General features: G+C 64.9%; 48 protein-coding genes and 1 tRNA gene (2 of these 49 cut by a window edge). 25 read left to right on the top strand and 24 right to left on the bottom strand.

What is annotated here, in order from left to right:
* The 4 genes in view from N4G42_RS19900 to N4G42_RS19915 are tightly spaced (at most 12 nt apart) and all read right to left on the bottom strand, a layout consistent with a single transcriptional unit that may run on beyond the window.
* Window positions 1–350 carry the 5' portion of an aspartate carbamoyltransferase catalytic subunit gene (locus N4G42_RS19900; protein ID WP_056066217.1) on the bottom strand. The gene continues 613 nt to the left of window position 1, outside the view, so 350 of the gene's 963 nt are visible here — the first part of the coding sequence; it begins with the start codon at window positions 348–350; its stop codon lies beyond the left edge, outside the window.
* A 12-nt stretch (window positions 351–362) separates the two neighbouring features.
* Window positions 363–887: a bifunctional pyr operon transcriptional regulator/uracil phosphoribosyltransferase PyrR gene (gene pyrR / locus N4G42_RS19905; protein WP_060987636.1), complete on the bottom strand. Its 525-nt coding sequence runs from the start codon at window positions 885–887 to the stop codon at window positions 363–365.
* Entirely contained in the window at window positions 884–1,315 is a 432-nt protein-coding gene (ruvX, locus tag N4G42_RS19910) for a Holliday junction resolvase RuvX (RefSeq protein WP_015015582.1), read from the bottom strand. The genes pyrR and ruvX overlap by 4 nt, the downstream gene beginning before the upstream one ends.
* Window positions 1,312–1,911 carry a YqgE/AlgH family protein gene (locus tag N4G42_RS19915; RefSeq protein ID WP_015015583.1) on the bottom strand — a complete coding sequence of 200 codons (600 nt, stop codon included), beginning with the start codon at window positions 1,909–1,911 and terminating at the stop codon, window positions 1,312–1,314. The genes ruvX and N4G42_RS19915 overlap by 4 nt, the downstream gene beginning before the upstream one ends.
* A 21-nt stretch (window positions 1,912–1,932) precedes the next feature.
* On the opposite strand from N4G42_RS19915, the gene N4G42_RS19920 reads away from it, so the two are divergent.
* Window positions 1,933–3,417 carry a cryptochrome/photolyase family protein gene (locus tag N4G42_RS19920; RefSeq protein ID WP_260668425.1) on the top strand — a complete coding sequence of 495 codons (1,485 nt, stop codon included), beginning with the start codon at window positions 1,933–1,935 and terminating at the stop codon, window positions 3,415–3,417.
* A 39-nt stretch (window positions 3,418–3,456) separates the two neighbouring features.
* Here N4G42_RS19920 and N4G42_RS19925 read toward each other — a convergent pair whose 3' ends face one another.
* The 7 genes from N4G42_RS19925 to N4G42_RS19955 all read right to left on the bottom strand — a co-directional run bounded on the left by N4G42_RS19925 (window position 3,457) and on the right by N4G42_RS19955 (window position 14,872).
* Window positions 3,457–4,629, bottom strand: coding sequence for a PilT/PilU family type 4a pilus ATPase (locus tag N4G42_RS19925; RefSeq protein WP_409557851.1), 1,173 nt, complete (start codon window positions 4,627–4,629; stop codon window positions 3,457–3,459).
* A gap of 111 nt (window positions 4,630–4,740) precedes the next feature.
* Entirely contained in the window at window positions 4,741–10,992 is a 6,252-nt protein-coding gene (locus tag N4G42_RS19930) for an Hpt domain-containing protein (protein WP_260668427.1), read from the bottom strand.
* 51 nt (window positions 10,993–11,043) lie between these two features.
* Window positions 11,044–13,332 carry a methyl-accepting chemotaxis protein gene (locus tag N4G42_RS19935; protein ID WP_056746880.1) on the bottom strand — a complete coding sequence of 763 codons (2,289 nt, stop codon included), beginning with the start codon at window positions 13,330–13,332 and terminating at the stop codon, window positions 11,044–11,046.
* 21 nt (window positions 13,333–13,353) lie between these two features.
* Window positions 13,354–13,881 carry a chemotaxis protein CheW gene (locus tag N4G42_RS19940; protein ID WP_056066233.1) on the bottom strand — a complete coding sequence of 176 codons (528 nt, stop codon included), beginning with the start codon at window positions 13,879–13,881 and terminating at the stop codon, window positions 13,354–13,356.
* A 15-nt stretch (window positions 13,882–13,896) separates the two neighbouring features.
* Window positions 13,897–14,262 carry a PleD family two-component system response regulator gene (locus N4G42_RS19945; RefSeq protein WP_005796104.1) on the bottom strand — a complete coding sequence of 122 codons (366 nt, stop codon included), beginning with the start codon at window positions 14,260–14,262 and terminating at the stop codon, window positions 13,897–13,899.
* On the bottom strand, window positions 14,262–14,660 hold the full coding sequence (locus N4G42_RS19950; protein WP_005796099.1) for a PleD family two-component system response regulator: 399 nt from the start codon (window positions 14,658–14,660) through the stop codon (window positions 14,262–14,264). Before N4G42_RS19950 ends, N4G42_RS19945 begins: the two co-directional genes overlap by 1 nt.
* Window positions 14,661–14,719: 59 nt before the next feature.
* A complete protein-coding gene (locus N4G42_RS19955; protein ID WP_165836572.1) occupies window positions 14,720–14,872 on the bottom strand; it encodes a rubredoxin in 153 nt (50 codons plus the stop codon).
* 115 nt (window positions 14,873–14,987) lie between these two features.
* Here N4G42_RS19955 and N4G42_RS19960 point away from each other — a divergent pair, with 115 nt between their 5' ends.
* Window positions 14,988–15,947 carry a hydroxymethylpyrimidine/phosphomethylpyrimidine kinase gene (locus N4G42_RS19960; RefSeq protein WP_056746881.1) on the top strand — a complete coding sequence of 320 codons (960 nt, stop codon included), beginning with the start codon at window positions 14,988–14,990 and terminating at the stop codon, window positions 15,945–15,947.
* Complete coding sequence (gene hemL / locus N4G42_RS19965; protein ID WP_260668428.1) at window positions 15,931–17,241, top strand: glutamate-1-semialdehyde 2,1-aminomutase; 1,311 nt, start codon at window positions 15,931–15,933, stop codon at window positions 17,239–17,241. The genes N4G42_RS19960 and hemL overlap by 17 nt, the downstream gene beginning before the upstream one ends.
* A gap of 100 nt (window positions 17,242–17,341) precedes the next feature.
* Here hemL and N4G42_RS19970 read toward each other — a convergent pair whose 3' ends face one another.
* Window positions 17,342–18,121 (bottom strand): IclR family transcriptional regulator C-terminal domain-containing protein, encoded by a 780-nt coding sequence (locus N4G42_RS19970; RefSeq protein WP_056066242.1) that lies wholly within the window; start codon window positions 18,119–18,121, stop codon window positions 17,342–17,344.
* Between the two features lie 259 nt (window positions 18,122–18,380).
* On the opposite strand from N4G42_RS19970, the gene pobA reads away from it, so the two are divergent.
* A complete protein-coding gene (pobA, locus tag N4G42_RS19975) occupies window positions 18,381–19,565 on the top strand; it encodes a 4-hydroxybenzoate 3-monooxygenase (protein WP_260668429.1) in 1,185 nt (394 codons plus the stop codon).
* A 37-nt stretch (window positions 19,566–19,602) separates the two neighbouring features.
* On the opposite strand, the gene N4G42_RS19980 is transcribed toward pobA, so the two are convergent.
* From N4G42_RS19980 to N4G42_RS20000, 5 genes are all read right to left on the bottom strand, one after another.
* Complete coding sequence (locus N4G42_RS19980) at window positions 19,603–20,109, bottom strand: c-type cytochrome (protein WP_260668430.1); 507 nt, start codon at window positions 20,107–20,109, stop codon at window positions 19,603–19,605.
* 41 nt (window positions 20,110–20,150) lie between these two features.
* Window positions 20,151–21,752, bottom strand: a complete 1,602-nt coding sequence (gene purH, locus N4G42_RS19985; protein ID WP_260668431.1) for a bifunctional phosphoribosylaminoimidazolecarboxamide formyltransferase/IMP cyclohydrolase — start codon at window positions 21,750–21,752, stop codon at window positions 20,151–20,153.
* Window positions 21,753–21,847: 95 nt separating this feature from the next.
* The gene (locus N4G42_RS19990) at window positions 21,848–22,081 is read right to left on the bottom strand and encodes a Fis family transcriptional regulator (RefSeq protein WP_015015597.1); all 234 of its coding nucleotides are present in this window, start codon (window positions 22,079–22,081) and stop codon (window positions 21,848–21,850) included.
* Complete coding sequence (gene dusB, locus N4G42_RS19995; RefSeq protein WP_192420427.1) at window positions 22,078–23,124, bottom strand: tRNA dihydrouridine synthase DusB; 1,047 nt, start codon at window positions 23,122–23,124, stop codon at window positions 22,078–22,080. Before dusB ends, N4G42_RS19990 begins: the two co-directional genes overlap by 4 nt.
* 211 nt (window positions 23,125–23,335) lie before the next feature.
* Window positions 23,336–23,920, bottom strand: coding sequence for a M15 family metallopeptidase (locus N4G42_RS20000; RefSeq protein WP_260668432.1), 585 nt, complete (start codon window positions 23,918–23,920; stop codon window positions 23,336–23,338).
* 151 nt (window positions 23,921–24,071) lie between these two features.
* Here N4G42_RS20000 and N4G42_RS20005 point away from each other — a divergent pair, with 151 nt between their 5' ends.
* Window positions 24,072–24,554, top strand: coding sequence for a YqaA family protein (locus N4G42_RS20005; protein WP_108499043.1), 483 nt, complete (start codon window positions 24,072–24,074; stop codon window positions 24,552–24,554).
* Window positions 24,555–24,576: 22 nt separating this feature from the next.
* On the opposite strand, the gene N4G42_RS20010 is transcribed toward N4G42_RS20005, so the two are convergent.
* The 5 genes from N4G42_RS20010 to N4G42_RS20030 form a co-directional block, all read right to left on the bottom strand.
* Window positions 24,577–26,217 carry an AAA family ATPase gene (locus tag N4G42_RS20010; protein ID WP_260668433.1) on the bottom strand — a complete coding sequence of 547 codons (1,641 nt, stop codon included), beginning with the start codon at window positions 26,215–26,217 and terminating at the stop codon, window positions 24,577–24,579.
* A 167-nt stretch (window positions 26,218–26,384) separates the two neighbouring features.
* Window positions 26,385–27,626, bottom strand: a complete 1,242-nt coding sequence (locus tag N4G42_RS20015; RefSeq protein WP_260668434.1) for a sensor domain-containing diguanylate cyclase — start codon at window positions 27,624–27,626, stop codon at window positions 26,385–26,387.
* A 153-nt stretch (window positions 27,627–27,779) separates the two neighbouring features.
* The gene (rarD, locus tag N4G42_RS20020; RefSeq protein WP_260668435.1) at window positions 27,780–28,658 is read right to left on the bottom strand and encodes an EamA family transporter RarD; all 879 of its coding nucleotides are present in this window, start codon (window positions 28,656–28,658) and stop codon (window positions 27,780–27,782) included.
* A gap of 153 nt (window positions 28,659–28,811) precedes the next feature.
* Window positions 28,812–29,906, bottom strand: coding sequence for a redox-regulated ATPase YchF (ychF, locus tag N4G42_RS20025; RefSeq protein WP_116747898.1), 1,095 nt, complete (start codon window positions 29,904–29,906; stop codon window positions 28,812–28,814).
* Between the two features lie 85 nt (window positions 29,907–29,991).
* The gene (locus N4G42_RS20030; RefSeq protein ID WP_260668436.1) at window positions 29,992–30,864 is read right to left on the bottom strand and encodes an MOSC domain-containing protein; all 873 of its coding nucleotides are present in this window, start codon (window positions 30,862–30,864) and stop codon (window positions 29,992–29,994) included.
* A gap of 92 nt (window positions 30,865–30,956) precedes the next feature.
* Between N4G42_RS20030 and N4G42_RS20035 the strand changes: the two genes are divergently transcribed.
* The 12 genes from N4G42_RS20035 to mdoH all read left to right on the top strand — a co-directional run bounded on the left by N4G42_RS20035 (window position 30,957) and on the right by mdoH (window position 45,161).
* Complete coding sequence (locus N4G42_RS20035; protein WP_260668437.1) at window positions 30,957–32,099, top strand: FAD-dependent monooxygenase; 1,143 nt, start codon at window positions 30,957–30,959, stop codon at window positions 32,097–32,099.
* Between the two features lie 29 nt (window positions 32,100–32,128).
* Window positions 32,129–32,857 (top strand): DsbC family protein, encoded by a 729-nt coding sequence (locus tag N4G42_RS20040; protein ID WP_099731998.1) that lies wholly within the window; start codon window positions 32,129–32,131, stop codon window positions 32,855–32,857.
* Between the two features lie 56 nt (window positions 32,858–32,913).
* Window positions 32,914–34,725, top strand: a complete 1,812-nt coding sequence (locus N4G42_RS20045) for a M61 family metallopeptidase (protein WP_260668438.1) — start codon at window positions 32,914–32,916, stop codon at window positions 34,723–34,725.
* 73 nt (window positions 34,726–34,798) lie between these two features.
* Window positions 34,799–35,578 carry an enoyl-CoA hydratase gene (locus N4G42_RS20050; RefSeq protein WP_108499685.1) on the top strand — a complete coding sequence of 260 codons (780 nt, stop codon included), beginning with the start codon at window positions 34,799–34,801 and terminating at the stop codon, window positions 35,576–35,578.
* A gap of 25 nt (window positions 35,579–35,603) precedes the next feature.
* Window positions 35,604–35,680, top strand: a tRNA-Met gene (locus N4G42_RS20055).
* Between the two features lie 168 nt (window positions 35,681–35,848).
* On the top strand, window positions 35,849–36,304 hold the full coding sequence (locus tag N4G42_RS20060; protein WP_056066296.1) for a hypothetical protein: 456 nt from the start codon (window positions 35,849–35,851) through the stop codon (window positions 36,302–36,304).
* A gap of 101 nt (window positions 36,305–36,405) precedes the next feature.
* Window positions 36,406–37,752, top strand: a complete 1,347-nt coding sequence (miaB, locus tag N4G42_RS20065) for a tRNA (N6-isopentenyl adenosine(37)-C2)-methylthiotransferase MiaB (RefSeq protein WP_056066299.1) — start codon at window positions 36,406–36,408, stop codon at window positions 37,750–37,752.
* 43 nt (window positions 37,753–37,795) lie between these two features.
* Window positions 37,796–39,259, top strand: a complete 1,464-nt coding sequence (locus tag N4G42_RS20070; protein WP_260668439.1) for a sensor histidine kinase — start codon at window positions 37,796–37,798, stop codon at window positions 39,257–39,259.
* Window positions 39,249–39,920: a hypothetical protein gene (locus tag N4G42_RS20075; RefSeq protein WP_260668440.1), complete on the top strand. Its 672-nt coding sequence runs from the start codon at window positions 39,249–39,251 to the stop codon at window positions 39,918–39,920. Before N4G42_RS20070 ends, N4G42_RS20075 begins: the two co-directional genes overlap by 11 nt.
* Before the next feature lie 14 nt (window positions 39,921–39,934).
* Complete coding sequence (locus N4G42_RS20080) at window positions 39,935–41,347, top strand: sigma 54-interacting transcriptional regulator (protein WP_056066305.1); 1,413 nt, start codon at window positions 39,935–39,937, stop codon at window positions 41,345–41,347.
* 182 nt (window positions 41,348–41,529) lie between these two features.
* Window positions 41,530–43,101, top strand: coding sequence for a glucan biosynthesis protein G (locus tag N4G42_RS20085; RefSeq protein WP_260668441.1), 1,572 nt, complete (start codon window positions 41,530–41,532; stop codon window positions 43,099–43,101).
* Complete coding sequence (gene mdoH, locus N4G42_RS20090) at window positions 43,074–45,161, top strand: glucans biosynthesis glucosyltransferase MdoH (protein ID WP_260668442.1); 2,088 nt, start codon at window positions 43,074–43,076, stop codon at window positions 45,159–45,161. The genes N4G42_RS20085 and mdoH overlap by 28 nt, the downstream gene beginning before the upstream one ends.
* Before the next feature lie 134 nt (window positions 45,162–45,295).
* On the opposite strand, the gene ffh is transcribed toward mdoH, so the two are convergent.
* Complete coding sequence (ffh, locus tag N4G42_RS20095; RefSeq protein ID WP_056066312.1) at window positions 45,296–46,675, bottom strand: signal recognition particle protein; 1,380 nt, start codon at window positions 46,673–46,675, stop codon at window positions 45,296–45,298.
* A gap of 98 nt (window positions 46,676–46,773) precedes the next feature.
* On the opposite strand from ffh, the gene N4G42_RS20100 reads away from it, so the two are divergent.
* From N4G42_RS20100 to N4G42_RS20135, 8 genes are all read left to right on the top strand, one after another.
* Window positions 46,774–47,571 carry an inner membrane protein YpjD gene (locus N4G42_RS20100; RefSeq protein ID WP_146871662.1) on the top strand — a complete coding sequence of 266 codons (798 nt, stop codon included), beginning with the start codon at window positions 46,774–46,776 and terminating at the stop codon, window positions 47,569–47,571.
* The gene (locus tag N4G42_RS20105) at window positions 47,568–47,795 is read left to right on the top strand and encodes a PP0621 family protein (RefSeq protein ID WP_260668443.1); all 228 of its coding nucleotides are present in this window, start codon (window positions 47,568–47,570) and stop codon (window positions 47,793–47,795) included. Before N4G42_RS20100 ends, N4G42_RS20105 begins: the two co-directional genes overlap by 4 nt.
* 22 nt (window positions 47,796–47,817) lie before the next feature.
* Window positions 47,818–49,521 carry a sensor histidine kinase gene (locus N4G42_RS20110; RefSeq protein ID WP_260668444.1) on the top strand — a complete coding sequence of 568 codons (1,704 nt, stop codon included), beginning with the start codon at window positions 47,818–47,820 and terminating at the stop codon, window positions 49,519–49,521.
* Between the two features lie 11 nt (window positions 49,522–49,532).
* Window positions 49,533–51,098 (top strand): sigma-54-dependent transcriptional regulator, encoded by a 1,566-nt coding sequence (locus N4G42_RS20115; RefSeq protein ID WP_056746904.1) that lies wholly within the window; start codon window positions 49,533–49,535, stop codon window positions 51,096–51,098.
* Window positions 51,082–51,711, top strand: coding sequence for a 1,6-anhydro-N-acetylmuramyl-L-alanine amidase AmpD (gene ampD / locus N4G42_RS20120; protein ID WP_260668445.1), 630 nt, complete (start codon window positions 51,082–51,084; stop codon window positions 51,709–51,711). Before N4G42_RS20115 ends, ampD begins: the two co-directional genes overlap by 17 nt.
* A 378-nt stretch (window positions 51,712–52,089) precedes the next feature.
* Window positions 52,090–55,029 carry a ribonucleoside-diphosphate reductase subunit alpha gene (locus N4G42_RS20125; RefSeq protein ID WP_260668446.1) on the top strand — a complete coding sequence of 980 codons (2,940 nt, stop codon included), beginning with the start codon at window positions 52,090–52,092 and terminating at the stop codon, window positions 55,027–55,029.
* Between the two features lie 135 nt (window positions 55,030–55,164).
* Window positions 55,165–56,361, top strand: a complete 1,197-nt coding sequence (locus tag N4G42_RS20130) for a ribonucleotide-diphosphate reductase subunit beta (protein ID WP_056066330.1) — start codon at window positions 55,165–55,167, stop codon at window positions 56,359–56,361.
* A 184-nt stretch (window positions 56,362–56,545) separates the two neighbouring features.
* The gene (locus tag N4G42_RS20135; RefSeq protein ID WP_369817000.1) at window positions 56,546–57,010 is read left to right on the top strand and encodes a histone; all 465 of its coding nucleotides are present in this window, start codon (window positions 56,546–56,548) and stop codon (window positions 57,008–57,010) included.
* Window positions 57,011–57,160: 150 nt separating this feature from the next.
* Here the strand turns inward: N4G42_RS20135 and N4G42_RS20140 are convergent, their stop codons facing one another.
* On the bottom strand, window positions 57,161–57,671 hold the 3' portion of the coding sequence (locus tag N4G42_RS20140) for a carbohydrate kinase family protein (RefSeq protein WP_260668448.1). It continues 389 nt past the right edge of the window; only the last 511 of its 900 coding nucleotides appear in the window; its start codon lies beyond the right edge, outside the window; it ends in the stop codon at window positions 57,161–57,163.

Here is a 57,671-nt window from a genome sequence, read left to right on the forward strand (position 1 = left end):
ACCACGAACAGGTCGGCGGCCATCGCGCTCAGGTTGGCGATGGTGTCGAGCAGCGACTCGCCCTTGCTGGCCGAGCTGCGCGCGATGTCCAGGTTGATCACGTCGGCCGACAGGCGCTTGGCCGCGATCTCGAACGTGGTGCGCGTACGCGTGCTGTTCTCGAAGAACAGGTTGAACACGCTCTTGCCGCGCAAGAGGGGCACCTTCTTGACTTCGCGGTCGTTGACGCTGACGAAGTTGGCGGCCGTGTCGAGGATGTGCGTGACGATGTCGCGCGGCAGGCCCTCGATGGACAGCAGGTGGATGAGTTCGCCGTTGCCGTTGAGTTGGGGATTGCGCTTGTGCAGCACGGTCAGGCCTCTTTAGTCTTTGTCTTGGACTTGGAATTGGAAGGTGCCGCTGTCGCCACGCGCCAGGGCCAGCGAATGGGCGACCGGCAAGGCCACCCGGGCAGCAGCAAAGTCGGCCTGCACGGGCAGCTCGCGTCCGCCACGGTCCACCAGCACAGCCAGGCGCACGCTGGCGGGGCGGCCATAGTCGAACAGCTCGTTGAGCACGGCGCGGATGGTGCGGCCGGTGTAGAGCACGTCGTCCAGCACCAGCACGTCGGCACCGTTCACGTCAAACGGCAGCGCGGTCTGCGCACTGGCCGACAGGCCACGCTGGGCGAAGTCGTCGCGGTGCATCACCGATGACAACACACCGGCCGGGCCTTCCAGGCCCAGGTCTTTTTGCAGGCGCTCGGCCAGCCAGGCGCCACCGGAGGCGATGCCCGCCAGGCGCGTGGTGGGGGTCAACATGCTGCGCACGCCGCGCAGCAGTTCGCGGTACAGCGCCTCGGCGTCTAGCACCAAGCTACCGGACATTCCAGGGGATGGGGTGGTCATGGGAGATTCCTCAAAAACTGTTCCAGGATGATGCAGGCCGAGGCCGCGTCGGCATCCTTGGCACCACCTGCAATGGCTTCGGTGGTGCTGTAGCGCTCGTCCACCTCGAACACCTGCAAGCCAAAGCGCCCGCGCAACTGGCGCCCGAACTTGAGAGCACGCGCGGTGTTTTCGTGGGCCGCACCGTCGGGGTGGTAGGGCACGCCGATCACCAGCGCATCGGGCTGCCATTCCTTGATGCGCTCGGCCACCTGGGCAAAACGGGCGTCGCCCTCGGCCTGGATGGTGCGCTGGGGTGTGGCGCTCTTGAGCATGCGGTTGCCCGAGGCCACGCCCGTGCGCTTGAGCCCAAAGTCAAAAGCAAGAAAGGTCTGGAAATGCGCAGGAACGGCTGGCGGCTGGATGGACTGAGCGGGCGCGCCAGTCATGCGTGCCCCGCCTCGGGCGACAGCATCCAGGCCTGCAGGCCCAGAAGCGACAGGGCCCGGTCGTACCGCTCGGGCACGGGCGTGTCGAAGATCACCGACAGATCGGCGGCCACCGTGAGCCAGGCGTTCTCGGCAAGCTCAGACTCCAACTGACCCTCGCCCCAGGACGAATACCCCAGCGTGATGAGCACGCGGCGGGGACCTGCGCCAGTGGAAAGGGCTTCGAGCACGTCCTTGGAGGTGGTCATCTCCAGGCCACCGGGGATGGTCATGGTGGAGGCGTAGGCCGACTCGTCGGTTTCCCCCTTGTCCATGAGCATGGGTTCGTGCAGCACAAATCCGCGCTCGGTCTGCACCGGGCCGCCCTGAAAAACGGGCTCTTTGGTGAGGTCCTCGCGGCGCAGCGACAGGTCCACCTTGTCAAACAGGCCCTTGAGGGTGATATCGGTGGGCTTGTTGATGATGAGGCCGAGCGCACCGCGTTCGCTGTGCTCACACAGATAGACGACGCTGCGCGCAAAAGACTCATCTTCCAGGCCGGGCATCGCGATCAGGAAGTGATGCGTCAGGTTGATGGGCGCAGAATCGAAAGACATCCCGCAATTTTAACGGTGAACATGCCCCCCTCCCCCGAGCCCACTTACTCCCGTGGCCTGGTCTGGTTCCGCCGCGACCTGCGTGCCCACGACCAAGCGGCCCTGTACCACGCGCTGACGCGCTGCGAGCAGGTGTTCTGCGCTTTTGTCTTTGACAAGGACATTCTCGATGCCCTGCCCCGCGCCGACCGGCGGGTGGAGTTCATCCGCGAGTCGCTGGTGGAGCTGGACGACAGCTTGCGCGCGCTGTCGCCTCAGGGGCGGGGAGGCCTCATCGTGTGGCACGCGGTGGCCAGCGATGCCATTCCGGCACTGGCCAACGCCCTGGACGTGCAGGCGGTCTTTGCCAACCACGATGACGAACCCCAGGCGCTGGACCGCGACCGCTTGGTGCGCACGCGCCTGGCGGCTGCAGGCAAGGCCTTCCACACGTTCAAGGACCATACCCTGCTCGAGCGCAGCGAGGTGCTGACGCAGACCGGCAACCCGTACAGCGTGTTCACGCCGTACAAGAATGCCTGGCTCAAGAAGATCGATGTGTTCCAGCTCAAGAGCTATCCGGTGGAGCGCCACGCCCACCATTTGGCGGCGCGCCCAGAGGCTCATTGCCAGCCTGTGCCCACCTTGCAGGACCTCGGGTTTGAGCCCACAGCGCTGTCCCAGCTGCGCCTGCCCACCGGCGCCCAGGGCGCACAGCAGTTATTCGACGATTTTCTCGGCCGCATCGAGCGGTATGAGGACACGCGCAACTTTCCGGCGGTGAAAGGGCCCAGCTACCTGAGCGTGCACCTGCGTTTTGGCACCATCTCGCCGCGCTTGCTGGCACGCACGGCGCACCGCCTGATGCTGGAGGGCAACCCGGGCGCCACGACCTGGCTCAGCGAACTGATCTGGCGGGACTTCTACTTCCAGATCCTGCACCACCACCCGCATGTGGTGGGCCAGAGCTTCAAACCGGCCTACGACGCCATCGCCTGGGAGACCGGCCCCGGGGCCGACGCCCTGTTTGCCGCCTGGTGCGAGGGCCGCACCGGCTACCCGCTGGTGGATGCCGCCATGGCGCAGATCAACCAGACGGGCTACATGCACAACCGCCTGCGCATGGTGGTGGCAAGCTTTCTGGTGAAGGACTTGGGGCTGGACTGGCGCCGCGGCGAGGCCTACTTTGCCACGCTCCTCAATGACTTCGACCTGGCCGCCAACAACGGTGGCTGGCAGTGGGCCAGTTCCAGCGGGTGTGATGCCCAGCCCTATTTCCGCATCTTCAACCCGGTGAGCCAGAGCGAGAAGTTCGACCCGGAGGGCAAGTTCATCCGCCGTTACCTACCCCAGATCGCAGCGCTCCCCACCAAGGCACTCCACGCCCCCTGGCTGGCGCGCCCACTGGAGTTGCAGGAAGCGGGCGTGCGCCTGGGAGACACCTACCCCTTGCCCGTGGTGGAGCACGATGCCGCACGGCAACGCACGTTGGAGCGGTATGCCGTGGTGAAGACGGCTGCAGGGTGACAACACACGGACCCACAGACTCAAGCAGGTCGCCGAGGGCTAGCGATGCGCGGTGGGCGGCGGGTCGTCCGGCGGGGGCTCCTCCGGCGCCATCTGCATGCTCTCACCGCCCAGCGAGGCACCGGCGGCCAGCCGCAGTCGCAAACGCACATCGGTGCGGTTGTCTGCGTTAGCGATGGCTTCTTCGGGCGATATCGTGCCCGCCTCCACCATGCCCAGCAGTGACTGATCAAAACTCCACATGCCCTGCTCGCCACTGCGGGTGATGGCGGTCTTGAGTTCGTCGATCTGCCCCTTCTGGATCAGTTCGGCCACATAGGGCGTGAGCAGCATGATCTCGGTGGCAGGCACCAAGTGGCCCGCAAGGCCCGGCACCAGGCGTTGCGCCACCACCGCCCGCAGGTTGAGGGACAGGTCCATGAGCAGCTGGCGGTGCGCGTCCTCGGGGAAAAAATTCACGATGCGCTGCACCGCCTGGTTGGCATTGTTGGCGTGCAGGGTGGACACACACAAGTGGCCGGACTCTGCGTAGTGCAGCGCGTGCTGCATGGTGGCCCGGTCGCGGATCTCGCCGATCATGATCACGTTGGGCGCCTCGCGCATGGCACGGCGCAGCGCCTCGTCATACGACAGGGTGTCGAGACCCACCTCGCGCTGCGTCACTAGGGATTTTTTGTGGCTGTGCAGGTATTCGATGGGGTCTTCTACCGTGAGGATGTGCCCGCCAGTGTGCGTGTTGCGATGGTCCAGCAACGCGGCCAGCGTGGTGGTCTTGCCCGAACCTGCGGAGCCCACCGTCAAGACCAGGCCCCCTTTGAGAAACGCCAGCCGCTGGAGGACGGGCGGCAACCCCAGTTCTTCCAGCGTCGGGATCCGCGCTATCACATGGCGGATCACCATGCCGACCTGCCCCCGCTGCATGTGCACGTTCACGCGAAAGCGCTCCCCGTCGGCGGTCTGCAGCGAGAGGTCGCACTCCATCGTGGTCTCGAACTCCTTGCACTGGGCCTCGCGCAAGATGGAATAGGCCATATGCCGCACATCGTCGGCCGCCAGAACTTGCTGTGTGATGGGGACAAAGGCACCCTGCCGCTTGATGGTGGGCGCTGCACCCGCCAGCAAAAACAGGTCCGAAGCCCGCTCGCGCGCCACCAGGGCCAGGCAGGCCAGCAGCCGGGGATCGGGAGAAGGGGATGGTGCCAGCGGGTCCATCACGGTGACTCGGTCCGCCCTGTCCATGCACAGGACACCACAAGGCAAGGCAACAAGAGAGCACTCCCGACCCAGGCTGACTCGCAGGGTCGGGAGTGGGCCAGCATGGTGTCAGGCCTCGGCCGCCGCAGCGATGCGCGCGTAGTGCTGGATCAGGCTCAGCAGCTCTTCGTCCGAATAGGGCTTGCCCAGGTAATGGTTCACACCCAGCTCCATCGCGTGCTCGCGGTGCTTTTCAGCAATCCGCGAGGTGATCATGATGATGGGCAGATCACGCAAGGCACCGTCTGCACGGATGTTGCGCGCCAGATCGAAGCCGTCCATGCGCGGCATTTCGATGTCGGACAGGACCACCGTCGGGCGCTCTTCCTGCAGACGCTCCAGCGCCTGCAGGCCATCGGCCGCCAGGGCCACACGGTAGCCTTCGCGCTGCAGCAGACGCTGCGTCACGCGGCGCACGGTGATGGAATCGTCCACCACCAGCACCAGCGGCACCTGGCTCGGTCCCGACAACTGCTGAGACACGACGGCCTTACCCGTGCCGCCTGCGGCGGGGGTGTCGGGCGCTGGTGCCATGTCGGCACTGGCCGCACGCACCTGGTCGCCATACACCGTGGCCAAGGCCACCGGGTTGTAGATGAGCACCACGGCACCCGATGCCAGCACGGACATGCCCGCCAGACCCGGCAGACGGGACAACTGCGGCCCCAGGTTCTTCACCACCACTTCCTGGTTGCCCAGCACTTCGTCCACGTGCATCGCAACACGCTGGGCAGCGCTTCGGAAGATCACCACCGGGCGGGTCTTACCCGCTGGCTCGGTGCTGCGGGTGGACGACTGCAGCAGGGCTCCTGACCAGAAGAACGGAATTTTCTCCATGCCGTCGTCAAACACGCCGGTACGGTAAGCCTCTGCCAAGTCAGGTGCCGAGGTGCGGCGGACGATCTCGACCACGTTGGCTGGAACGCCGATTGCCAGATCACCCGAGCGCAGCATCACCACCTGCGTCACTGCGGTGGTCAACGGCAGCACCATGCGGAATGCCGCGCCTTTGCCCGCCTCGGTGGAGGTTTCGATGCGGCCGCCCAGCGCATTGATCTCAGCACGCACCACGTCCATGCCGATGCCACGCCCTGCCAGACCGGTCACTTCGGAGGCCGTCGAGAAGCCTGGCATGAAGATCAGGTTGGCCGCATCCGCATCGCTCAGCTCCACGCCGGGCTCCACGATGCCCTGAGACACGGCCTTTTCGCGAATGCGCGGCAGGTTCAGACCCGCTCCGTCATCGCGGAACTCGACCGATACGTCATTGCCTTCGTGGTGCAGATCCACCGTGATGGTGCCCGACGACGGCTTGCCGGCCGCCGTGCGCACTTCAGGCTCTTCAATGCCGTGGGCCACGCAATTGCGCAACAAATGTTCGAAGGCGGGCGTCATGCGGTCCAGCACGCCACGGTCCATTTCGATGGAGCCGCCGGTGATGTCCAGCTTGATCTGCTTGCCGGTTTCCTTCGAGGCCTGGCGCACCACCGCGTACAAGCGCTCGGCAATCCCCTCGAACTCCACCATACGTGTGCGCAGCAGATCCCGCTGCAGCTCACGCGCCTGGCGGCCTTGGGCAATCAAGTCATCTTCAGCGCCTTCCATGGCGCGTTGTAGATTGCGCTGCACCGTGGCCACGTCATTGACCGACTCGGCCATCATGCGGGTCAACTCTTGCACCCGCGTGAAGCGGTCGAACTCCAGCGGATCGAAGCCCGCAGCAGAGTCCTTGGACAGCGCCAGACGCGACTGCATCTGAGATTCGGCCTGCACCTCGATGTCGCGCAACTGCTGGCGCAAGCGGTCCAGATTGCCCGACAGATCGGTGAGTGAGCTGCGGAACTGGCCCAAGCGCGCGTCCAGGCGCGAACGGCTGATCATCACCTCGCCCGCCTGGTTGACCAGGCGGTCCAGCAGCTGTGCACGCACGCGCACCGACTGGTTGGCTGCCACCCGCAGGGGCGCCAGCTGGGACGGTCCGGGCAGGCGCACGGCCGGAGCCGTTATCGCCAGCGGCTTGGCAGAAGATGCTGCCGGCGAGGGGACGGAGGCGTCGGCCGCGTCGGCCGCATCCGCCACATTGGCACGCAAGGCGGGTGTGGCTTCGACCGGCAGAGTAACCACTGTGTCGGAAGGCCCCTGACCAATGGCACGCAGCGCCTCGAAGTTGGCTTGCAGTCCATCGAAACTGCCTTGCAACGGCTCGATCTGGTCGGCCGTGACGGTTTCTGCGTCCAGCTGCTCGATCGCAGATTCCAGCCGGTGGGCCATTTCGCCCAGGCGCATCGCCCCGGCCAGTCGCGAACTGCCCTTGAGCGTGTGCAGGGCCCGCAATACTTCGCTGCGGGCGCTGAGGTTGTCGGGGCGCGACGCCCATTGGCGCAACGCACCACCGAGCTGGGGCAGCAACTCGGCCGCCTCTTCCTCGAAGATGGGGAACAGGTCAGGGTCGATGACGTCGATCGCATCGATGTCGTCGTCCGCGTCCGGGATCGAGGCAATGGCGTGCGCGATGGCATCGTCAATGTGCTGATCGTGGTCGTGGATGACGGCAGACAGCGCGGGCGCCACATGGCCCACCACGGGGGCAGGCACAGCGGGTGCAACAGCCTCAGGCTCTGCATCCACCACAGGCACCTCCACCACCGGCTCAGGTGCCAACTCGGCCGCAGCAATTTCGGACGCTTCCTGCTCTGCGGCGTCGAGGTAGGCCTGCGCATCTTCCTCGGGTGGAGACTGGGTGCTGACCACCTCGGTTTCCAGAATCTGGCGCAGCTGGGCCAGCACTTCCGGGCTGGGCTCTTTGAGGAACCCGGCAGCAAACTGGTGCAACAGGCGGCGGATGTCTTCCGCTGCAGCCATGAACGCGGCCGCTTGTTCCTCGGTGCCACCCGACTGCAGCTGCACATGCTGCAGCGTGTGCTCCAGCACGCGGGCCATTTCGGACAGCGCGGTGAAGCCCACCGTGGCCGAACTGCCGGCGAGAGAGTGCGACAGGGCCACGGCCGTGTCAGGCAGCGGCTCATGCAGCTCCAGCGCCCATTCCTGCAAACAGGTCACCAAGCGACGAGACCATTCATCGGCCTCATTCAGGTACACGTTGTACAGCGGGATACCGATGCGCAGCGTGTCGATGACCTTGACGGCATCGTCGCTGCCGCCTTCTTCCTGCGGCAGGGCATCGAGCAGATGCGCCACTTCTTGCGCGGGCTCCACATCAGCGATCAGGTCGTCTGGCAACGCTTCGGAACTGGCCACAGCCACGTCCTCGGGGGCAGGTGCAAGCAGTTCGGCAGCCTCGGCCGACTCGGCCTCCAGCAGCTTCTCCAACTCAGCCACGTCCAGGGCTTCCAGCCCATCCGAAGGAATGCGGGCCTCTGTATCCACCGCGTTTTGCGGTTCGGCGGCATCGAGCACCAGGTCTTCTGGCAGCAATAGTTCGTCGCCCAGGGCGCCTGCGGGCGCTTGCAGCGGCGCATCGACAGATTCTGCGTGATCCACTGCGGGCACAGGCGCTTCCGCAGACACAGGTTCCAGGTCAGGCAGCTCCAGGTCGAGGACAAAGTCCACGCTGGACGGATCGACCACAGGTGCAGGTTCGTGGGCAGACTCGTTCAAAGCTGCAGTGAACACTGAGAAGTCGATCTCCTCGGCCACTTCCGGGGCACCGTTGGCGCTCTCGACGGGCGGTTCGGGCACATGCTCGGATATCTCGGTGGCCTGGAAATCCGGCACCGTCAGTTCTTCGCTGAGCACTTCGGCGGAGAGGGCATCCACCGGCTCTGGCGCGGCCTCGGCAAGCTCCGGCGCGGCCTGTGGTGCTGTAGGTTCGGGCGCAATACCGCCACCCGATGGCATCGCCAGCGGTACCAGCGTGCCATCCAGGCGCATGGCGTCTGCCGACCGGCGGAAGGACTCAGGGTCCCAGCCCGTCGCGCGGCCTGCGGCGATGTCGTCTGCCCAGCTACTGAAAGCATGCAGTGCGTCGGTGGACAACTGCAACAAGCTCGGCTGCATGGGCTTTTGTTCGGCCAGCCAGACGTTGAGCACCTGCTCCATCGACCAGGCTGCTTCGCCAAAGTCATTCAGCCCCACCATGCGCGAGCTGCCCTTGAGCGTATGGAACGCACGGCGCAGTGTGGTCTGCTCGCTCAGGTCACCAGGTTCACCCCGCAGCTGCTCAATGGCAGCCAGGCCGTTGACCACCACTTCGCGTGCCTCTTCGAGGAACACGTCGAGCAGTTCATCTTCGACATCGGGCGCTGGAGCGGGCGCAGCCGCAGCCGCCGAAGCGGCTGCTTCCAGCGGTACGGGCGCGGCAACGGCGGGAACGTCAAAGGAGATGTCCGGGGCCAGGCCTGCGGGCTCTGCGGAAACGCTGGCATCGGCTGCGGGGGCCGACTCAAAATCAGGGAACGGCGCAAAGTCCGTGGGCTCGCTGACAGGCTCCTGCACCGGAAAGCGGGGAATCACGTCTGGCACCAAGGTGGCAGAACGCTCTTCCAGCTTGGCAGGCGCTTCTTCCACAGCATCAGAGGCGCGCGCACGGGTTTTACCCATAAGGATGCGCAGCTCGCCCAGTTCTTCGTCGTACACAAAGAGCTTGCGCGCCATGGTGCGCTGATAGCTCAGCATGTCGATCAGGAAACCCAATGCACCCAGGCTGTTACCCAGCTTTTCAAACGCGCTTTGGCGTTCTTCTTCGGGCACCTCGTTGATCAGCAGGCGCTCCACCGTGTCGCGCATGCGGACCACAGCCAGTGATGCCTGATCCAGCCCCAGCACCGACAGCACGCCGCGCATCTGCGCAAGATGCCCTGGCACGGTCGCCAGCACACCAGTGTCCTTCGGGTTGCGGAAAAACTGGTCCATGGCCTTTTCGGCCTCGCCCAGGGTCACCCGGAGCTCATCGACCACGCTGCCCATGGTCTGGTTGTCGCTGACCCGGCGGTACAGCTCTTCCATCCATTGTTCAAGGGGTTCGGGTTCGGCACCCGCCGTGACCGCATCCAGACGCTCTGCAAGACGGCTGGCGCGGGCTTCCATCTGTTCGTCTGCCGTGTCCAACTCTTCAAAAGCTGCCTGCAGGTACAGCACGGAGGTAGCCACTTCCATCGCCAATGCGGGCGACGGGGGTTCGCCCGACCGGGTGGTTGAATCCAGGGCACGCGTCAGCGCCTGCGCCAGATTCTCACTGCCCGGATGGAGCTTGCGCAGCGAATCGCACACCAGGCTGAACTGGTCTGCCGCTGGCTTGAGTTTGTTGCGGTCGCCACCCGCCAGGGCAGACCAGGTTTCCGTGGCCGAGGCAATGCGCTTGCGCGCCTGCGTCAACACCGCCGGGTCAAAACGTCCGAAGCGGGCCGTCTCGTAGTCCACCGGCTTGAAGCGGTCCAGCGCAAAGGCCTGACGGACAGCACGCAATGAGGGCGCTGCGTCGTCTGCCAGATCGGCCACCTTGGCCTGTGAGCAGAAGAACAGCAGGTCCTGCACCAGCCGGTCGGCGATCGTCGGATCGCCCTTGGCCAAGGTGGCGTACTGCATGAGCACACGGGATGCCACGCGCTTGACGTACACATCTGGCGGCAAAAGGCCCGAGCCAAACGCATCGAAGAAACCCGCGCAAATTTTCCAGAACGCACGCGCCTGCCGATCTGTTTGTGCAGCCACAAAGCCCAGGCAGGTGTCGCGCAGGCTCAGGGCGGCCTTCAGGTCCCCCGACTTGACGATGCGCAGCACAGCAGCATCCAGCCGCGCCCGCGCCTCCGGACCGTAGGGCAGAGGTGGGCGCGACACCGCACCTTCGGGTTCACGGAAACGGCGCTCCACCGGCCAGAGGTCAGCGGGATGAACGCGATCAGCGCCTGCCAATGCCTGGGCATCGCGGTATTGCGGAAACAGGGCCACGGGCGATACCGCTTTGCCCGCCAGCACGGTTTCCAGGTATTCGATCAGCGCAAAACTGGCGCGCTCGATCACGGCGGCAGCGTCATCGCTGCAGGTTTCGGGGCGCTGAACAAACTTCTGCACCGCCGATTCCATGGACCGCAACACCAGCGCCGGAGGGCCCATGCCCACCATTTCCAGCGCACCACAGGCTTGGTGCAGTTGCTGGCGCGCAATGCGCAGGGGGCCAGCGTCCAGCGCCGCCAGATCGGACTCGCGTGCTACCTCGGCATCACGCACAAAGCGCCGCATCGCCTTGACAGCACCGTCCAGCGATTTGCGCAGCTCGTCAAGCACCCAAGCCAAAGGACCCAGGTCCTGATCTCCCTGGGTCCCGTCGGCGGCCGGTGCATTGTTGACATCAATAGATGACATGGATTCGTCCCCGGCTGCAATGAGCCAGCTGGTTGATGACTAACTGCTGCGTCAGGCGATCTTGAAACGTGCCACCGATTGGCGCAGTTCCTCGGCCATGTGCGAGAGCTCGCGCACCTGTTGCGCTGTGGTGCGGGTACCTTCCCCCGTCTGCTCGGTCACCGCAAAAATGTGCTGGATGTTGTCGGCCACTTCGTTGGCCAGAACAGCTTCCCGGGAAGTCGAAGACGAAATCTGCTCAATCAGTTCGGCCAAACGGCGCGACACGCGGTCAATCTCGGTCAGCGCAGTGCCAGCGCTGTCGGACAGGCGCGCCCCTTCCACCACACCCTGCGTGGAGCGCTCCATAGCAGCCACGGCATCCTGGGTATCGGTTTGAATGGCTTTCACCAGGGCAGAAATCTGGCGCGTCGCATCGGCCGAACGTTCAGCCAGACGCTGCACTTCTTCCGCCACCACCGAGAAGCCGCGACCGGCTTCACCGGCGGATGCAGCCTGGATGGCAGCGTTCAGAGCCAGCACGTTTGTCTGTTCGGTAATGTCAGAAATCAGCTCGGTAATTTCACCGATCTCCTGCGACGATTCACCCAGGCGCTTGATCCGCTTGGAGGTGTCCTGGATCTGGTCACGGATGGAGTTCATACCGCCGATGGCGTTCTGCACGGCCTGCAGACCCGAGTCCGCGGCTTGCAGCGACTGACGAGCCACCGTGGCGGACTCTTGCGCTTGTGTAGACACCTCGTTAATGCGGGTCGCCATGTCCAGAACGGAGCGGCCGGTTTCGCGAATTTCACGCAGCTGCTCGGTCGATGCCGCCAACAGTTCGGTCGAGGTGTTGTCCACCTGGGCAGTCGTCTGCGCCACGCGGGTCGCCGTGTTCTGCACGCTGCCCACCAGTTGGCGCAGCTCTTCCACCGTGTAGTTCACCGAGTCGGCAATGGCGCCCGTGATGTCTTCCGTCACGGTGGCTTCTTGCGTCAGGTCACCTTCAGCGACCGACTGCAGTTCGTTCATCAAACGCAAAATGGCGGCCTGGTTGGCGTCGTTGACGCGCTTGGCTTCCTGCTCCTGGCGCTTGGCGTCGCGTTGCTGGTTTTCAGCCGCTGCCTGACGGCCACGGCTGTCCAGCAGCTGGACGCGCGAAATGCCGATACCGCACAGCAGCACGAACAAGCCTGCCAGCGCCAGAGCGGCAAACTGGCCGGCGCCCAAACCGGTCTGGGCGGACAGCTTGCTCTGCAGACCTTCAAGCTGGCGGCGCAGTGGCTCGCTGTCGGCAATGATGGCGGACTGTGCTTCGCGGGCAGACACCAGACCTTGCAGGTTGCCCAGAATCGCGCTGGCCTGGGTCCGGGTCTGTTCGTACAGCTTGATCAGCGCTTCTAGTTGTTCGCGGGTCTGCGCATCCTTGGTGGCCGACAGGCGCAACTCGGGGCTGCCTTCCAGCAGGCCCTGCGCGATTTCCTTGAAGGAGTTCAAGTCCTTGCCCAACAGGAACACGGCCTCAGGGCTCACGCCTTCCATCGTCTGGAACTCGTTGGCAGACTTGCCGATACGCTGGGTCAACATCACCAGCTGGCCTGCGGCGGAGATTTCGGCAGCGGGCGCATTTTGTTGCAGCTTGAGCGAGGAGACCGTTTCAGCGATTTCCAGCAGGTCGGACGACTGGCGGTTGATGGTGCGCAGAGCGTCACCCACCTGCGTCAGGATCTTTTGCTGACCCATCACCACGCTGGCGTTGCGCTCGGCGCGCTCCATCAGGGGGTTGACGGCGTCCAGATCGGGTTTGAAGGGCTCACCCAGCGACTGCACACCCAGCTCGTTGTCACCGGCATTCAGGGCGCGCACGTTGCGGGCCAGCACGCCAGAGCTTTCCACCACGTCCGGGAAGGCCTGTGGGCTACCCACCAGCGCCTGCGACACCGACTTGGCAAGACGTTGCGACTGCATCAGCGACTGGCCGGTAGCAGCCAATTGCTGTGCGGAACGGTCGGCCTGCTGCAGCACCCAACCGGCGATCAGCGCCAGCACCACCACACCCACGGCCAGCAAGGCCAGCAGTCGGCGCTGATGGCCGGCAGCGGTCGAACGGCCCAGCAGGGGCAGGCTGATGAGGTCTTCTTCGGCCTCGGGTGCGGTCAACTCGGGCGTGTAGCCGTCGGGGTCGCCCTGGACGCTGTTCATGGCTTCGGCCTGGTAGGAGTCGCGCAGTTGCGAACCATCCAGAGCCCCCGTGGCCAGGAGATCCTGCCCATCGTCGGTCGCGCCGGTGGCTGCGCCGGTGTCAGGCGTGGCGGGTTTCCGGTTGAACAGTTTTCCAAATTGATTGACGACGGACATGGTGCAGCCTTACAGAAAAACTCAAGCACTGATGCTCAGGAAAGCGGGATGTTGGGACAGGATCTGCAAGTTCAGCTCCTGCCAGCGTGTGCCACTGGAATCGATATAGGTGGTGCCGAAGAAGCTGGGTGAATCCTCGGCGGGCGGCTCGGACGACACAAACGCATCCGTGCCGCGCAGACCGGCGAGGCGGTCCACCAGCAAGGCAGCATTAACGTCGAGCGCCGCATTGAATGCCAGCAGGCTGGCCTCGGACAGCGCTTGCTCTGTGCGTGCTGCGGTGGACCCCAGCAACCCAGCCAGATCCACCACCCCCACCAAGCCGCCGCGCAGGTTGGCCACCCCCAGAAACCAGCTCTGGGTGTAAGGCACGGCCTGCACCGATACCCAAGGGAAGATTTCCCCGGACTGCCCCAGGGGCAGCAAATAGAAATTCCCGGCGGACTCTACAGCCAGCCAGGAGGACACAGACGTACCTTCGGACCTTGCAGCCTGCAAACGGCTGGCAAGTCGGGTCTGGAGCTCCCGTAGGGCTTCGCGGTTTGCCATGAGCGCGCCGCTGCCTCAGTTCAGAGCGTCAATTTTGGCCTGCAGCTCTGCGGGATCCACCGGCTTGGTGATGTAGCCGCGCGCACCCTGGCGCATGCCCCAGACACGGTCGGTTTCCTGGTTCTTGCTGGTGCACATGATGATGGGCACATCAGCGTAAAGGGGGTCACGGGTAATGGCACGCGTGAGCTGAAAACCGTTTTGGCCCGGCATCACCACATCCATCAGGATGAGGTCAGGCTTTTCTTCGGCCAGACGGCGAAACGCCTCTTCGGCATTTTCTGCGGTACGGACTTGCATGCCTTTTTTCTGAAGCAGGTCCGTCAAAAACATCAACTCGGTCTTCGAGTCGTCGACGACCAATACTTTCTGAATGGGCATTACATGGCTCCTTGTTGGGAATTGCCAAACTGCTGCACTGCCTGCAACAGCTGGTCTTTGGTAAACGGCTTGGTGAGATATTCCTGGCAGCCGACCATGCGCCCACGCGCCTTGTCGAACACGCCGTCCTTGGAGGACAGCATCACCACCGGGGTATCTGCGAAACGGGCGTTGCGCTTGATGATGGCGCAGGTCTGGTACCCGTCGAGCTTGGGCATGAGGATGTCGCAGAAAATCAGCTGAGGCTGGTAATCGTTGACTTTGGCCAAAGCATCAAAGCCGTCGTCGGCCAACAAGACTTCGTGCCCCCCCTGCTTGAGAAAAATCTCGGCGCTTCGACGGATGGTGTTGCTGTCATCCACCACGAGCACTTTGAAAGATGCGCCTGTTGTAGTCAATTGTCACTGCTCCCGATGGAGAAAATAAACAACGCAGCAGCGATTGGTGCTGGAGCGCCTCAGATCTGGACCATCTCGAAATCTTCCTTGCGGGCGCCACATTCTGGGCAGGTCCAGTTCATCGGGACCTGATCCCAGGGGGTGTTGGGTGGAATGCCGTGTTCGGGAGACCCCTCAGCCTCGTCATAAATCCAGCCGCAAATCAAACACATCCAAGTTTTAAAGTCGGTCACAGCTTAAAGGGCCTTCACATAGAATGCAACGATTGTATCTAGTGATCTCCGCGGCCTGCAGCTTCCGTGCCACCCCTCCAGCAGGATCTGGTCCATGACCATCAAAGCCTCCCTTCCCCCCCCAGAAATCCCAGATATTGACGACGATGACGCGGAGGAAGCGAGCCCGGCCTGTGTGCTGGTGTTCAATGCCAGCGACCCCAGCGGAGCCGGCGGACTGACCGCCGACATCACCACCATCGCCTCGGTCGGCGGGCATCCGATCGCCGTGGTCACCGGGGCCTATGCCCGCGACACCGCTCAGATTTTTGACCACTTCAGCTTCGACGACGAGGCTGTGTCCGAGCAGGCGCGGGCCGTGCTGGAAGACCTGCCCGTGCAGGCGATCAAGGTCGGCTTTGTGGGCAGCCCCGAGAACATCAGCACCATTGCCGAGATCACGACCGACTATGACGAAGTCCCCGTGATCGCCTACATGCCCAACCTGTCCTGGTGGAGGGACGAGCTGATCGACGAGTACCTCGACGCCTTCCGCGAGCTGCTGCTGCCCCAGACCTCGGTGTTGGTTGGAAACCACAGCACCCTGTGGCGCTGGCTGCTGCCGGACTGGACGGGCGAGCGCAGCCCCACCGCCCGGGACATTGCCCGCGCAGCGTCCGAGATGGGCGTGCCCTACACATTGGTCACTGGCATCCCCTTGCCCGAGCAGTTCGTCGAGAACGTGCTGGCCTCGCCGCAGACCGTGCTGGGCAGTGGCAAGTTCGAGCTGTTTGACGCCACCTTCTCGGGCGCGGGCGATACGCTCTCGGCCGCACTCACTGCCCTGGTGGCCAGCGGCAACGACTTGGGCGAAGCCACCAGCGAAGCGCTGGGTTACCTCGACCGCTGCCTGGACGCAGGCTTTCGCCCCGGCATGGGGCACATCGTGCCCGACCGCATGTTCTGGGCACAGCCTGAGGACGACGAGACCGACGGCGACGAAGAAGAAACCACGATTGATGAAACACAGGCCCTGGAGGGTTTTGTGATGCCACCCCATGACACCAAGCACTGATCTCAATATTCCCCTGTTCGAACGCGCCAAGGCGCTAATCCCCGGAGGCGTGAATTCGCCCGTGCGGGCCTTCAAGGCGGTCGGAGGCACACCCCGCTTCGTCAAGCGCGCGAAAGGCGCCTACTTCTGGGATGCGAACGACCAGCGCTTCATTGATTACATCGGCTCCTGGGGCCCGATGATCCTCGGCCACGGCCACCCCGCCGTGCTCGACGCGGTGCAGAAGGCGGCGCTCGAAGGCTTCAGCTTTGGCGCCCCCACCGAGCGCGAAGTCGAGCTGGCCGAGGAGATCCTGAGCCTGGTGCCGTCCATGGAGATGATTCGTCTGGTCAGCTCGGGCACCGAAGCGGGCATGAGCGCCATCCGCCTGGCCCGTGGCGCCACGGGCCGCAGCAAGTTCATCAAGTTCGAAGGCTGCTACCACGGCCATGCCGACTCGCTGCTGGTCAAGGCCGGCTCGGGCCTGGCCACGTTTGGCAATGCCACCAGCGCCGGTGTGCCGCCCGAAGTGGTGCAGCACACCCTGGTGCTTGAATACAACAACGTCGCCCAGCTGGAAGAAGCCTTTGCCCTGCACGGCAAGGAGCTGGCCTGCGTGATGATCGAACCCATTGCGGGCAACATGAACCTGGTGCGCGCGAGCGTGCCGTTCATGCAGCGCTGCCGCGAGCTGTGCACCGAATACGGTGCGCTGCTGGTGCTGGATGAAGTGATGACCGGTTTCCGCGTGGCCCTGGGCAGCGCGCAAAGCGTGTACGCCAAGAGCATCCCCGGCTTCCAACCCGACATCACCGTGCTGGGCAAGGTGATCGGTGGAGGCATGCCGCTGGCGGCCTTTGGCGGCCCGCGCGCCATCATGGAGCACCTCGCACCGCTGGGCGGCGTGTACCAGGCGGGCACGCTGTCGGGCAACCCGGTGGCCACGGCCTGTGGTCTGGCCACGCTGCGCGAGATCCAAAAGCCCGGCTTCTTCGATGCGCTGTCGGCCCGCACCCGCTCGCTGGTCGATGGCCTGCAAGCCGCTGCCACGGCGGAAGGCGTGCCGTTCTGCGGTGACTGCGAGGGCGGCATGTTTGGCTTCTTCCTGCTGCCCGAACTGCCGCAGAACTATGCCCAGGTGCTCCAAACCGACAGCGCGCGCTTCAACCAGCTGTTCCACGGTCTGCTGGACCGGGGCATCTACATTGCACCGGCCTTGTATGAAGCGGGCTTCGTGAGCGCCGCCCACACCGCCGACGACGTGGCAGCCACCGTGGCTGCTGCGCGTGAAGTATTCAAGACGCTCTCAAAATAATAGCTAGCAGCGCATATTGCACTAGCGCTTCCTGCCAATTTGGCACCGAATGGCCCTCCCGAGGGCCATTTTTCATGGCGACGAGGCTTGTGGCGAACAGTCACAGCAGTCCGCGCAGTTCGCGGGCGGCCTCCTGCAGCAGCGGCAGCATGTCGCGCTGCAGGCTGCCCTCGTCCATCTGCTTGGGCGACGCCACCACGTTGAGCGCCGCCACCGTATGGCCCTGCAGGTTGCGCAGCGGCACAGCCAGCGCGTGCACGCCCAGCTCGTGCTCCTCCACGGCCAGGCAATAGTCGTCCCGCCGCACCTTGGTGATCACCTGCCGCAGCGGGCCTACCTGCGTAATGGTTTGGGGCGTGAGGCGGTGCAGGGGCCGGTTCTTGAGCCAGGCGGTCAACTCCGCCGGGGGCAGCGCCGCCAGCAACACGCGGCCGGTGGACGTAGGGTGGGCCGGCAGCCGCGCGCCCAGGTGCAGGCCATAGGCCAGCACCCGCGACGGCGCGCCATACACGCCACTGCGCGCCACGATCACCACCTCATCCCCATCCAGCACCACCGCCGAGAATGACTGCTGGGTCTGGGCTGCCAGCCGGTTCAGCGTGGGCTGCAGCACGCGCGGCAACCGGGCAGACGCGAGGTAGCTGCCCGAAAACCGAAGCACCTTGGGCGCCAGCCAGAAGTAGCTGCCATCCGTCTCCAGATACCCCAGGTGCGCCAGGGTCAACAGGTGCCGCCGCGCCGCTGCCCGCGTGAGGCCGGTGCGCTGCGCCGCCAGCGTGGCGTTCAGACGCTGGCGCTCGGTGTCGAAACTCTCCAGCACGGCCATGCCTTTGGCCATGCCTTCGATGAAGTCTGCCTTGGCGATGGGAGTGGAAGCCATGGGGGTGACGGGTTGGGGACCGGGGAATTGAGCGGGGTTCGAAAGCCGGGGTTACGGGGGCCCTGCAGCGACTCGGTGCACTCACCACCGGGCCTGACCACCCGCATCACCCCGGAGACTGCGCGATCATCGCACAAAGCATCGACTGATCGCACGCAATCGGCAGCGCCGGATATCGCTTTGATCTGGATCAACCTACGCTCAAGGCCACTGGTTTTTGGTATCCCCATCTCCCCCACCCCATTCCCAGAGGTTTCCCATGCGCACCCAGGTTGCCATCGTTGGTGCCGGCCCCGCCGGCCTGCTGCTCGGTCAGTTGCTTCACAAGTCCGGCGTTGACGCCGTCATCATCGAGCAGCGCAGTCCCGACTACGTGCTCGGCCGCATCCGCGCCGGGGTGCTGGAGAAGGTCTGCATGGACCTGCTGGACCAGGCGGGCGTGAGCGCCCGTGCCCATGCCGAGGGCCTGCCCCACGACGGCATCGAGCTGCTGTTCAAGGGCCAGCGCCACCGCATCGATCTGCACGAGCTGACCGGCGGCAGCCGCGTGACGGTGTACGGCCAGACCGAAGTCACGCGCGACCTGATGGATGCGCGCGCAGCGGCCGGCCTCACCACCGTGTACGACGCACAGAACGTGCAAGTGCACGACTTTGACGGCCAGCACCCACGCGTGACGTACGAAAAGGATGGCCAGACCCACGAGCTGGCGTGTGACTTCATCGCGGGCTGCGACGGCTACCACGGCGTGTGCCGCGCCAGCGCACCGGCCGACCTGCTCAAGACCTATGAGCGCGTGTACCCCTTTGGCTGGCTGGGTGTGCTGGCCGATGTGCCACCGGTGTCGCACGAACTCATCTATGCCAACACCGAACGCGGGTTTGCGCTGTGCAGCATGCGCAGCGCCACGCGCAGCCGCTACTACGTGCAGGTGCCCACCACCGACAAGGTCGAGAACTGGACCATCGACCAGTTCTGGACCGAGCTGGGCAACCGCCTGGACCCCGAGGCCCGCGCCAACCTGGTGACCGGCCCCGCACTGGAGATGAGCATCGCCCCGCTACGCAGCTTTGTGGCCGAGCCCATGCGCTTTGGCCGCATGTTCCTGGCCGGTGATGCCGCCCACATCGTGCCACCCACGGGTGCCAAGGGCCTGAACCTGGCCGCCAGCGACGTGGGTTATCTGTGGACCGCGCTGTCCGAGTTCTACAAAGAGAAGTCAGCCGTTGGCATCGACACCTACTCCGACCGCTGCCTGCGCCGTGTGTGGCGTGCCGAGCGCTTCTCCTGGTGGTTCACTTCGCTGATGCACCGCTTTCCGGAAACCGGCGAGTTCGGCCAGAAGATCCAGGAAGCGGAGCTGGACTACCTGGTGCACTCCCGTGCGGCCTCGGTGTCGCTGGCGGAAAACTATGTGGGTCTGCCGATGAACTTTGGGGCCTGAGCCCCAGCGGGCCTCCAGACCCGGCCGCCATCGCCGTTCAGCGGGCGGCGGATGCGGGCTCTGCGGCCGACGCGCCCTGTGCCGCGGCGGACGGCACCGGCAGCGACACCAGCCACTGCGCCATCTCGCGCGCCTGGGCTTCCGTGACTTGCGGGTGGCGCGGCATCAAGGTGCGGCCCCACTCGCCCACACTCCCGTTGCGGATCTTGCCGGCCAGGTAACCGACTGCGTCGGCGCGGTCGCGGTACCGCGCTGCTATCTGCTGGAACGACGGGCCTACGTAGTAGCGCTCCATGCCATGGCAGCGCAGGCAATCGGATGCCTCCACCAGGCGAAGTCCGGCCGGTGCGGAGGGCGGTGAGGCAGCGCTGCCTAGCCCGCCTGCAACCGACGCGCCCTGAGCGGCACTCACAGCGTCCGGCCCCGGCTGCAGCATGCGCCAGCCCAGGTTGAGCATGCCCAGCACCACCAGTGCCATGAACACCATCAGGGCCCACCCCAGCCAGCGGGGCCGAGGGGGCGGGGTCTCATCGTCGCGGTGCATGCGCGCGCACCGCCGCGAGCCCCGTCGCGATACCCATCATCTCAGTGGCGGAAGTGGCGCACGCCGCTGAAGACCATGGCCACGCCGCGCTCGTTGGCCGCGTCGATCACTTCGTTGTCGCGCATCGAGCCACCGGGCTGGATCACGCAGGTCGCACCCGCATCCACCACCACGTCTAGGCCGTCGCGGAAGGGGAAGAAGGCGTCGCTCGCCACGACCGTGCCTTGCAAGGTCAGGCCTGCGTGGCCCGCCTTGATGCTGGCGATGCGGGCCGAGTCCAGGCGGCTCATCTGGCCCGCACCCACGCCCATGGTCATGCCGCCCTTGCAGAAGACGATGGCGTTGCTCTTGACGTACTTGGCGACCTTCCAGGCGAACAGCAGGTCTTCCATTTCTTCCAGCGTGGGCTGCTTCTTCGTCACGACCTTGAGGTCGATCAGCGACAGCTCGTGGTTGTCAGCGGTCTGCAGCAGCAGACCCGAGCCAATGCGCTTGGCATCCATGGCGTTACGGCCGCGTTCCCAGTCGGTCTTGCCACCGTGTGCGGGCAGCGCGATCTTGAGCAGACGCACATTCGCTTTGGCCTTGAAGATCTCCAGCGCCTCGGCGGTGAAGTCGGGGGCCATCAGCACCTCGACAAACTGTTTGCTCACCTGGGCCGCCGCTTGGCCGTCCACCACGCGGTTGAAGGCGATGATGCCGCCGAAGGCGCTGGTGGGGTCGGTCTGGAAGGCCTTGCTGTAGGCGCTCAGCGCGTCTAGGCCCACGGCCACGCCGCAGGGGTTGGCGTGCTTGACGATCACGCAGGCGGCGGCTTCAAAGCTCTTCACGCATTCCCATGCCGCATCGGCGTCGGCGATGTTGTTGTAGCTCAGCTCCTTGCCCTGCAGTTGCACGCCGGTGACCAGGGAGCCGGGCGCGGGGTGCAGGTCGCGGTACAGCGCGGCCTGCTGGTGGCTGTTTTCACCGTAGCGCAGGTCTTGCACCTTGGTGAAGATGCCGTTGCTCTGGCCGGGGAACTGGGTGCGCGTGGGCACATAGGTTTCCGACAGTTTTTCTTCTTCAAACGTGACGGACGAGAGGTAGTCGCTGATGGCGCCGTCGTACTGCGCGATGCGGTTGAACGCGGCCACCGACAGCGCAAAGCGCAGCTTGTCGCTCAACTTGCCACCGGCCTTGAGTTCAGCCAGCACGGCCTCGTACTGGTCGGCCGAGGTGATCACGCCCACGTCCTTCCAGTTCTTGGCGGCGCTGCGCACCATGGCGGGGCCGCCGATGTCGATGTTCTCGATGGCGTCGGCCAGCGTGCAACCGGCCTTGGCCACGGTGGCTTCAAAGGGGTACAGGTTCACCACCAGCAGGTCGATGGTGTCGATGCCGTGTTCCTTCAATGCCGCCATGTGTTCGGGCAGCTCGCGGCGGGCCAGCAGGCCGCCGTGCACCTTGGGGTGCAGCGTCTTCACGCGGCCGTCCAGCATTTCGGGGAACTGAGTGACTTCGGCCACCTCGGTCACGGGCAGGCCCTTGTCGGCCAGCAGCTTGGCGGTGCCGCCGGTGGACAGCAGCTTGATGCCCAGCGCGTGCAGCGCTTGCGCGAATTCGACGATGCCGGTCTTGTCAGAGACGGAGAGAAGTGCGTTCATGGTGGTGGTGCGGAGGTTTTGAATAAAAACGGGCTGTAGCGCTAGTGCATCATGCGCAAGCAGCTACAAAATAAATAGCAATCAGACAAACCCGGTCAGAGCAGCTTGTGCTCGACCAGCTTCTTGCGCAGGGTGTTGCGGTTCAGGCCCAGCCATTCGGCGGCGCGCGACTGGTTGTTGTCGGCCTGCTGCATCACGACTTCCAGCAGCGGCCTTTCGACCACACGCACCAGCATGTCGTACATGCCATCGGGCGTCTCTCCGCCCAGGTCGCGAAAATAGCCCTGCAGGCTTTCGCGCACGCATTCTTCGATGTGTTTCTTGCTCATGCAACCAATCCCTCTTGTTCTTCTGTGTCGGCATCCACGTCGGTGGCGGCAGGCAGCCGGTCCATCTGTTGGCCCAGGGCGTCCAGGTAGTCGGCCACGGCCTGCCACTGTGTGGTGCAGTCTTCGATCGTATTGATATGTGCCCGCAAGGCCTCGCCGCCCGGCAGCGCGCGCAGGTACCAGGCAATGTGCTTGCGCGCACTGCGCACGCCGGTCAGCTCGCCATACAGGCTGTAGTGGTCTTGCAGGTGGTCCAGCAGCAGGCGCCGCACCTCGGCCACCAGCGGTGGTGCCAGGTATTCGCCCGTGGCCAGAAAGTGGCCGATCTCGCGGAAGATCCATGGCCGGCCCTGTGCGGCGCGGCCGATCATGATCGCGTCGGCACCGGTGGCGGCGAGCACGTCGCGCGCCTTCTCGGGCGAGGTGATGTCGCCGTTGGCCACCACAGGCACCTTCACCGCCGCCTTGACGGCCGCGATGGTGTCGTACTCCGCATGGCCCTTGTAGCCCTGCTCGCGCGTGCGGCCGTGCACGGTGAGCATCTGGATGCCCACGCTTTCAAACTGCCGCGCCAATGCCACGGCGTTCTTGTGCTCCTGGCACCAGCCGGTGCGCATCTTCAGCGTGACAGGCACGTTGAAAGGAGCGCAGGCCTCGACCACCGCAGCGGCGATCTCCACCGCCAGCGCCTCGTTTTGCATCAGGGCGGAGCCCGCCCATTTGTTGCAGACCTTCTTGGCCGGGCAGCCCATGTTGATGTCGATGATCTGCGCGCCGCGTTCCACGTTGTAGACCGCAGCCTCGGCCATCATCGGTGCATCGGTGCCGGCGATCTGCACGGCAATGGGCCCCGGCTCCCCTTCATGGTTGGCCCGGCGCGAGGTCTTGAGGCTGTTCCACAAATCCTTGCGCGAGGTCACCATCTCGCTCACCGCATAGCCCGCACCCAGCGCCTTGCACAGCTGGCGGAACGGCCGGTCGGTGACGCCCGCCATCGGGGCGACGAACAACCGGTTCGCCAAAGGAATGTGGCCAATTTGCATGGGCGGGGATAGGGAGGGGGAGGCAGCAACAGATGCTGAAAAAGGAGGCGGGATTGTACCTGCTCAAAATTTCAGCAACTGAAATGGAGCACACACCGTATCTATCTGCCGGTCGGGCTTCATTGAGTCAGCCCACGAGACGCCTCCCTCGCACCCCCACTCGGGCCCGGTGGCGCAAGCACCGCAGCGTCTCAACGCGCCGAGTGCAGGTTCACCGTGAGGCGAGATCGGTGTCCGCAGCCTGTGCGGGCGGCACACCCCGCTGCGCGAAATGCCACCAGGCATCCGGCAGGTTGTCGAACTGGTGGCGCGCCATGAGCGCCCGCAGCCACTGGCGGTTGTGCAGCACGTCCGGGGAGAAACCGCTGGCGCCCGCCGCCGCCTCCGAGCGCGCAGCGCCCGCCGGAGTGCCCATGTCCACGGCCTGCCCGTCGGCCAGCGGCCCGCGCACCACTTTATGGGCCTTGGTGCCATCCACCACCTGTACCTGTACCACCCAGCCACCGCTGGCGGTGTTGCAGGTGGCCTGCAGCGCCATGCCCTGGGACTGCAGCTCGCGGCCAATGCGCTCCAGCGCCGGCCGTGCGGTGGGCGCCCTGTCGCAAGGCGCTATCGCGGTGGGCTCCCACAGCGTTGGACCCCCTTGCAGGCCAGGGCTAGGTACCGCGGCCTGCGGGCTGTGCACGCAGGCCGCCAGCAACAGGGCCATGGCGACCGAAGACCAGCGGGTCGCGGGTGGCAAAGCCACCGAGGGGTTCAAGCGGCGCGGTTGGGACGTTGTGGGCAATACCGGCATGGGCGACCTCCTGGGGTTGTCATTCAGGGCCAATGTGTTTTCACGATACAAAAGACGCTGCAACCCAGCCATGCGCCGATGGCGCGCTCCCCTGTAGGACAGATCCCCCTGGGGTACATGGAGCCCCACCCGCCCCCTACACTCGACAGCTATGGAAATCTGGATGCACCAGCTGCTCGAATGGCTGGCCCTGCCGCAATTCGGACTGAGCACAGTCTTTGTGGTGTCTTTTGTCTCGGCCACGCTGCTGCCGCTGGGCTCTGAGCCAGCTGTGTTCGGTCTCATCAAGCTCAACCCCGACCTGTTCTGGCCCGCCATCGTCGTGGCCACCCTCGGCAACACCCTGGGCGGCGGCGTGAGCTGGTGGATGGGCCTGGGTGCGCACAAGGCGGTGGACAAGGCACGCGGCAATGCCACCGAGGTGCGGGCGCTGAGCTGGCTCAAGCGCTTTGGTGCGCGGGCCTGCCTCTTGAGCTGGCTGCCGGTCGTGGGCGACCCGCTGTGCGCGGTGGCCGGCTGGCTCAAGCTGCCGTTCTGGCAGTGTCTGGCCTATATGGCCGTGGGCAAGTTCCTGCGCTACCTCGTGATGACGAGCGTGCTGCTGTACTTCATGCCCGGCCACCTGGCCCCCTAGCGGCCCGCCGGTGCCACCGGGGTCAGTGTGGCAGCAGACGGTCCCAGTCCACGGGCACTGTGGTGTCCACGTGCAGCGTGATGGCCTCTTCGTGAGGCTGCAGGGGGTGGGCGCGGGCCCACTGGGCGTCCAGCACCGCCACGTCCGCCTCTGACGCACCGCCTCCAGCCAGCGCGCGCTGGCGTACACGCTCGCGCAGCACCGGAAGGGGGGCCTCGAACGACAGAACGTGGCAGGGCACTTGCGCGGCAGCGGCCAGCTCCAGGAAAAGTGCGCGGGCATCACGGTCCAGCAAGGTGGCATCAACAATCACGCAGTAGCCTGCCGCCAGCACCTCGCGCGCCACTTGCGCCAGCCGCTGGTGCGTGCGCAGTGTGGCCTCAGCGGCGTAGATGCCGCCCGGTATTCCGTCGCTGGCAGCATCCGGCGCCAGGCCAAACAGACGCTTGCGCTCCACATCGGCCCGCACACGCACCATGCCACGCTGGCACGCCAAGGCCAGCGCATGGGTGCTCTTGCCCGCGCCCGAAAAGCCATGGGCCAGCCACAAGGTGGCAGGGCACGCCGTGGGCCAGCGTGCAGGCCGTTGTCCTGCAAAGCCCGCCGCCAGCTCCAGATACCCCTCCACGGTTTGCGCAGCGTGCCCGCTGCCACTACCGCCACCGGTGGGGTCCATCCGCAGGGCTGCAACCCGCGCCCGCACCAGGGCACGGTAACAGCCGTAGTAACGCAACACCACCAAGCCTGCATAGTCCCCGGTGTGTTCGAGCCACCGGTTCAACAACCGCCAGGCCAGATCCGCCCGACCATGGGCCGCGAGGTCCATCACCACAAAGGCGATGTCAGCCACGCAGTCGATCCAGCGCAAGGCGGGGCTGAACTCCAGGGCGTCGAACAGCTGGGCCTCGCCATCGATGAGCGCAATGTTGGCCAGGTGCAAATCGCCATGGCACTCGCGCACCCGACCGGCTGCCCGGCGCGCCTCGAACGTGGGGGCCAGGGCTTGCCCCTCATGCTGGCACCAGCTGGTCACCTGCGCCAGCAATGGCCCCTGACCAGGCAGTGCGCCTGCCACGGAGGGGAGCAGAGCCGCCAGGCAGTCACCCACCGGCGCTTGCACCGCCGCTGCTGTGCCCCAGGTGGTGGCGCCTGCGGCGACGGCGGCCGTGGCATGAAACTGCGCCACATGGCGCGCCAGCTGGTCGATCTGCGCAGGTGACACACGATGTGCGTCCAATGCGGTGGCGAACAGTGACTCCTGGTCAAAACGCCGCATCCACACGGCGGGCTCGGCGCCTGGTGGAGCGCCTTGCCAGGGCACCACCCGCAGCGTGGCCGAAGCATCTTTTGCCGCATCGCTCACCAAGCCGACAACGCCCAGGTAAAGGCCCGGCGCCGTCCGGCGGTTGATGCGCAGCTCTTCCTCGCAGGCCGCATGCCGCAGCGCCCGCGTGCTGAAGTCCAGAAAATCCAGCTGCAGTGGCTTTTTGAACTTGTAGGCAAAGTCACCGGCCAGCAGCACCCACGAGATATGGGTTTCTATACATTCCACGGGCTCCATCGGGTCTACCGGATGCGGGAAAGCCTGTGGTTGCTGCTGCAGCATGCGCACGCGCTGCTGGGCAGTGGCGAATTCGGCCGACAGGTCAACGGATGGGGACATGGAACGGACGCGGGGCCTGGGCTTCGGCACCCACGCGCAGACGCAGCACGGTGCGATGCCCCCCAACGCGCAGGTGGGAACAGACCCTCAGTGTGGGCAACGCAAGCCGCTTGTCAACCCGACCAGCACAGACGATAGCCGGCACAGCGCCAGCCGCTGGCCAGAGACTAGAAGAAAGCGTGGCCGCTGGGGATCGACAGGTCCGACAGCTGAGAGTCGCCTTTGGCGATGGGCTCCTCGACCACCACTTGGTTGCGCCCACCCTCCTTGGCCATGTACATGGCAGTGTCCGCCCGCGAGAAAAACTCCAGCACCGACTCGCCCAGCACATACTGGGTCACACCGATGGACACCGTCACGCGGCCTTTGAGCAGGCCCGTCCAGGCGTGCGACTCGACCTGGGCCCGAATGCGTTCGCAGGTGTTGAGCGAGGGCAGCAACGAAGTCGCCGGGAAGATCAGCAAGAACTCCTCGCCACCGTAGCGCCCAAACACGTCGCCACCGCGCACGCCCTGCTGCGCAATGCGCGCAAAGGTGCGCAACACCTCGTCGCCCCCCAGGTGACCCAGCTCGTCATTGATGCGTTTGAAATGGTCAATGTCCAGCACGGCCAGGCACAGCGGAATCCCGCTTTCGTCAGCCAGCTGCTTCTGTTCTTCGAGCGCCGCGAGAATGTAGCGGCGGTTGAAACAGCCCAGCAAAGTGTCGCGCTGCGCATCTTCCTGGATGTTCTTGATCTTGCGGCTGGCCTGGTAGAGGCTGCGGTACAGCCGCTGCACGCGGCCCATGAGCACGATGAACGCAGGTACCGATACAGCCAGCGCCAGCAGGTGCATCAGCTCCAGCCGCAGCAGGGCGTCGTTGCCCTGCTCTGCGTAGTGCGCGGCTGCCACTGCCGCATAAGCGCACAACACCCCGGCCGTCAGCACCAGCAACGTGCGCCGAGGTACGGTAAAGATGCCATAAGCCACTGCCACAAACATGAAGGGGGCCAACAGAATCTGCGTGACTGGCTCCAGGTAGAACAAGCCCAGCATGCCACTGATGGAAGCCACCACGATGCCCAGCTTGAGATGGCGCAGCCGCAGTTTGTGGTGCAGACCCAAACGAAACAAGGCACCAAACACCGCGAAGCCCGCCGCCGTCAGACCGGCCAGCACCCACAGCACCTGGACTCCCACCACGCCCAACGCATAGAACCCCAGCAGGGCCAGGGCGTACAGGCCAATGAGCCCCGCCACAGCCCACCACTTGGACTGCGCACTGCGCTCTCCCCGGGGGCCAAAGCCATCCAGCGCGCGCCGTCCAGGTCGCACGGCGACTGAAGACGAATCGTCGAACTCCAGCACGGCATCGGTCAACGGGAAGGCATCCGTCGCCGAAAACAGATTTTTGCGTCCAAAAAGCATGTGGTGGCGGGCTCTGGCCTGGATATGTGGGTGGGCGGTGCAGCAACACACGCGCAGCACCCGTCAGACAAATCGCAGGATCTTACGCGTGGCTGACAAAATCGGACTGCGCGTTTTCCAGTAGCCCAGGCGACAGGGACCGCCCCCGGCGATTCAGGCCACCGCCATCCGCTGACGCGTCCACCAGCCCTCCACGCTGTACACCAGCAGCGCGGCCCAGATCAATACAAAACCCACCAGCCGCGCGGGCTGAAAGGCCTCGTGGTACACCCACACCCCCAGCGCAAACTGGAGGCTGGGCGAGATGTATTGCAGGATGCCCAGCGTGGACATGGGAATGCCCCGCGCCCCCGCCGCAAACAGTAGCAGAGGTACGGCCGTCATGGGCCCGGCCAACAGCAACCAACCCACAGTAGACGCATCGCCCTGCACCAGAGCGCCCTGTCCTTGCCAGCTCCACCAGGCCAGCACCACGGCCGCCACCGGCGCCAGCATCAGGGTCTCCAAGGTAAGCCCCTCCAGCGCGCCCAGCACCGCTACCTTGCGCAGCAGGCCATAGAAGCCAAAGGTCAGTGCCAGCACCAGCGCGATCCAGGGCAGGCGCCCTGCCTGCACGGCCAGCCACAGCACACCGGCCGCAGCCACCGCCACGGCCAGCCACTGCCCGGGCCGGGGGCGCTCGCGCAGGAACACGAAGCCCAGCGCCACATTCACCAGTGGCAAGATGAAATACCCCAGACTGGCATCGACCACATGATGGTTCTGCACCGCCCACACGTAGGTCAGCCAGTTGCCCGACAACAGCACGGCCGACAATGCAAATGCGCCGAGCACCCGCGGCTGGCGCACCACAGACGCCATCCACGCCCATTGCCTGCGCACGGCCAGCAGCCCCAGCACCACGGCCAGCGACCACAGCGTGCGGTGCATCACCACCTCCAGCGAGGGCACATCGGCCACCTGCTTGAAGTACAGCGGGAACAGCCCCCAGGCGACATAGGCCAGGGCAGCGTAGAGGATTCCTGTATTCATGCGTGAAAAACCATCAAAGAGTGAACAAAGGCATGGCCTTACCCGGGTTGCTCTGGAGCGGGAAGGCGCCAGAAAAAATCCCTGCCCGCCCGGGGGCAGACAGGGATGACGGGCAACACAGCGCACGCAGGCCCCGAGGAGCCTGCAGCAGGGTCAGACGTTGAACAGGAAGTTCAGCACGTCACCATCCTTGACCACGTACTCCTTGCCTTCGGCACGCATCTTGCCGGCATCCTTGGCGCCCTGCTCGCCCTTGTAGGCAATGAAGTCCTCGAAGGCGATCGTCTGCGCACGGATGAAGCCGCGCTCGAAGTCGCCGTGGATCACACCAGCAGCCTGGGGCGCGGTGTCGCCAATGTGGATGGTCCAGGCGCGCACCTCCTTCACGCCAGCGGTGAAGTAGGTCTGCAGGCCCAGCAGCTTGAAGGCGCCACGGATCAGGCGCGCCAGGCCTGGTTCTGTCTGCCCCATTTCGGCCAGGAACATGTCGCGGTCTTCGTCGCTCATCTCGGCCATCTCGGCCTCCATCTTGGCGCAGATGGCAACCACGGGCGCATTCTGGCTGGCAGCATAGTCCTTGAGGCGGTCCAGGAACGGGTTGTTCTCGAAGCCGTCTTCACTCACGTTGCCCACGAACATCGCGGGCTTGGCCGTGATCAGGCACAGGGACTTGAGCAGCGGCTGCTCTTCCTTGGTGATTTCGACCGAGCGGGCAGGCTTGCCTTCGTTGAGTGCGGCCTGGATGCGGGTGAGCAGCGCCACCAGCTTGGCGGCATCCTTGTCGTTGCCCGACTTGGCAGCCTTGGTGTATCGGTTCAGGGCTTTCTCGACCGTGCCCAGGTCAGCCAGGCACAGCTCGGTCTGGATCACCTCGATGTCGGAGATCGGGTCCACGCGGCCCGCCACGTGGATCACGTTGTCGTCTTCAAAGCAGCGCACGACGTTCACGATGGCGTCGGTTTCACGGATGTGGGCCAGGAACTGGTTGCCCAGGCCTTCACCCTGGCTGGCGCCAGCCACCAGGCCGGCAATGTCCACAAACTCAACGATGGCGGGAACGATGCGCTCGGGCGAGATGATCTGGGCCAGCTGCTGGAGGCGGGGGTCAGGCACCTCCACCACGCCCACGTTGGGCTCGATGGTGCAGAAGGGATAGTTCTCGGCGGCAATACCAGCCTTGGTCAGCGCGTTGAAAAGGGTGGACTTGCCGACGTTGGGCAGGCCCACGATGCCGCATTGGAGGCTCATGGCAGGGCTTTCTGGTGTTCTGGAGACAAACCGCCGATTTTACGGGCGCGCCCAGTGCCCAGTGCTGATGGCCCAAATCAGACGGTCATTCAAACCGGAAATCGGCAGCAATGCGTTGCCCCACACGCAGCCACTGCCCTGCGCCGCTTCGCACGATGGCGTTCATGCCGAACGTGATGGCGCCGTCCAGCCGCTTATCCTGGCGGTAGGTGCGCAGGGTGTCGCCCACCGACGGATGGCTCTCGGCCGTGGCCGGGTCGATGTCGGGGATGGGGCATCGCGCGCAGGGCTTCACCGGTTGCATGTGGACGTCGGCGGTGCCATTACCCTCCACATGGATCAGATCCACGCGGTCCTCGTCGTGGGCATCCACCCCCGCCAACACCACGTTGGGCCGGAACCGCTCCATGCCCACCGCGCCGTGGCCGCCGGCCGTGAGCCGTGCGTTGAGATCCTTCAGGGATGCCTCACTGGTCACCAGCAGCGGAAACCCGTCAGCAAACTGGTTGGGAGCTTCCATGCCATCCGTCCACTCCAGGCTGGACAGCCGCCGATGTTCCGGGTCAAACCGCACCAGGCGGCAGGGCTGCCCCAGAAAGTCGCTGAACCACTGGGCCGCCACAGGGCCCATGTCCCACGCAGGCACCGTGTCGCGCCAGACGGTCACCGTGGCCGGAGCTTCCACCGCATCGATCGCCACATGCAATGCCAGCATGCCCGGAGCCCGCAGCACCATTTCGTCACTCTTGAGCTGGGGCCGGATCAGCGCCATGCGGGGCAGGCCGCGCTGGGTGAGGAACATGCCCTGTGCGTCCACCACCATCCAGGCGCGGTCCAGATCCAGCCCGGTCTCGGTAAGCAGCGCCTGCTGCACCTCGATGCCCGCACAGGATTTGACGGGATACACAAACAGCCGCGCAATGGTGCCGGACAGATCAGACTCGGAAGGGAAGCTCACGCCAAGTGCTCCTGAAGAAGGGTGCCAGAAAGGCCAGACCGCAATTCTGCCCTGTCATTACAGGGGGTAAGACCCCTCCTACAATGCCTGTCATGGCCCCAACCTTTGATATCTGTATTCGTGGCACCGGCATCGTGGGCCGAACCCTGGCCTTGTTGCTGGCACGGGAACGACTGAGGGTGGCCCTGGTACCAGCCCCGGCTCCACGCAGCGCGGCGGCCACTGATGTACGGGCCTATGCCCTGAATGCAGCGTCCCGTAGCCTGCTCGAATCGCTGCGCAGCTGGCCCGACGCCGAACACGCTACCGCCGTCAAGCACATGCAGGTGCAGGGCGATCAGGATGGCTGCGTGCATTTCGATGCCACCCCCCAGGGGGTAGAAGCCCTCGCCTGGATCGTGGATGTGCCGGCCCTGGAAGAGCGACTGGCACAGGCTGTGCGGTTTCAGCCATTGGTAGAGGTGGTGGATATCCCAGTGGCTGCGCCCCTGACCGTCGTGTGCGAAGGACGCGCCAGCACCACCCGGTCCGAGTTTGGCGTGCACTTTGACGTGACGCCCTATGCCCAGCACGCCATTGCCACACGGGTGCGCTGCGAACATCCGCATGCACAGGTCGCACGCCAGTGGTTTTTGCCACAAGGCATCCTGGCTTTTTTGCCGCTGGAGGGAGCCCAGGGGAACTCTGTGGCCGTGGTGTGGTCCGTCCCTGAGGAGCGGGTTTCCGCGCTGATGGCGTTGCCGGCCGACGCCTTTGCGCAGGAATTGCAGACGGCGAGCCAGCAGGCGCTCGGCAGCATTGCGCTCATTGCCGAGCGTGCCACTTGGCCGCTGCAGCTGGCCAAGGCAGACCGCTGGTGCGGTGCTGCATCGACCAATGCGACCAATGGCCCAGCTGCGCGCAGCTGGGCGCTGGCAGGCGACGCGGCGCACAACGTGCATCCGCTGGCAGGGCAAGGGCTGAACCTGGGCTTGGCCGATGTGGCAGCCTTGGCCGATGTGCTGCGCACCCGCGACTACTGGCGCAGCGTCGCAGACCTGCGGCTGCTGCGGCGCTACGAACGCCAGCGAAAAGCGGCTCTGATAGCGATGGGCCTGGCCACCGACGGGTTGCAGCAACTGTTTGCACGCCCAGAGGCGCCCTGGCAAGCGCTGCGCAACTGGGGCATGAAGGGCTTTGAACACAGCGGCCTGCTGAAGGATTTTGTGGCCCGCCAGGCCATGGGGATGCGCTGAACGCGCGAGTTTGATTGAACGGGAACATGATGAAATTGACCACTGCTTTGCTGACCGTCGCGGCAGCCACTCTGAGCCTGAGCGCCACGGCGCAAGAGGACGTCATCCGCAAGGCATTGGCCGGGCGCATTCCTCAAATGGACAAGATCGACGAAGTGCGCCCCACACCCATGAAGGGCTTGTACGAAGTGCGCATTGGCACCGACCTGTTCTACACCGACGCCAAGGGCGACTATGTGATCCAGGGTGAACTCATCGACTCCAAGGCGCGCCGCAATCTGACCGAAGACCGCATCAGCAAGCTGACAGCCGTCAGCTTCTCGGCCCTGCCTCTCAAAGATGCCGTAACCATTGTGCGCGGCGACGGCAAGCGCAAGGTGGCCGTGTTCGAGGACCCCAACTGCGGCTACTGCAAGCGCTTTGAGCGCGACTTGCAGCAGATCAACAACGTGACGGTGTACCTGTTCCTGTACCCCATCCTGAGCCCGGATTCGGCCGAAAAGTCGCGCAACATCTGGTGTTCCAAGGACCAGGCCACGGCGTGGCAAGACCAGATGGTGCGGGACAAGCCCGCACCGGCGGCTAGCTGTGACACCAGCGCGCTGCAGCGCAACCTGGCCTTTGGCAAGAAGTACAAGATCACCGGCACCCCCACCTTGATTTTTGCCAACGGCACGCGTGTGCCAGGTGCGATCGGCGCCCAGGAGGTCGAAAAGCGTCTGGCCGAAGCCGCCAGCGAAACGCCCTCCGCCAATTGATAGCCGCTGAAAGCCACTGACCGACGACTCCGCGCGGCCCTTGCGCGGCACATGCCATGCCCCTCTCCCGCTCAGCCTCCGTCGCAGACATTCACTACCGCGTCGAACCCACAGACCTGAATGCGCATCTGTTCACCGTGACGCTGACGGTGCAGCGGCCAGCGGCATCGCAAGAGCTGTCTCTGCCGGTCTGGATTCCAGGCAGCTACCTGGTGCGGGAGTTCTCCAAGAATCTGCAGGTTCTAATGGCTCGGCAAGGCCAACGCGCTTTGCAACCGGCCCAGCTGGACAAGCACCGCTGGCAAGTGCAATGCACGGAGCGCAAGCCTCTGGTGCTGACCTATCAGGTGTGCGCCTACGACAGCTCCGTGCGCACCGCCTGGCTAGACACCTCGCGCGGCTTTTTCAACGGCACCAGTCTGTGCCTGCGCGTGCATGACCAGGAGAAACAGCCCCACACACTGGAACTGGCACGCACGGCGGCCACGGCGACCTGGGCTGCTGCCACCGGTCTACGGCCCCTGGATGCCGACAAACAAGGGTTTGGTCTGTACGCGGCGGCCGACTACGATGAACTGGTCGATTGCCCGGTGGAATTGGGCAACTTCTGGGTGGGGCGCTTCAAGGCCTGCGGCATTGCCCACCAGTTTGTGGTGGCAGGTGCGGCTCCGTCGTTCGATGGCAAGCGCCTGCTGGCCGACACGCAGAAAATTTGTGAAACCGCCATCCGTTTCTGGCACCGCGAAGGCAAGGCGCCGTTCAAAAGCTACGTCTTCATGCTCAACGCCGTAGGCGATGGCTATGGGGGACTGGAACACCGCAACTCCACGGCGCTGATCTGCGGGCGGCGCGATCTGCCCCGCCAGGGCGATGTGCGAGCCAGTGAGGGCTACACCACGCTGCTGGGCCTCATCAGCCACGAATACTTTCACACCTGGAACGTCAAGCGCCTGCGGCCTGCCGAGTTCACCCGCTACGACTATACGCAAGAGAACTACACCGAGCTGCTGTGGTTCTTCGAGGGCTTCACGAGCTACTACGACGACCTGCTGCTGCGCCGCGCCGGGCTGCTGGACGACGCAACCTACCTCAAGCTCATCACCAAAACCATCAACCAGGTGCTGCAAACTCCCGGCCGGTCGGTACAAACCGTGGCCCAGGCCAGTTTTGACGCGTGGGTGAAGTACTACCGACAGGACGAGAACACACCCAACACCACCGTCAGCTACTACACCAAGGGCTCTCTGGTGGCCCTGTGCCTTGACCTGGCCCTGCGGCGCGAGGGCAAAGCCACGCTGGACGATGTGATGCGCGCACTGTGGGTGCGCTGCGCGGGCGGCCCGATGACCGAAGCGGATCTGCGCGCCGTGCTCCACGACCTGGTCGGCCGCCCATTCGACAAGGAACTGGCCCATTGGGTGCACAGCACAGCCGATCTACCCCTGGAGGAGCTGCTGGCCGCCCACGGCGTGGCGCTCAAGGCCGACCGGCCGCAGCTGGCCCAGCGCCTGGGCCTGCGTGTGGCCGAGAACCACAGTGTGCAGATCAAGACCGTGCTGCGTGGCGGAGCCGCAGAGAAGGCAGGAATGTCTGCAGGCGACGAGTGGCTGGGCGTGGAAGTGCAGGGCCAGGGCTGGCGCATCAGCAAGCTCGACGACGTCACTTTCTACGCGGGCACCCACACCGCCCTGCAGGCACTGGTGGCCCGCGACGGGCGACTCCTGCGCCTATCCTTGGAGATACCACCGCTCCAGGCAGCTGGAGCCCCTGCCAAGGGCCGGCGCAACGCGACCGCCACAGCCATGGCGCCAGACACCATCAGCCTGACGGTGACAGACGCCGCTGCAGTGGAACGCTGGCTGGCCTGACGGCAGCAAAGCCCTACTGCCTTGGGTATATTGCTGCAGCTTTCATAACCAACCATAACCCCCAGGAGATTTCATGGCTTACGAAACCATCGAGGTGCGCGTTGAAGCGGACAAGGTCGGCATCATCACCCTCAACCGGCCCAAACAGCTTAACGCGCTGAACGACCAACTCATGAATGAACTGGGCGCTGCCCTCAAGGCGTTCGACGCTGACGAGAAAATCGGCTGCATGATCGTCACCGGCAGCGAGAAGGCTTTTGCGGCGGGCGCGGACATTGGCGCCATGGCCAAATACAGCTTCGCTGACACCTACAAGGGCGACTACATCACCCGCAACTGGGAGACCATCCGCTCCATTCGCAAGCCCGTCATCGCCGCCGTCAGCGGCTTTGCATTGGGCGGCGGCTGCGAACTGGCCATGATGTGCGACTTCATCATCGCCGCCGACAATGCCAAGTTCGGTCAGCCCGAGATCAAGCTGGGCGTGATCCCTGGTGCCGGTGGCACGCAGCGCCTGCCCCGCGCCGTGGGCAAGTCCAAGGCCATGGACATGGCGTTGACAGGCCGCATGATGGACGCGACCGAAGCCGAGCGCGCCGGACTGGTCAGTCGAGTGGTGGCTTACGACAAGCTCATGGACGAAGCGCTGGGCGCCGCCATCATGATTGCCGGCTTCTCGCAGATCGCCGTCATGGCAGCCAAGGAATCGGTCAACCGCGCCTTCGAGGGCACGCTCGCCGATGGCGTGATGTTTGAGCGCCGCCTGTTCCACGCGCTGTTTGCGACGCAGGACCAAAAAGAAGGCATGGACGCGTTCATGAACAAACGCGCCGCTAACTTCACACACCAATAATTTTTGTTCTATAATTCTGGTTTCCGGTCGTATAGCTCAGTTGGTTAGAGCGCAGCATTCATAATGCTGATGTCGGTGGTTCAAGTCCACCTACGACCACCAAATACAAAAACCCACAGTGCGGCAACCCACTGTGGGTTTTTTCTTTCAGGCGAGCCTCAGAACCTGTTCCTGTGCCCATCGAAGCACAGAGCCGCTTGACTTGTCAGAGGGATATGCCACGCTGGCAACCCCTTCTAAAATTGTGCCTTCAGCCCCTGGATGTAAACCATGAACCGCTGCACCACACCCTCTTCCAGCCGCTACCCCGCCCAGCGGGGGCCCCGCTTTTTCCATGCCGCATGGATGGCCGTGGTGACCTGTGCGGCCCTCTGCGCCGTGGCGCCGGCCTCGGCTCAAGTCCAGCCAGGCCTGGGCCTCTCACGCCCGTTCCCCGAAGCCGCACTGCGGGGCACGCTGAGCATCAACACCGCATCCGAAGCCACACTCAATGGCAAGACCATCCGCATGGCCCCCGGCATGCGGCTGTTCAGCCCCCAGAACACCTTGGTCATGGCACACACGGTGCTGGGCCAGACCTTCAAGGTCAACTACGTGCTGGAGAACAGCACCGGCATGCTGCATTCCGCATGGATCCTGACCGAAAGCGAGGCCGCACAGCCCCGCAAGGGCAGCGACGCCATCGTCACCAACATCACGACCGGCTCGGGCGCCGCTCTGAAGTAACTCCTTTCCGGTGCGGCCGCACAGCCACCGCGCCGTTGTGACATTCACAGTCTCCGCACCATGCCGGGTGCGGTGTTTGCTTGCTCTCTTGCGAAATTGCCATGGCCAAAAAAGTCTTTATCAAAACCTTCGGCTGCCAGATGAACGAGTACGACTCGGACAAGATGGCCGACGTGCTGAACGCCGCCCAAGGCTACGAGCCCACGCAGAACGTGGACGAAGCCGACCTCATCCTCTTCAACACCTGCTCGGTGCGTGAGAAGGCGCAAGAAAAGGTTTTCAGCGACCTGGGCCGCATCAAGCACCTGAAGGCGCGCGGCGTGAAGATCGGCGTGGGCGGGTGCGTGGCCAGCCAGGAGGGCGCCGAGATCATCAAGCGCGCGCCCTACGTGGACGTGGTGTTCGGCCCCCAGACCCTGCACCGCCTGCCCGAGATGCTCAACCAGCGTGAGCGGCTGGACAAGCCCCAGGTGGACATCAGCTTTCCCGAAATCGAGAAGTTCGACCACCTGCCGCCCGCGCGGGTGGAAGGCGCGTCGGCCTTTGTGTCGATCATGGAAGGCTGCAGCAAATACTGCAGCTACTGCGTGGTGCCCTACACCCGTGGCGAAGAGGTGAGCCGCCCATTCGATGACGTGCTGGTCGAAGTGGCGGGCCTGGCCGACCAGGGCGTGAAGGAAATCACCCTGCTGGGCCAGAACGTGAATGCGTACCTGGGCAAGATGGGTGGCACGGCAGAGATTGCCGACTTTGCGCTGCTGCTCGAATACGTGTCAGACATCCCCGGCATCGAGCGCATCCGCTACACCACCAGCCACCCCAACGAGTTCACGCCTCGCTTGATCGAGGCTTACGCCAAGCTGCCCAAGCTGGCCAGCCATCTTCACCTGCCCGTGCAGCACGGCAGCGACCGCATCCTGATGGCCATGAAGCGCGGCTACACCGCCATGGAATACAAGAGCACGGTGCGCAAGCTGCGCGCCATCCGCCCCGACCTGGCCATGAGCAGCGACTTCATCGTGGGCTTCCCCGGTGAGACCGAAGACGACTTCAACAAGATGATGAAGCTGATTGACGACATCCACTTCGACAACAGCTTCAGTTTCATCTTCAGCCCCCGCCCCGGCACGCCTGCCGCAGGCCTGCATGACGACACGCCGCACGACGTGAAGCTGCGCCGCCTGCAGCACCTGCAGGGCGTCATCAACGCCAACATCAAGTCCATCAGCGAGAGCCGCGTGGGTACGGTGCAGCGCATCCTGGTGGAAGGCGCCTCCAAGCGCGACGCCACCGAGTTGATGGGCCGCACCGAATGCAACCGCGTGGTCAACTTTGTAGGCCAGCCCCGCCTGGTGGGTCAGATGGTGGATGTGACCATCACCGAAGCCAAGGCCTATACCTTGCGCGGCGAGGTGCTGACGCACGAAACCGCCGCACTGGCCGGCTGACGCGCAGGCACAGACGCCGCGCACGCCGACCCACCTGGCTGCAATGCCCACCCAGAGCCCCCCACCCACGGCACCGCCACCCGCCGAAGGCCTGCTGCATGGCCTCTCTTTCCAGCAACTGTTGCTGCTGGCATTCGTGCTGATTGCAGGCTTGCTGGGAGTCAGCTCACTGAGGGCCTTGCACACGTTGGAGCAGCTCATGGTGCTCAGCCGCCATGGCGTGGCCGAGGCCACTGCGCTGACCACAGCCGCGCAAGGCCTAAACCAGCGCGGCCAGGCCCTGGAGCGTGCGGCGCGGCAGTCCCTGGTGCTGCGGGATGCGCCCCTGCGCCGCAGCTTTGACGACATGGCCGTCGAGGCCCTCACCGTGCTCGACCATTTGCAGGCCGCAGGCTTGCCCGCTGCGCAGACCCAGGCGTGGCGCACCCACCTCGATGCCGTCAAAGCCCTGCTGGACGCGCCGCCGGACCGCGCCCTGGACAACGAACGCCTGGTTGCCGAAGAGTTTGTGGCCCTGGAGACCTTGCACGGAACCATGGTGCAGACGGTGCAGGACATCAACACCCAGCGCAACAACGCGCTGCAGGACGAGGTGGAGCAAAGCCGCCGCAGCGTGACGCACCAGGTGGTGGGCGCGATTGTGCTGGCGCTGGTGCTGGCGTTGTCGCTGGGCATCTGGCTGGCGCGGCCGTTCAAGCGGCTGGAGGGTGCGATCCGTCAGCTGGGCGAAAACCAGCTGGACGAGCCGGTGCAGATCTCCGGCCCGGACGACGTGCGCCGGCTGGGGCAGCAACTGGAGTGGCTGCGGCTGCGCCTGCTGGAGCTGGATGCCGACAAGGCACGCTTCCTGCGCCACGTGTCCCACGAACTCAAGACGCCGCTGGCCGCGCTGCGCGAAGGCGTGGCACTGCTGCAGGATGGCGTGACGGGCGAGCTCACCGCAGGCCAGCGCGAGGTCGCGCAAATCCTGCACCACAACACGCTGCAGCTGCAAGGTGAGATCGAGGCCCTGCTGCGCTTCAACGCCGCCGCCTTCGAGGCACGGCAACTGCAGCGGCGCGACACCGATCTGCTGGCCCTGCTGGAGGCCCAGGTCGAGACACAGCGGCTGCAGTGGCAGGCCAAGGGCCTGACCGTGCGGGTAGAGGGGCCGCCCGTGCGCATGCTGGTGGATGCCGACAAGATCACCTCCGCCGTCAGTAATCTGCTGTCCAACGCCATCCGCTTTTCACCTCCCCAGGGCACGGTGCGGCTGGTGCTCTCGCAACCTCCCGGTCATGTGCGTCTGGACGTCTTTGACCAGGGCCCCGGCGTGGACCGGGTGGACCGCGACCGCGTGTTTGAACCCTTTTACCGGGGTGTTCGCCAACCGGACGATGCCGTGCGCGGCACCGGCATCGGGTTGTCCATCGTGCAGGAATATGTGCAGGCCCATGGCGGCAGCGTGCGCCTGGTGGACGAAGGCGCACACTCCTTCTTTCGCATCGAACTTCCCCATGCCGCCTAGCACTCCCCCCCTGTCCTCCCACGCGCTGCGATGGCCGGTGCTTGCCCTGGGCGCCGTGCTGGCAGGCTGCGCCACCACCGCGCCCCCACCTGCCCCCTCCAAGCCACCTCCGGTGGCCATGATCATTGCCGTGCCTGTAGCCCCGGCGATCGAAGTCGGCGCCACCGAAGCACGCGGTACGGAGACCGATAACAACGCCCCCGTTGCCCTGCTCCTGGCCCAGACAGACCGTGTGCTCAAGCTGCCCCCGGCCGAACTCGCCAGGGAAATTGCCCGGCTGAGCGAAGCGGAGGACGCCACGGCCGACACGCCGTTGCTATTGGCCACGGCCCTGGCACAAACGCGCCAGGCCGTGGACACCGCCCGTGCGCTGGGCCTGGTGCAGCGCGTGCTGGGCAACACCGGCGCCGCAGCGCAACCCTTGCACCCGCTGGCCCGGCTGCTGGAGGCCCGGCTGCTGCAACAACGCCGGCTGGAGGACCAGCTCGACCGCCAGGCCCAGCAGCTGCGCGACAGCCAACGCCGCAATGACCAGCTCAGCGAACGCCTGGAGGCCGTGCGCGCCATCGAGCGCAGCCTGAGCACGCGCCCAGCACCGTCACCCTCCGCCCCCGCCGCGCCTGCAGCGAGCAATGGCGCGGCGCCACGGCCCGCCCCCTGACCGACCTACCCGCCATGCCGTCTTCCGCCCCCACCCGCGCCGCCCCACCCGCCCGCATCCTGGTGGTGGACGACGACGCCGACATGCTGCGGCTGCTGTCGCTGCGCCTGAAAGCCGCCGGGCACGACGTGGTGGCCGTGGGCTCGGCCGAAGCGGCCCTGGCGCAGCTGGACATTGCCCGCCCGCAGCTCGTGCTCAGCGATGTGCGCCTGCCGGGGCGCGACGGCCTGGCCCTGTTTGACGAAGTGCGCGCCCGCCACCCCTCACTGCCCGTGATCCTGCTGACCGCACACGGCACCATTCCCGATGCGGTGGAGGCCACGTCGCGCGGGGTGTTTACCTACCTCACCAAGCCCTACGACGGCAAGGAGCTGCTGGAGAAGATTGCGCAGGCGCTGGCGCTCAGCGCCCCTGCCGTTGCGCAGCCGCATGCCGACGAGGACTGGCGGGCCGAGATCGTGAGCCGGTCGCACCGCATGACAGACCTGTTGTCCGAGGCGTACATGGTCGCTCAGTCCGACGCCAGCGTGCTGCTGCGCGGCGACAGCGGCTCGGGCAAAGAACTGCTGGCGCGTGCCATCCACCGCGCGAGCCCGCGTGCGGCCCGCCCGTTTGTGGCCGTCAACTGTGGCGCCATCCCCGAGGCGTTGCTGGAGTCCGAGCTGTTCGGCCACGTCAAGGGCGCCTTCACCGATGCGGTGAGCAACCACAAGGGGCTGTTCCAGGCGGCGGATGGCGGCACCCTGCTGCTGGACGAGATTGGCGACATGCCCCCGGCCCTGCAGGTCAAGCTGCTGCGGGTGCTGCAGGAGCGCGCCGTGCGCCCCGTGGGTGCCAGCCAGGCCACGCCCATCGACGTACGCATCATCTCGGCCACGCACCGGGACCTGGAGGCCGCCATGGCGAGCGCGCAGTTCCGCGAGGACCTGTATTACCGGCTGAACGTGGTGTCGCTGGTGCTGCCCACCCTGGCCGAGCGGCGCGAGGACATTGCGCTGCTGGCCAACCACTTTCTGGACCGCCTGTCCCGCAAATACGACAAGCGCCTGTCCGGCTTTGCGCCTGAGGCGCTCAAGGCACTGACCACCGCCGCCTGGCCGGGCAACGTGCGCCAGCTCTACAACGTGGTTGAGCAGGTGTGCGCCCTTTCCACCACCCCCCTGGTCCCGCTGACACTGGTGCAGCGCGCGCTGCGCACCCCGTCCACCCAGGTGCTGAGCTTTGCCGAGGCCCGCCAGCGTTTCGAACGCGAGTACCTGGTGGGCCTGCTCAAGATGACCGACGGCAATGTGGCCGATGCTGCGCGGCTGGCGCAACGCAACCGCACCGAGTTCTACCGCCTGCTGCAAAAGCACGCGCTGACGCCTGGACAGTTCAAGCAGGATGCAGGCGATGCGGACGATGTCGTGGATGAGCGACACGAGTAAGTCATTGATTTACAGGGTGTTTTGATCAAAGCACCCACCCCTTGTCGCCATCCGGCGACAAAAAGCGGGGGCCGAGTGGCGCTTACAGGCCCTTGCACAACTGCTTACACGCAGAGCCCTCTCCAAACCATTGATTTCAAAGCCTTTTTCGCAGCTGGCACAGGGTTTGCCCTATGCCTGCCATGCACGCAGTTTTTCCCTCCTTTTTTCGCCAGATCGGCAGGCGCGCAGGGCCCGCAATAGCCCTGGCCACCGCCCTGCTCGCCGGGGGCGCGCACGCGCAGGGCTTTGACTTCGAGAGCGTGACCCGCCTCGCCCGCGACCGCGCCAGCCAACCCTACCGACCAGTGAGCAACAAGCTCCCGGCCGACCTCGCACAGCTCAACTACGACCAGGTGCGCGACATCCGCTGGCGCCCCGATCGCGCCCTGTGGCGAGCCGACAAGCTGCCCTACGAGGCCATGTTCTTCCATCTGGGGCTGTACCAGAAAGAGCCGGTGCTGATCAACGAAGTGACGCCCCAGGGCGTGCGCCACATCCCCTACAGCCGCGCGGACTTTGACTACGGCAAGAACCAGCTGCGGCCCGAGGCCTGGGGCGACCTGGGCTTTGCAGGCTTTCGGCTGCACAACCACCTGAACTCCAGTGCCTACAAGGACGAGCTGGTGGTCTTTCAGGGCGCCAGCTACTTCCGCGCTCTGGGCAAGGGCCAGCAGTACGGCCTGTCGGCGCGCGGGCTGGCCATCGACACCGTGGGCGGCCGGGGCGAGGAGTTCCCCCGCTTCACCGAGTTCTGGCTGGTGCGGCCCGATCCGCTGTCCACCCAGGTCACGGTGTACGCACTGCTCGACTCGCCACGCGCCACGGGCGCCTACCGCTTTGACATCCAGCCCGGCGCGCAGACCACCACCACCGTGCGCAGCCGCATTTTTGTGCGTGCCGCCTCCGGCAACCCATCCATCGCCACGCTGGGCGTTGCGCCGCTGACCAGCATGTTCTTCTTCGGCGAGAACCAGCCACGCAAGGAAGACTTCCGCCCCGAAGTGCATGACTCCGACGGACTCATGGTGGCCACGGGCGAGGGCGAATGGCTGTGGCGCCCGCTGCAGAACCCCCGGCAAACGCTGGTCACCTCGTTCGCCACCAGGAATCCCAAGGGCTTTGGCCTGATGCAGCGCGACCGCCAGTGGAGCAGCTACGAGGATGTGGAAGCCCGCTACGAACGCCGCCCCAGCGCCTGGGTGCGCCCGCTGCATGACTGGGGGGCCGGCCGCGTGGAGCTGGTGCAGCTGAACACCCCGGACGAAACCCACGACAACGTCGTCGCGTATTGGGTGCCCGCCCAGATGCCAGCCCCCGGCCAGCCGCTGGAATTTGCCTATGAACTGAGCTGGCAGGGCGATGAGCAGCAGCGCCCACCCAGCGCCTGGGCCACCCAATCGCGCCGCGGCATGGGCTACACCAAGTTGTCGGCCCAGGAACTGCGCCAGCAGGTGCAGTACGTGGTCGATTTCGAGGGCCCTGCCCTCAAGGCCCTACCTGCCGAAGCCACTGTGAAGGCTGTAGTGACCAGCGATGCCAACGGCAAGGTGCTGGAAAGCATCGCCTACCGCAACCCCGCCACCGGCGGGTGGCGCATGACCGTTCGCATCCAGCGCCTGCAGGCCGACCGGCCGGTAGAGCTGCGCGCTTTTCTCCAACACGATAACCACGCTGTGAGTGAAACATGGACGCACATCAGTCTTCCCGAGTAAGCCCTCATGACCCCCACGGCACCCACGCATCCACAGGCCCGGCCGTGGTCGCGCGGCGCGGTGTGGCCTACCCCCGGCCAACCCCCAGCCGACGCAGCACGTTGCGCGAAGAGCGCCACCCCAATGCGGTGACGGCACCGCCTCTGCACCGCGGCTCCATGGTGCCCCTGCCCTGGCGCGGCTTCTGGAACAGCGTAGGCACCGCCGTGCTGCTGCGCCTGACGGGCCGTACGTCTCCGCAACCCGCATCGACTACGGTGGCACAAGCTCCCGCTGAATCCACCGCCGCTTGGCAAGGCGCAGCGCAGCGCCGCCGCTGGACGTTTGCGCTGCTCACCGTGCTGGCCACCGCACTGGCCAGCACCCTGTTTGCCAGCGTGCAGCCCGACTATGAAAACGCGTGGCTGGGCTACGGCCAGATTGCGTTGTTTGCGCTGCTGTCCGCCTGGGTGGTGACCGGCTTTTTGACCGGGCTCATGGGTTTTTGGGTGATGCTGCGCGGTGACCGGCATGCGCTATCGGCACGCAGCGTGGCAGATCACGCGCTGGCTCCCGACGCCCGCACCGCCATCATCATGCCGATCTGCAACGAAGACGTGGCCACCGTGTTTGCCGGACTGCGCGCCACCTGCGAGTCGGTGGCCGCCACCGGCCACGGCACCACGTTCGATGTGTTTGTGCTCTCCGACAGCAACGACCCCGCCATTGCCCGCGCCGAGCGCGCCGCCTGGGAAGAGCTGCGCAGCGCCCTGGCGCAGCACAGCCAGCAACCCCAGGTGCAGGTGTACTACCGCCTGCGCACACGCCGCACCCATCGCAAGGCGGGCAACGTGGCCGACTTCTGCCGCCGCTGGGGCAAGGACTACCGCTACATGGTGGTGCTGGACGCCGACAGCGTGATGAGCGGCGACTGCATCGTCTCCATGGCCAAGCTGATGGAAGCCAACCCCACGGCCGGCATCATCCAGACCGCTACGCAGGCCATCGGCCATGTGACGCTGCACGCCCGCGCGCAGCAATTCGCCTCGCGCGTCACGGGTCGCCTGTTCACTTTGGGCATGCAGTACTGGCAGCTGGGCGAATCGCACTACTGGGGCCACAACGCCATCATCCGCGTGGCACCGTTCATGCAGCACTGCGCGCTGGCGCCCATCCCCGGCAAGGGGGGCCTGGCTGGCGGCATCATGTCGCACGACTTTGTGGAAGCCGCCCTCATGCGCCGCGCGGGCTACCACGTGTGGCTGGTGGGCGACCTGATCGGTAGCTATGAGCAACAGCCGCCCGACCTGCTGGCCGAGCTGCAGCGCGACCGCCGCTGGTGCCAGGGTAACCTGCAAAACGCGCGCCTGATGGCCGAGCCCGGCATCCACGCGGTGCACCGATCCATGTTCGTCACCGGTGCCATGGCCTATCTGTCGGCGCCGCTGTGGCTGGCCTTCATGACTCTCGGCACGGCGCTGTGGCTATCGGGCGCCAAGCTGGTAGCGGACTGGCACATCCTGCCCGCCGAGCTGCTCGCCCTGTGGGTCTGGACCTTGTGCCTGCTGTTCTTGCCGCGCATCCTGGGCGTGGCCGCAGTGTTCATGCGCCGCGAGCAAAAGCAGTACGGCGGCGCTTTCAGCCTGCTCAAGAGCGCCGTGCTGGAGAGCGTCATGGCCATCCTGCAGGCGCCGGTGCGCATGCTGGCGCATTCGCTGTTTGTGCTGATCGCGTTGACCGGTCTGAAGCTGGAGTGGAAGTCGCCCCCGCGCGAAGCCCATGCCGTGCCCTGGCGCCACGCCGTGCGCCAGCTCGCTCCCATGAGCGCGGTGATCGCCCTGCTGGCAGCGGGCGTGGCGCTGATCGACAGCAGCGCGCTGTTGTGGCTGATGCCCGTGGGCCTGCCGCTGGCGCTGGCGATTCCGCTGGCGGTGTGGACAAGCCAGATCGCACTGGGCCGGGCGCTGCGTGCGCAGCGACTGCTGCTGATTCCCGAGGAGTCGTGGTCCCCTCCAGTACTGCGCCGTGCCTGGTTGCACGCCAGCCGGCTGGCACGGCCCGTGGCGTTGCAGGCAGCCTGAGGCACCGCGCAGAGCTACCATCCACCGACCCACAAAAAAAGCCGACGCATGTCGGCTTTTTTATTCACTCATATTTTCATAGCGCTCTAGGCATATGGTTGTAGCGCCTGGTGCCAAAAAGGCTTGAAAACCCTTCAGAAAGGCATCTTGGGCATGCCTCCGCCGCCCATGCCCTTCATGCCGCCCATGCGCTTCATCATCTTCATCAGCCCGCCGCCCTTCATCTTTTTCATCATGCCCTGCATCTGCTCAAACTCCTTGAGCAGGCGGTTGACTTCCTGCACATGCACACCCGCCCCGTTGGCGATGCGCTTCTTACGCGTGGCCTTGATGAGTTCGGGCTTGCGGCGCTCAAGAGGCGTCATGCTCTGGATGATGCCTTCCTTGCGCTTGATGTCTTTTTCGGCCTTGTCCATGTCCAGCGAACCCGCCTTGGCGGTGAGCTGGGAGGGCAGCTTGTCCATCAGGCTCGACAGCCCCCCCATCTGCTTCATCTGCTGGATCTGCGAGAGAAAGTCGTTCAGGTCGAAGCCGTCACCGCTCTTGACCTTGGCCGCCAGCTTTTGTGCGGCCTCCATGTCCACCCCGGCCGTCACCTGCTCCACCAGCGCCACGATGTCGCCCATGCCCAGGATGCGGCCCGCATGGCGCTCGGCGTCGAACACTTCCAGGCCGTCGATCTTCTCCGAGACACCCGCAAACTTGATGGGCGCCCCCGTGATCTGGCGCACGGACAGCGCAGCACCGCCGCGCGAGTCGCCGTCCAGCTTGGTGAGCACGATGCCGGTGAGCGGCAGCGCCTCCTTGAAGGCCTTGGCCGTGTTGATGGCGTCCTGGCCCTGCATGGCATCGACCACGAACAAGGTTTCGACCGGGTTCAGCGCGGCGTGCAGGTCCTTGATTTCCTTCATCAAGGCTTCGTCGATGGCCAGGCGACCGGCCGTATCGACCAGCAGCACGTCAAAGTAGTGCTTCTTGGCGTAGTCGAGTGCGGCGTGGGCAATGTCAAGCGGCTTCTGGTCGGGCGTGCTGGGAAACCATTCGGCACCGGCCTGCTTGGTCACGGTCTTGAGCTGCTCGATGGCGGCCGGGCGGTACACGTCGCCCGACACGGTCAGCACCTTCTTCTTGCGCTTTTCAATCAGGTGCTTGGCCAGCTTGGCCGTAGTGGTGGTCTTGCCCGCGCCCTGCAGGCCGGCCATCAGGATCACGGCAGGCGGCTGGGCGGCCAGGTTGATGTCGGCCACGCCCTCGCCCATGGTGGCGGCGAGTTCACGGTTGACGATGCTGACCAGCGTCTGCCCGGGCTTGAGCGAACCCAGCACCTCCTGGCCCAGGGCCTTTTCCTTGACGCGGGCGATGAAGTCGCGCACCACGGGCAGGGCCACGTCGGCTTCGAGCAGCGCCATGCGCACTTCGCGCAGCATGTCAGTGACATTGGACTCGGTGATGCGGGCCTGGCCACGCATCTCCTTGACGAGGCGCGTGAGTTTGTCGGTAAGGGCGGAGGCCATAGGGGTGTTTCCGGTATTGGCTGCGCGCCGTCAACAACGGCGTTGTGCGCGCAGCCCCGCCAGGGCGCTGGCGGTGGGCGAAAGGCTAAACTGTGCCCATGATTTTAACGAGTAGCTCTCCGGTCAGTTGGCTGCTGGCCCTGGCCGCTGCCGTGGCTTATGCCGTGCCTGCCGCCGCAGCCTCCCGCCTGGGAGCGGCAGCGGCGCGCAATGCACTGCTGGTGGCGTGGTTGCTGCATGGCGCCGTGCTGGTGTGGGGCCTGTGGGGCGAAGCGCCCCGGTTCGGTTTTGCGCCCGCGCTGTCGATGACTGCATGGCTGGTGCTCACGGTGTATGCCGTGGAGCGGCAGTTGTTTCCGCAAATGCAGTCGCGCTGGGTGCTGGCAGGCCTGGGCGCGGCAGCCATTGTGCTGGCCATGCTGTTCCCGGGGCAGCCCCTGCACGTGTCTGCATCGGCCTGGCTCCCCTTGCACCTGGCGTTGGGCATTGCGTGTTATGGGCTGTTTGCAGCCGCCGTCGTGCACGCCTGGCTCATGACACGCGCCGAACGCCACATCCGACAGGCCGAAGACCCGCACAGCGGCATCCCGCTGCTCACCCTGGAGCGGCTGACCTTCCGGTTCGTGACGGCAGGGTTTGTGCTGCTCACCGCCACCTTGCTGGCCGGGTGGCTGTTTGGCGAGACGCTGTATGGCCGGGCCTGGCGGTGGGACCACAAGGCCGTGTTCTCGATGCTCTCGTGGCTGACCTTTGCCACGCTGCTGCTGGGCCGTGCCCGCTTTGGCTGGCGGGGCCGCAATGCGGTGCGTGTGTTGTATGCAGGCTCGGCCCTGCTGCTGCTGGCCTATGTGGGTTCGCGTTTTGTATTGGAAGTTGTTCTGGGCCGCAGCGCATGAAGTACCTGGTCTTGTTGGTCGTCATCGCGGTGGCGGTGGGTATCTGGCGCAGCCGCCGCGCCCCTGATGCGGCGGCGCCCAAAGCGCCCCCTACACCGCCAGCCCTGCCGCAGGACATGCTGGCCTGCGCGCACTGCGGCGTGCACATCCCGCAGGCCGAGGCACTGATGCTGGGCAATCAGGCCTATTGCAGCGCCGAGCACCGGCGCCTGGGCCCGGCCTGAGCGGCGCCTTCCCGTTGTGACCATGCAAGCAGCGCCCGCAGGCCCACTGCCGCCTTCCGCAGAAGCCCCCTTCGCACGGCTGTGGCTCGGTTTTCTGACGGGCCGCGTGATGGTAGCCCTGGCACTTTTGGTGCTGCAGGGGGCCGGGCAGCTGATCAATCAAGCGGCGGCGCCTTCTGTGCTCGCGGTCTGCGTGGCCTACCTCGTAGCCACCGTGGTACTGCGGGTGCTGTCGCGCAAAGCCCCCCCGTCGCCCAGCGCCGGCCCGCAATGGCTGCCTTCCATTGGCGTGGACCTGGCGGCGATCACTGCGCTGCAGTTGCTGCATGCGGGCACCATGAACTACACGCCCCTGTTCGGCCTGCCCATCCTGATCGCAGCGGTCATGGGCACGCTGACCCTGGCCCTGGGCACCACGGCCGCCGTCACGCTGCTGCTGCTGGGCTGGGCCTGGTGGGTGGGACAGTACAGCACGGGAGACGAAGGGCAGCGCTACCTGCAAAGCGCACTGACCGGCACGGGCTACTTCATCGTGAGCTATCTGGTGCACCAGCTGGCCACCCGCCTGGCGCGCGAACAGGAAGTGGCACAACAAAGCCAGATCGCAGCGCGCGTGCAAACGCAGGTCAGTGCACTGGTCATCCAGAACCTGACCGACGGGGTGCTGGTGGTAGACGAGACCGACGTGGTGCGCATTGCCAACCCCGCAGGGCTGCAGCTGCTGGGCGGCATGGGGCTGACCGAGTTGCCGTTTGCCCTCACATCCACGGCTCCGTGGCACCCCTTGGTGATCCTGGCGCGGCGCACCTTCCGGCACGAACAACCCCAGACAGCCGACGTCGATCTCCTACACGAAGGCCAGAGCCCCACCGGTCTGCATGTGCGCACCTGGCTCACATCCACTCGCAACGCGGCCTTGCAAACGCGCTCCGAGCGGCTGTGCGTGATGTTCCTGCACGACCTGCGGGAAATGGAAGCGCGGCTGCGCACCGAAAAACTCGCGGCCATGGGCCGCATGTCCGCCGCAGTGGCCCATGAGATCCGCAACCCGCTGGCGGCCATCGTGCAGGCCAATGCCCTGCTGGAAGAAGACCTGCACGACCCCGCACAAAAACGGCTGGCGCACATGGTGCAGCAAAACGCCGACCGCCTGGCCCGCATCGCCGAAGAGGTGCTGGACATTGCCCGCGTACAGCACCAGATCAGCCATGCCCCTGCCTCGACCGTGGCGCTGGACGAGACAGTCGCCCAGATCTGGAACGACTGGCAGGCCCAGGACCCCGCCCGGCGGCGCGCCCTGGTGTCGCTGGACACGGGCGCCACCCAGGTGGAGTTTGACGCCGAGCACCTGCGTCGGGTGCTCGTCAACCTGCTGGACAACGCCCTGCGCTACATGGGCCCGGAGCCCGACTCGTTGTCAGTGACCACGCGCAACACGCCCGCTGGCCAGGTCAGCCTGCAGGTGTGGAGCGACGGTGCCCCGATGGACAAATCCGTGGAGCGGCATTTGTTCGAGCCCTTCTTCTCGTCGGAGAGCCGCTCCAGCGGCTTGGGTCTCTATATTTGCCGGGAGCTGTGCCAGCGCCATGGCGCCTCCATCAGCTACCAGCGCCTGAACCGCCACACCGCACGCGGTGACATCGGAGGCAACGCCTTTACTGTGGGCTTCCGCCGCACAACCCGCCCCGCCGACAATGCCACCTTGTTTGACACCATAGTGGTCTGACTGCCGCCTCCATGAACGCCCCTGCCGCCTCCATCCTTGTCGTTGACGACGAACCCGATCTGCGCACCCTGTACGAGCTCACCCTGCTGCGCGAGGGGTACCGGGTCGAGACCGCGTCGAGCGTCCAGGAGGCGCGTGATCAACTCAAGGCCCACCGCTTTGACGCCGTGATTACCGATATGCGGCTGCCCGACGGGTTTGGCATGGAGCTGCTGCAGGATCTGCGCGACCAGCAACGGCGCGAACGCTGCGTGGTCATGACCGCCTACGGCTCGGCAGAGAACGCGGTCGAGGCGCTGCGCGCAGGGGCCTTCGACTACCTCACCAAGCCCGTGGACCTCAAGCAGTTCCGCTCGGTGGTGGCCTCAGCCATCCAGGGCACGGGTGGGGTTCCACCGCCGCGTGCGTCACGCAGCAACGGCTCCAGCCGGTCTACCAATGCAGCGGCGGCGACCGGCGAATTCGGCAATGCCAACGCCGCCCTGGACCGCCTCGTGGGCGAGTCCGACGCCATCCGCAACGTCAAGCAGCGCGTGGCCAAGGTATCGCGTGGCATGGCGCCGGTACTGATCCATGGCGAGTCGGGCACGGGCAAGGAGCTGGTGGCCCAAGCCCTGCATGCCAGCAGCCAGCGTGCTGACGGGCCCCTGGTCGCCGTGAACTGCGGGGCCATCCCCGAGAACCTGCTGGAAGCTGAATTTTTTGGTGCTCGCAAGGGCTCCTACACCGGCGCGTCGCAAGACCGTGACGGCTACTTCCAGGCCGCACGCGGGGGCACATTGTTCCTCGACGAAATCGGCGACCTGCCGCTGGCCATGCAGTCCAAGCTGCTGCGCGCCATCCAGGAGCGCAGCGTGCGGCCACTCGGCTCCACCCAGGAAGAGACGGTGGATGTGCGCATTGTGAGCGCCACCCACCGCGATCTGGCGGCCGATGTGCAGGCCGGCCGGTTCCGCCAGGACCTGTACTACCGGCTCAATGTGATCGAGATCGTCATCCCGCCGCTGCGCGAGCGCCGCGAGGACCTGCCCGCACTGTGCGCAGCGCTGCTCACCCGCATTGCCCACGAGTCGGGCATGCCGGTGCCCCAACTCACCGACCGGGCACTGAACGCCATTGCCGCCCACCCACTGACCGGAAATGTCCGCGAGCTGGAAAATCTGCTGCACCGCGCAGTGGCATTGAGCGACGGGGACGAGTTGCAGGTGGATGCGCCAAGCGGCGCGTCAGATGTGCAGATGGCACGCCCGGCACCGCCCACGCTTGTGCCAGCGCCAGAGGGATCGGCGGTGTCCGCCGCCTTCTCTGCAGGGCCCCACGCTTCGACGTCTGCAGACACAGGCCAGGGCCCTCAGCCCCTGGCCAACGGCTGCACGGTGCCACTGCCCAGCGACCTGCAGGCCTGGTTGGACCAGCAGGAGCGGGAGATCCTGATCCGCGCGCTGAAAGAAGCCGGGTTCAACCGTACCGCCACAGCCGCACGCCTGGGCATCAGCCTGCGCCAGATTCGCTACCGCATCGCCCGTCTGAACATCGCCGTGCCCAATGACCAGGACCCGCATGACGAACTGGGCTGAAGGTGCACCAGCGGCAGACATGGCGCCCTGGGAGGGCGGCTGGTACAGGACCGCTCAGCGGCTCGCATCTCCGAACCACGGGCCGCGCCCGGTACAGACCTCGCAAATCGATCTGATCGTAGTGCATTCCATCAGCCTGCCGCCGGGCGAATACGGCGGCGGAGCCGTGCAACAGCTGTTCACCAACACCCTGGACTGGGATGCGCACCCCTACTACCAGGGCATCCGCGGATTGCAGGTGTCCGCGCATTTTTTCATCGAGCGCACCGGGGTGCTGTGGCAGTTTGTGGATTGTGACCTGCGCGCCTGGCATGCCGGGCAATCGTTCTACCGGGGGAGGAGCCAGTGCAACGACGATTCCATCGGCATTGAACTGGAAGGCCTGGAGGGCCTGCACTTCGAGTCGGCACAGTACGAAACCCTGGCCAGGGTCTGCCAGGACATTGCGCTGCGCTATCCCATCGAGCACATCGCAGGGCATGAACACATTGCCCCGGGACGTAAGTTGGACCCAGGTCCGGGCTTTGACTGGCCACGACTGCAAGGGGCGTTGGACTGGCCTGCGCAGCGATTCCCGCTGAACACGCGGGCGGACCACTTGCAGCTTCGCTGACGCCGCACTTTCACTGTCGTACGGGCGCATCAAGGCATTTTTTTTCTTTGTGCGCTTGCACATATTTTTGCAGCCAAGCGCTGCGCGGCCTGGCGCAGGAAATCCGCCGCCAAGGTACGTCACTGCACGGTTTTGCATCGCCCACATCGCATTCACAAGGGCTCGCCACAGGCACCGGTTGCGTACGCAACGGGGTTGAGAACATGCTGTTTCGGTTTTGGGGACTCATTCCGGCGGTACACTACCGGTAGTGTCTTGAACCGCCTCGACACACCATATATAGTGTGCACCAGACTGAAGTCCGGTGCAGCACCCACACACTGCGGCGGCACTCCAGGCCGCACGCCCACTCCAGACAGCCCACAGAAGAGGACCCCCATGCAAGCTGCTTTGAACACGCCTTCCCCATCGCCCACCGCCTCTGCGGATGCCGCCACGCACGCTGCAGCGGCCGCAGCTTCCGGGCACCCGCTCACGCATTACCAGATCATTCGCCGCAACGGCGCGGTGGTGCCGTTCGAGCCCCAAAAAATTGCGGTGGCGATGATGAAGGCGTTTCTGGCAGTGCACGGCACGCAGGGCGCTGCCTCTGCCAGCGTGCGTGAGGTAGTGGACACGCTCACCCAGAACGTGGTCCGCGCCCTCATGCGCTCGCGTCCTGGCGGCGGCACCTTCCACATTGAAGATGTGCAGGACCAGGTCGAGCTGGGCCTGATGCGCGGCGAGCACCATGAAGTCGCCCGTGCCTACGTGCTGTACCGCGAGCGCCGCACGCAGGAGCGCGCTCACCACCTGGAACAGCTAGCACCCGCCACCCCGGTGCTGCACGTGATCGACAACGGCCAACGCGTGCAACTGGACATCCTGCGCCTGCACGCCTTGATCGAGTCGGCCTGCGCCAACCTGGGCGCCGACATCCAGGCAGCCCCCATCGTCGCAGAGACCATGCGCAACCTGTATGACGGCGTTCCCATGGACGAGGTCTACAAGGCGTCCATTCTGGCGGCCCGCACCCTGATCGAAAAAGATCCTGACTACACCTACGCCACGGCCCGCCTGCTACTGCACACCATCGTGCGCGAGGTGCTGGGGCGTGACGTAGCCCAGAGCAACATGGGCCAGGCCTACAAGGACTATTTCCCCACCTTCATTCAGAAGGGGGTGGACAACGAGCTGCTGGACGAGCGCCTGCTCAAGCAATACGACCTGAACCGCCTGGGCGCCGCGCTCAAGGCCGAGCGCGACCTGCAGTTCGACTACCTGGGCCTGCAGACGCTGTACGACCGCTACTTCCTGCACGTCAAGAAGACCCGCATCGAGCTGCCCCAAGCCTTCTTCATGCGCGTGGCCATGGGCCTGGCGCTCAACGAAACCGACCGCGAAGCCCGGGCCATCGAGTTCTATGAAGTGCTCTCGTCGTTCGATTTCATGTCGTCCACCCCCACGCTGTTCAACAGCGGCACGCTGCGCTCGCAGCTGTCGAGCTGCTACCTGACCACAGTGCCCGACGACCTCGATGGCATTTACGAGTCGATCAAGGAAAACGCCTTGTTGTCCAAGTTTGCCGGCGGCCTGGGCAACGACTGGACCCGCGTGCGTGCCCTGGGCTCACACATCAAAGGCACCAACGGCGAATCGCAGGGCGTGGTGCCCTTCCTCAAGGTGGTCAACGACACGGCCGTGGCTGTGAACCAGGGCGGCAAGCGCAAGGGCGCCGTCTGCACCTACCTGGAAACCTGGCACCTGGACATCGAAGAGTTCCTGGAACTGCGCAAGAACACCGGCGACGACCGCCGCCGCACGCACGACATGAACACGGCCAACTGGATCCCTGACCTGTTCATGCGCCGCGTGATGGAAAAGGGCACCTGGACGCTGTTCTCCCCTTCTAACGTGCCCGACCTGCACGATCTGTTTGGCGCCGACTTTGAAAAGGCCTATGTGGCCTACGAAGAAAAGGCTGCACGCGGCGAGATCAAGCCCGCCAAGACCATCCAGGCCACGGACCTCTGGCGCAAGATTCTCACCATGCTGTTCGAGACCGGCCATCCCTGGATCACGTTCAAGGATGCCTGCAATGTGCGCTCGCCCCAACAGCACGCCGGTGTGGTGCATTCCTCTAATCTGTGCACCGAGATCACGCTCAACACCAGCGACACCGAAACTGCCGTGTGCAACCTCGGCTCGGTGAACCTGCTGCAGCACATCAAGAACGGCCAGATCGACCACGACAAGCTCAAGAAGACCATCACCGTGGCCATGCGCATGCTGGACAACGTGATCGACATCAACTACTACGCAGTCAACAAGGCCCGCGACTCGAACCTGCGCCACCGCCCCGTGGGTCTGGGCGTGATGGCTTTCCAGGACAGTCTGTATGCGCTGCGCATTCCTTACGCCTCGCAAGAGGCGGTGGAATTCGCCGACAAGTCGATGGAAGCCATCTGCTACTACGCCTATTGGGCGTCCACCGAGCTGGCCAAAGAGCGCGGCAAATACTCGAGCTATAAGGGCTCGCTGTGGGATCGCGGCATCCTGCCTTTCGACACGCTGGACATGCTCTCGCAGGCCCGTGGCGGGTATGTGGAAGTGGACCGCTCATCCACGCTGGACTGGGATGCCCTGCGCAAGAAGATTGCACTGGACGGCATGCGCAACTCCAACTGCGTCGCCATTGCCCCCACGGCCACCATCTCGAACATCATTGGCGTCGATGCCTCGATCGAGCCTTCGTTCGGCAACCTGTCCGTGAAGTCCAACCTGTCGGGCGAGTTCACGGTGATCAACGGCGGCCTGGTGCGTGACCTCAAGCGCCTGGGCCTGTGGGATGACGTGATGATCATGGACCTCAAGCACTTCAAGGGTTCGCTGCACCCCATCGACCGCGTGCCCCAGGACATCAAGGCGCTCTACTCCACAGCCTTCGAAGTCGAACCCCAGTGGCTGGTGGAAGCCGCATCACGCCGCCAGAAGTGGATCGATCAGGCGCAGAGCCTCAACATCTACATGGCCGGCGCGTCGGGCAAGAAGCTCGACGACACCTACAAACTGGCGTGGGTGCGCGGCCTCAAGACCACCTACTACCTGCGCACCCAAAGCGCTACGCACGTCGAAATGAGCACCGTGAACACACGCCAGCTCAATGCGGTGTCATCAGGCAATGACAGCGGCGCATCGGCAGCTTCAGCCACCGCAGCGGCCAAGCAAAACCCGCTGGAAACCGCTGCCGCAACGGCCTCTCAGCAGGCTGCAGCCGTGCCAGCCACGGACGTCAAGTTCTGCGCCATCGACGATCCTGGCTGCGAGGCCTGCCAGTAAGCACATTGCCAGCAACGCCTCGGGCTCGCCCGGGGCGTTGCTCCGGTGCTGTGAAGCAACAAAACCTTGCTGCACAACGCTTCAGTGCTTTCCTTTTCGCAGCACTGCTTTCATAATCCGAACACTGGAAAATCTATGTTGACCTGGGACGAAGAAGTCAAGCCCTCATCGCAAAATCAACTGGACGGCGGTCTGCCTAACAACCGCCAGGTGGGACAACCGCCTCTCGCTTTCCAGACGCCTTCGCTGCAGCCTTTGAGCACCTCGGCCCCAGCAGCAAGCGCCACCACCACACCCGTCGCCGCAGCAGCACACCGCCGTGTGAATGCCGCCGACAAGCGCATCATCAACGGCCAGACCGACGTCAACCAGCTGGTGCCTTTCAAGTACAAGTGGGCGTGGGAGAAATACCTCGCCACCTGCGCCAATCACTGGATGCCCCAAGAGGTGAACATGACGCGTGACATCGCGTTGTGGAAGGACCCCAACGGCCTGACCGAAGACGAGCGCCGCATCATCAAGCGCAACCTGGGCTTCTTCGTCACTGCCGATTCGCTGGCCGCCAACAACATCGTGCTGGGCACGTACCGCCACATCACGGCCCCTGAGTGCCGCCAGTTCCTGCTGCGCCAGGCGTTCGAAGAAGCGATCCACACCCACGCGTATCAGTACATCGTCGAATCGCTGGGTCTGGATGAAAGCGAAATCTTCAACGCCTACAACGAAGTCCAGTCGATCCGCGACAAGGACGAATTCCTGATCCCCTTCATCGAAGCGATCATGGATCCGTCTTTCAAAACCGGCACGCCCGAGACCGACCAGACCCTGCTCAAGTCGCTGATCGTTTTCGCGTGTCTGATGGAAGGCCTGTTCTTTTACGTGGGCTTCACGCAGATCCTGGCATTGGGTCGCCAGAACAAGATGACCGGCGCTGCTGAGCAGTACCAATACATCCTGCGCGATGAGTCGATGCACTGCAATTTCGGCATCGACTTGATCAATCAGCTCAAGCTCGAAAACCCCCACCTGTGGACCGCAGAGTTCAAGGCCGAGATCAAGGCACTGTTCCTCAAGGCCGTGGAGTTGGAATATCGCTACGCCGAAGACACCATGCCCCGTGGCGTGCTGGGCATGAATGCTTCCATGTTCAAGGGCTACCTGCGCTACATCGCCAACCGCCGCGCCACGCAGATCGGGTTGGAGACGCTGTTCCCTAATGAAGAGAACCCGTTCCCGTGGATGAGCGAGATGATCGATCTCAAGAAGGAGCGCAACTTCTTCGAGACCCGGGTTATTGAATACCAGTCCGGTGGTGCGCTGTCCTGGGACTAGCGCCTTTTTTGCAGGCCACACCACCATGGATTTTTACACCACGCCCAGCAACGACAGCGCCGCAGAGCGCTGCCCTGCGGGGCGTTCCCGTGTTCATGGAGATGGAGTTTTCATCCATCTCCATGGATCGCTCTCTGTCCACTGCAGACAGGAAGTGCTCTTTGCAAATTGACCCAAGGAGAACATGATGGCAACTGCGAAAAAACCGGCCGCTAAGAAGGCTGCTCCCGCGAAAAAGGCTGCAACGGCCAAACCCGTAGCCGCCAAGAAGGCTGCACCTGCCAAGAAGGCAGCAGCACCGGCAAAGAAAGCCGCTCCTGCCAAGAAGGCTGTAGCTGCGAAGAAGGCTGCACCCGCCAAGAAGGCAGCAGCACCGGCAAAGAAAGCCGCTCCTGCCAAGAAGGCCGTAGCTGCGAAGAAGGCTGCACCCGCCAAGAAGGCAGCAGCACCGGCAAAGAAAGCCGCTCCCGCCAAGAAGGCCGCAGTAGCCAAGAAGGCCGCAGCACCTGCCAAGGCAGCCCCCGCAAAGAAAGCTGCCCCGGCCAAGAAGGCCCCCAAGGCGCCTGCCCCTGCGGCCGCTGCCCCTGCAGCACAAACCACGCTGAACCCTCAGGCAGCCTGGCCTTTCCCTACGGGCAACAAGCCCTGATCCTGGCGCGCCACGCGCTCAACCCGGTGCAAACGCACCGGGTTTTTTTTCGTCTGTATGCAGGTCTGGGCACTCCCAAGAGCTACCTGGCAAGCAAGCTGCGTTGTACAGCACTGGGCAGCGCAACGCAGACGACACTGGCTCGGAGGATTAACCCAACGGATCGAAATCCAGCGTGTAGTTCTGTGGGCCACGTTGCGCGATCTTGAGAGCGCCAACCCGGTTGCCCAGCTCCGCACAACACACGAGGGACCAGCCCTTTTCCAGACCAAACAGCAGCGCGCCGCGCCAGGCATCGCCGCAACCCGTGGGGTCCACCACCGCTGCAGGCGCCACAGAGGGTACATGGGTTTTTTCACCATCCACCCAGACCTCGCAGCCCTCTGCGCCCAGCGTCACCACCAGTCCCTGCACCTTGCGGGAGATATCGGCCAAAGACCAGCCGGTGCGGTCGCAGAGCATCTTCCCCTCATAGTCATTGACGGTGACCCAGGTGGCCTGGTCGATGAACTGCGCCAACTCCTGCCCATTGAACATGGGCAAGCCCTGACCTGGATCGAACACAAACGGGATACCCGCCGCCACGAACTGGGCAGCATGCTCCAACATCGCGTCACGCCCGTCCGGCGCGATGATCCCCACGCTGACACTGTTGTCTGCA

It is taken from the genome of Acidovorax sp. K2F, from assembly GCF_025246485.1.
GTDB lineage: Bacteria > Pseudomonadota > Gammaproteobacteria > Burkholderiales > Burkholderiaceae_C > Acidovorax > Acidovorax delafieldii.

Coding starts and splice junctions, on each gene's coding strand:
- pyrR (WP_060987636.1), bottom strand. CDS start 887: ATGACCACCCCATCCCCTGGAATGTCCGGTAGCTTGGTGCTAGACGCC.
- ruvX (WP_015015582.1), bottom strand. CDS start 1,315: ATGACTGGCGCGCCCGCTCAGTCCATCCAGCCGCCAGCCGTTCCTGCG.
- N4G42_RS19915 (WP_015015583.1), bottom strand. CDS start 1,911: ATGTCTTTCGATTCTGCGCCCATCAACCTGACGCATCACTTCCTGATC.
- N4G42_RS19920 (WP_260668425.1), top strand. CDS start 1,933: ATGCCCCCCTCCCCCGAGCCCACTTACTCCCGTGGCCTGGTCTGGTTC.
- N4G42_RS19925 (WP_409557851.1), bottom strand. CDS start 4,629: ATGGACCCGCTGGCACCATCCCCTTCTCCCGATCCCCGGCTGCTGGCC.
- N4G42_RS19930 (WP_260668427.1), bottom strand. CDS start 10,992: ATGTCATCTATTGATGTCAACAATGCACCGGCCGCCGACGGGACCCAG.
- N4G42_RS19935 (WP_056746880.1), bottom strand. CDS start 13,332: ATGTCCGTCGTCAATCAATTTGGAAAACTGTTCAACCGGAAACCCGCC.
- N4G42_RS19940 (WP_056066233.1), bottom strand. CDS start 13,881: ATGGCAAACCGCGAAGCCCTACGGGAGCTCCAGACCCGACTTGCCAGC.
- N4G42_RS19945 (WP_005796104.1), bottom strand. CDS start 14,262: ATGCCCATTCAGAAAGTATTGGTCGTCGACGACTCGAAGACCGAGTTG.
- N4G42_RS19955 (WP_165836572.1), bottom strand. CDS start 14,872: ATGTGTTTGATTTGCGGCTGGATTTATGACGAGGCTGAGGGGTCTCCC.
- N4G42_RS19960 (WP_056746881.1), top strand. CDS start 14,988: ATGACCATCAAAGCCTCCCTTCCCCCCCCAGAAATCCCAGATATTGAC.
- hemL (WP_260668428.1), top strand. CDS start 15,931: ATGACACCAAGCACTGATCTCAATATTCCCCTGTTCGAACGCGCCAAG.
- N4G42_RS19970 (WP_056066242.1), bottom strand. CDS start 18,121: ATGGCTTCCACTCCCATCGCCAAGGCAGACTTCATCGAAGGCATGGCC.
- pobA (WP_260668429.1), top strand. CDS start 18,381: ATGCGCACCCAGGTTGCCATCGTTGGTGCCGGCCCCGCCGGCCTGCTG.
- N4G42_RS19980 (WP_260668430.1), bottom strand. CDS start 20,109: ATGCACCGCGACGATGAGACCCCGCCCCCTCGGCCCCGCTGGCTGGGG.
- purH (WP_260668431.1), bottom strand. CDS start 21,752: ATGAACGCACTTCTCTCCGTCTCTGACAAGACCGGCATCGTCGAATTC.
- N4G42_RS19990 (WP_015015597.1), bottom strand. CDS start 22,081: ATGAGCAAGAAACACATCGAAGAATGCGTGCGCGAAAGCCTGCAGGGC.
- dusB (WP_192420427.1), bottom strand. CDS start 23,124: ATGCAAATTGGCCACATTCCTTTGGCGAACCGGTTGTTCGTCGCCCCG.
- N4G42_RS20000 (WP_260668432.1), bottom strand. CDS start 23,920: ATGCCGGTATTGCCCACAACGTCCCAACCGCGCCGCTTGAACCCCTCG.
- N4G42_RS20005 (WP_108499043.1), top strand. CDS start 24,072: ATGGAAATCTGGATGCACCAGCTGCTCGAATGGCTGGCCCTGCCGCAA.
- N4G42_RS20010 (WP_260668433.1), bottom strand. CDS start 26,217: ATGTCCCCATCCGTTGACCTGTCGGCCGAATTCGCCACTGCCCAGCAG.
- N4G42_RS20015 (WP_260668434.1), bottom strand. CDS start 27,626: ATGCTTTTTGGACGCAAAAATCTGTTTTCGGCGACGGATGCCTTCCCG.
- rarD (WP_260668435.1), bottom strand. CDS start 28,658: ATGAATACAGGAATCCTCTACGCTGCCCTGGCCTATGTCGCCTGGGGG.
- ychF (WP_116747898.1), bottom strand. CDS start 29,906: ATGAGCCTCCAATGCGGCATCGTGGGCCTGCCCAACGTCGGCAAGTCC.
- N4G42_RS20035 (WP_260668437.1), top strand. CDS start 30,957: ATGGCCCCAACCTTTGATATCTGTATTCGTGGCACCGGCATCGTGGGC.
- N4G42_RS20040 (WP_099731998.1), top strand. CDS start 32,129: ATGAAATTGACCACTGCTTTGCTGACCGTCGCGGCAGCCACTCTGAGC.
- N4G42_RS20045 (WP_260668438.1), top strand. CDS start 32,914: ATGCCCCTCTCCCGCTCAGCCTCCGTCGCAGACATTCACTACCGCGTC.
- N4G42_RS20050 (WP_108499685.1), top strand. CDS start 34,799: ATGGCTTACGAAACCATCGAGGTGCGCGTTGAAGCGGACAAGGTCGGC.
- N4G42_RS20060 (WP_056066296.1), top strand. CDS start 35,849: ATGAACCGCTGCACCACACCCTCTTCCAGCCGCTACCCCGCCCAGCGG.
- miaB (WP_056066299.1), top strand. CDS start 36,406: ATGGCCAAAAAAGTCTTTATCAAAACCTTCGGCTGCCAGATGAACGAG.
- N4G42_RS20070 (WP_260668439.1), top strand. CDS start 37,796: ATGCCCACCCAGAGCCCCCCACCCACGGCACCGCCACCCGCCGAAGGC.
- N4G42_RS20075 (WP_260668440.1), top strand. CDS start 39,249: ATGCCGCCTAGCACTCCCCCCCTGTCCTCCCACGCGCTGCGATGGCCG.
- N4G42_RS20080 (WP_056066305.1), top strand. CDS start 39,935: ATGCCGTCTTCCGCCCCCACCCGCGCCGCCCCACCCGCCCGCATCCTG.
- N4G42_RS20085 (WP_260668441.1), top strand. CDS start 41,530: ATGCACGCAGTTTTTCCCTCCTTTTTTCGCCAGATCGGCAGGCGCGCA.
- mdoH (WP_260668442.1), top strand. CDS start 43,074: ATGGACGCACATCAGTCTTCCCGAGTAAGCCCTCATGACCCCCACGGC.
- ffh (WP_056066312.1), bottom strand. CDS start 46,675: ATGGCCTCCGCCCTTACCGACAAACTCACGCGCCTCGTCAAGGAGATG.
- N4G42_RS20100 (WP_146871662.1), top strand. CDS start 46,774: ATGATTTTAACGAGTAGCTCTCCGGTCAGTTGGCTGCTGGCCCTGGCC.
- N4G42_RS20105 (WP_260668443.1), top strand. CDS start 47,568: ATGAAGTACCTGGTCTTGTTGGTCGTCATCGCGGTGGCGGTGGGTATC.
- N4G42_RS20110 (WP_260668444.1), top strand. CDS start 47,818: ATGCAAGCAGCGCCCGCAGGCCCACTGCCGCCTTCCGCAGAAGCCCCC.
- N4G42_RS20115 (WP_056746904.1), top strand. CDS start 49,533: ATGAACGCCCCTGCCGCCTCCATCCTTGTCGTTGACGACGAACCCGAT.
- ampD (WP_260668445.1), top strand. CDS start 51,082: ATGACGAACTGGGCTGAAGGTGCACCAGCGGCAGACATGGCGCCCTGG.
- N4G42_RS20125 (WP_260668446.1), top strand. CDS start 52,090: ATGCAAGCTGCTTTGAACACGCCTTCCCCATCGCCCACCGCCTCTGCG.
- N4G42_RS20130 (WP_056066330.1), top strand. CDS start 55,165: ATGTTGACCTGGGACGAAGAAGTCAAGCCCTCATCGCAAAATCAACTG.
- N4G42_RS20135 (WP_369817000.1), top strand. CDS start 56,546: ATGATGGCAACTGCGAAAAAACCGGCCGCTAAGAAGGCTGCTCCCGCG.